Here is a 57,671-nt window from a genome sequence, read left to right as displayed (position 1 = left end):
ATGGCTTGGCTCGCGAGACCCTGCAGTACGACGGCCCTATTTATACCGATGACATCGGTGGCATGAAGGCGATTGCGGATTCGCTCCCGCTTGCCGACGCCGTCGTGACCTCCCTCAATGCCGGTGCCGACATGCCCCTGTGGTCCACCGAGGGCGATATCAATGCGGTAATCGATGCCGTTGTCGGTGCCGTGGACGAGGGGCGCCTGCCGCGCGAGCGCCTCGAGGACGCGGCCCGCCATGTCAGCGTTCCACCGGCTGACGTTGCACCCGAGGCCGCACAGGACTAGGAAAAATACCACTAAAACCGTTAACCTTTAAGGCGTGAAAAAGGCAGAAGGAAAAAACGGTGCTAGAGGCTGGCTCATCGCGCTCGGTGTATTTGTCGGCCTTGTCCTGATCGCGGGTATTGCTTATGCCTGGGATGTCGCGGCAAACCAGGACAAGATTCCGCGCGCCGTTTCCGTCAACGGCGTGGACATCTCCGCCATGGATCGCACTGCCGCCGTGGAAAAGCTCGAAGATGAGCTTGCGGGCGTAGAGACCGAACCCGTTTCCGTCACCTCCGGTGACCTTCACACAGAACTCGTCCCTTCCGAATCGGGCCTTGCCCTGGATAACCAGCGGGCCGTGGACAATATTAAGGAGCCTTCCCTCAACCCTTTCACCCGCCTGTATAGCTTCTTCCGTTCCACCCGGGATATTCCGGTAGAGACCAACGTAGATGAAGCCCAGCTGCAGCCTGCCTTGGAGCGGGTGAAGAAAAACCTTTCCACCGACCCTGTCGATGGCATGTTGGAGCTTAACAACGGCGAGCTCAAGGTCACCGACCCGAAGCTTGGCCAAACCGTGGATGCCGGCTCCTTGCACAACGCGGTCACAGAAAACTGGCTCGATTCCGAGGGCGTGGACGTGGACCCAGAAGAGGTAGAACCGGCCATCAATGATGCGGCCATCGAGGCCATGCGCACCGGCGACGCCGCTAAGGCGCTGGATAATCCGATTACCTTGAAGGCTAAAAATAATGTCACGGCTACCCTGAATAAGCCGGAAATCTCCCAATTCACCAGCATTGAAAAGAAGGACGGCAAGCTCAAGCTCGCCGTGGATACCAACCGCGCGCAGGAGCTGTTGGCGGAGCGCTCTGAGGGCGCCGATGTGCCCGGTGTGAATGCCAAGATTTCCTTCAACGGCAACGACAAGCAGGTCACCCCGTCCGAAGATGGCGAAATCATCGACTGGGAGCCGACCATGAAGGACTTTGACAAGCGTGTGACCGGTGACGACCGCGAGTGGGACGCTACTTATAAGCCGGACCCTGCCGAGTTCACCACCGAAGACGCCAAGAAGGCGACCTTTAACGATACCGTTGGCGAGTTCACAACCGAGGGCTATTCCGCTGCCTCGGGCAAGAACATCGAGCTGGTGGCCCAAGAGGTCAACGGTGCCGTGGTCAACCCGGGCGAGACCTTCTCGCTCAACGGCTACACCGGCCCGCGCGGCACTGCCCAGGGCTATGTGGAATCCGGCATCATTATTGATGGCCACTCCGGTTCCGCCGTCGGCGGTGGCATCTCCCAATTCGCCACTACCTTGTACAACGCTGCCTACTTTGCGGGCATGGAAGATACCGCCCACACCCCGCACTCGTACTATATTTCGCGCTACCCCGCCGGCCGCGAGGCCACCGTTTACGAAGGCGCCATCGACCTGCAGTTCACCAATACCTTCAACACCCCGGTCCGCATTGAGACCGACTTCGGGGGCGGCAAGATTACCGTGCGTTTGAAGGGCACCAAGACCGTTGACGTTGAGTCTGTGAACAATGGCCGCTGGGCCAATACCGACCCACAGCCGATGTCTGTGCCAGGCAGCGACTGCTCGCCTTCCTCTGGTGCGCCAGGCTTTACGACGTCTGATACCCGCATCATCAAGGACCTCGGCGGCAAAGAGCTCTCCCGCGAGACCACCACCACGGTCTACGACCCGCAGCCCATCGTTCGCTGCGGATAGTAGGCTCGGAGCCATGGAAGAGAGAACTCTGACAACGCTCATCTTTGGCAATGTGGTTATCGAATCGAACCTGCGCGGGGCAGAGCTGCGCGTTTACAGCGAAGATTGGCGCGGATATCAGCTCCGGACTGACCTTGGAGTGACGTTCCGTGCCCCGCTGGATAATATCCGTGGCACCGTGCCTCAGCGTGATATGGCCGAGCTTGTGGAGAGATTCTTGAAGCCGGCCGCCGCAGAACTAGAGGCGCACTATCCAGGCGGGGTAGAGCGGGCACAAAAAGAACTTGCCCAGTGGTTAAGCGCCACAGACTAGCAAGAAAATTCCCCCCCGAAAATTGGAGCCGACGACGGGAATCGAACCCGCGCTAGCAGCTTGGGAAGCTGCAGTTCTACCATTAAACTACGTCGGCACTGCGCACTTGTGCGCTCCGGCCTACTATACACCTTGGCCTTCGGCATGAGTAGAATTGGGGCCGTGCTTCTTTCAGATCGTGATATCCGTTCCGCCATCGACGCCGAAGAATTGGGCATCGAGCCCTTCGACAGCGAGCTTATCCAGCCCTCCTCGGTAGACGTGCGCTTGGATAAATATTTCCGCGTATTCAATAACTCGCGGTATACGCATATTGACCCCAAAGAGGAAATGCCGGATCTCACCACCTTGGTGGAGGTAGAAGAAGATCAGTCCTTCATCCTGCACCCAGGCGAGTTCGTCCTCGGTGCTACGTTGGAAAAGTTCACCCTGCCTGCAAACTTGGCAGGCCGCTTGGAGGGCAAGTCTTCCCTCGGTCGCCTAGGATTGTTGACCCACTCCACCGCGGGCTTTATTGACCCAGGCTTTTCCGGTCACATTACGCTCGAGCTTTCTAATACAGCCAACCTGCCCATTGCCCTGTGGCCGGGCATGAAGGTGGGACAGCTGGCGATTTTCAAGATGACTTCAGCAGCTGAAAGCCCTTATGGCACGGGTTCGCTGGGGTCGAAGTACCAAGGGCAGCGTGGCCCGACGCCATCGAAGTCTTACCTGAATTTTCGATAGGCTTAAACCGGTATTCACATAAGGCCTTTAAGATAAGGCCTTATGCGTATGTCTGTAATCGGCACCGGATACCTGGGTGCAACCCATGCTGCGTGCATGGCCGAGCTCGGCCATGAAGTACTAGGCGTGGACGTAGATGAAAATAAGATTTCCGCTCTCAAATCGGGCCAGGTTCCATTCTATGAACCGGGCCTGCCGGAGGTTCTCGAGCGCAATATCGAGGCCGGACGCCTCGATTTCAGCACGGACTACGAAGAAGCAGCCGAGTTCGGCAATCTGCACTTTTTGGGCGTCGGAACTCCGCAGCGCCGTGGTTCCTACGCGGCGGATATGACCTACGTTAAGTCCGTTATTACGGACTTGGTGCCCAAGCTCAAGGGCGATCACATCATCTTCGGTAAATCTACCGTCCCGGTCGGCACCGCCGCGGAACTCCAGGAACTAGCCAATGAGCTTGCCCCAGAAGGCGCCACCGTGGAAATTGCCTGGAACCCGGAGTTCCTGCGCGAGGGCTATGCCGTCAAGGACACCATCACCCCAGACCGCATCGTGCTCGGCGTTGGTGAAACCAACAATGAAAGTCGAGCTGAAGAGGTCGCGCGTGAAGTCTATGCCCAGCCGCTCTCGCAAGACACCCCATTTATTGTCACGGACTGGCAGACCGCGGAGCTGGTCAAAGTCTCCGCTAACGCATTTCTAGCCACCAAGATTTCCTTTATCAACGCAGTCTCCGAAATCTGCGAGATTGCGGGCGCGGACGTGACCGCGCTTGCCGACGCCATTGGGCTCGACGAACGCATCGGCCGCAAGTTCTTAGGCGCCGGTCTCGGCTTTGGTGGCGGTTGCTTGCCCAAGGATATTCGCGCCTTCATGGCCCGCGCCGGCGAACTTGGCGCCGACCAGGCGCTGACCTTCCTGCGCGAGGTAGACGCTATCAATATGCGCCGCCGCGACCGCGTGGTAGACCTTGCCAAGGAAGCCTTTAATGGCTCTCTGCTTGGCCACCGCGTGACTGTGCTGGGCTGTGCGTTTAAGCCCAATTCCGATGACGTGCGCGATTCGCCCGCCCTTGCCGTGGCTGGTTCCTTGTCCTTGGCTGGTGCGGCAGTGACCGTCTATGACCCAGAAGGTATGGACAACGCCAAGAAGGTATTCCCTACTCTGGATTACGCCGCAAACACCGATGACGCCCTGCGCGAGGCCGAGCTGGTGATTCTTGCTACCGAATGGAAGCAATTCAAGGAATTGGATCCGCAGCAGGCGGGCCAGCTCGTGGACAATAAACACATTATCGACGGCCGCAATGTGCTGCCTGTCGCCGATTGGCAGCAGGCAGGGTGGAAGGTTGAGGCCTTGGGCCGCACCCTCTAGGCGGATTCGGACAGGCTAAAAGTAGAGGCTGAGCAGCGTCGATGCTGGCTCAGCCTTCTGCTTAGGCTTAAGCTTTTGTACGCTTTGGCACCGTGAAAGCCGCAATGGCTGTGGTGATGGGAACCGCGAGGGTCAATGCCATCGCGCCCACTCCGGAACGCAGCAGTTCCGTTGCGACGAGATCGCTGCTCAGAATCTGGCCGGCAGGGCGTTCTGCTGCGGTAATCAGCATGAGCAGCGGCAAGGTCGCGCCGGTATAAGTGAGAATCAACGTATAGACCATGGAGGCAATATGGTCGCGGCCCACCTTCATTGCGGAGAGGAAAAGCTGTGTAGGGCGGGCATCAGGATCCGCTTCGTGGAGTTCCGTGATGGTAGATGCTTGGGCCACGGCGGCGTCGGCAAGGCTGCCCAAGGCGCCAACTACAAAGCCACACAAGAGCACGCCCACGATGGATACATTAGGCATATAAAGAAGTAGCTTGAGGTTGTCCTCAGAACTGTAGCCTTGTAGCTGCGAACCATCGATAGTGGCCCATGCCAGCACCGCTGCGAGAATGAGAGCGGTGAGGGAACCACCCACCGCCGATGCCGATTTCCAATTCATGCCGTGGACGAGAGGAACGGCCAGCAGAATGATGGCAGAGCAGGCGACAAGGGCGGACCACAGGGGATTATGGGCGTCGATAAGAGCGGGGACGAGGAACGCAAAGATCACGCCTAGGCTGAGCGCCAAGCCGATAAGGGCGCGCACGCCATGCCACGCCGCAAAAGCGATAATGACGACGGCGACGATAACCGCCCACAGAGCTAGGCTTCCGGTGCGCTGATAATCAGCAAAAGCATAGGACACAGCACCGGAAGGGTCATCTGCCTTAGAAAGAACAATTTTATCGCCCGGTTTAAGCTGCGGATCGCCGGCATTTCCGTAGGTGACCAGTTGGGTCATGCGTCCTTCGTCCTCGCCGGAGGTGATATTGACTAAGGCGCGGTCGCACTGCACTTCCTCAGACCCAGGAATGAGCGGCGGTGTATCGAAGGCCTGCCCAGTAAGTTCCGATTGGCAAGCCGAGTGGTCTGTCGTGTCGACCGTGCCCTCGACCTGTGGGTGGTTGAGGGCGTAGGTTTGCTGAAAATCGGTGGAGGTGTGCTCGCTGGCCGGGCTAGTAGGCCACAGCAATGCCATGCCCGCAATGGTGGCTATAAGAGCTATGACGAGCACGCCGAGCAAGGCTAAGCGCCAAGGATGGTGAGCTATCGAAGTAGAGAGCCGACCCCATGAACGAGGGGTCGGTTGAGGTTTAGGTGCCGCAGAATGTCTTCCCATGCACCATATTGTTATGGATTATCAATATTATTAGCAACTTGCGGGGAAGAAAGCTACTGCTTATAGCTCACCAGGAAGTTGCCAAGGCGCTCAATGGCGTTTTCGATCTGGGATGCCCACGGCAGCGTGACTACGCGGAAGTGATCTGGGTTCGGCCAGTTGAAGCCGGTTCCCTGCACCATGAGGATCTTTTCCGCCTTCAAAATATCCAGCATGAGCTTGGCATCATCATGGATTTCATACACATTCGGATCCAGGCGCGGGAAGAGGTAGAGCGAGCCCATGGGTTTTACCACGGAAACGCCGGGAATCTCATTGAGCTTCTCATAGGCGATATTGCGCTGGCGCAAAAGACGCCCGCCGGTACCGGTGAGCTCAAAGATGGACTGCCGGCCACCCAACGCCACCTGGATAGCGTGCTGCGCCGGTACGTTCGGGCACAGGCGAGTTCCGGCCAGAAGCTCAAGGCCTTCGATGAAGCCACGGGCGTGGTGCTTAGGGCCTGTAAGTACCATCCAGCCGGCGCGGTAGCCACACACGCGATAGGCCTTGGATAAGCCATTAAACGTGATGGTGAGAAGGTCAGGGGCTAGCGAAGCGATGGAGATGTGCTGCGCGCCGTCATAAAGAATGCGGTCATAGATCTCATCGGCCAAGATGAGCAGGTTATGCTCGCGGGCGATGCTGACAATCTTCTGCAGTACTTCGCGCGAGTAGACCGCACCCGTTGGGTTATTCGGGTTAATGACCACGATGGCTTTGGTCTTATCCGTAATCTTGGACTCGATGTCCTCGATGGATGGATTCCAATCATCCTCCTCATCACACAAGTAGTGCACTGGGGTACCACCTGCCAGGGACGTAGCCGCAGTCCACAATGGATAATCCGGTGCCGGGATGAGAACCTCATCGCCGTTATTAAGCAGCGCTTGGGTGGTCATGCTGATGAGCTCGGAGACGCCATTGCCCAAGAAGACATCGTTGATGTCGAAGGGTGGGAAATCCTCCAGCTCGTAGCGGGTAACGATGGATCGGCGGGCAGGAATGATTCCCTTGGAGGTGGAATAGCCCTGGGAAGTAGGCAGGGCGGCGATCATATCGCGCATGATGACATCGGGTGCTTCGAAGCCGAAGACGGCCGGGTTACCGGTGTTGAGTTTCAAGATGGTGTGGCCATCGAGCTCCATGCGTTCCGCTTCCGCAGAGACCTCGCCGCGGATGTCATACGCGACGCCCTTGAGTTTGTCGGATTGGTCAAAGATGCGGTGTTTGGGAGAAGTCATGGGAATATTGTGCCACGATTCACAGCTTCACAAAATGCTTCAACACCGGCGATGACTATTTTTTATTCCACTCGCTGAATTTCCGCTTGGCCAGATCCATGGCTTGGCCGGTGATTTCGCCAGCTTGCATACGGCGATCGGCCCACATCTTTTCCTCGATCATTTTTTGCTGCGCGCGCTCATGCGCCGTGAGAGCGCGAATTTCACGCAACTGCTGCCGCTCAATCTGGCGCACGGATGGGGCGTGCCACGAGGAGGGGCCGACCTTGGCGACGTAGAGCATGATCCACAAAATTGGAATGAGGGCGGCTGCCACCGCGCCCCCGAGTAGAAGCCATGGGTTGCTCATGGTAGCGCTCAAGAAGATCAGAGTGGGGCTTGCTACTGCAAGCACCACAGAGCCGGAAAGGGCAGTGGCAAACTTTGGTTTCTTTCCTGCATTATGGGCGCGCGTGACTTCTCCCCGAGAATAAATCTTGACCTCGTGGGAACCACGCGCCGGAATATCTTGGAAGACGGGCACGAGGTCTTGGTGGGTGCTAGCGCGCATGACATCGTCCGAGCGGTCCTCGAACTCCTCCATGGTTAACCGGCCTTCACCCACGGCGCGGGCGAGGTCATTGATGGCATCGTTGCGCTCGGAATCGGACAGGCGCAAAGTCCGATTGACTGGGGAAGAACCAAAGTTATTACTCACAATTTCCAGTCTAGGAAAATTCTGCCCTTCCAGGGACGTGCTCTCAGCGAACGCAGCCTATAGGTCCTTGGATTCAGCGTCAGGGATCTTCTCGTCCTTCTTTTCTTGCTGGTTTCCGCCTACCAGGCTGGCCAAGAAGGGGAAGATGGCGACGGTAAGCGCTCCACCGGAGACGAAGATCGAGGCATTCTCGGCCTCCATGATTCCGGAATTGACCGCCAGGGACGTTACCGCCACGATGATCGGCAGACCGGTAGCGGAATACAAACCTACTTGGAGGCGCTCGCGGAAGGTTTCAATATCAGATCCGGTATGCCCAACATTTTCGCGCAAGAAGACGGGCAGGCCACGCGTCACCAAGATGAGAGCCGGAATGCCCAGTACCTTCCACGGATTATGAGCGATGGTATCCCAGCTAATGCTCATGCCAGAGACCACAAAGAAGACCGGAATAAGCATCGAATAAAACACCACATCGAGGCGGTGCTCTAGGCGGCGGTGGAACTCATCCGGGATAATGCGGTTCAAGATGATGCCGGCAGCAAAGGCACCGAGCACAATATCGAGTTCAAAGACTGCGGTAACGGCCATAAGAATGGCCAGAATAAGGATGATAAGACGCAGAATCGTTTGGTTGGTTGAACCCGCACCAGAGATAAAGGCGGTCTTTACCCAAGGGATCGTTGATGCGATAGCCGCCGGCATGATGGCGACAGCAACGGCGATGATGATGAAGAACAACAAAATGATCATCGTCGTCAGCGTGGAACGAGTACCCAGCAATAGTGCCATTGCGGTAATGGGGGCGACCTCACCAATGGCACCGTGAATCATCACAGAGTTGCCCACCTTGGTTCCCAGAATGCGGTCCTGCTTTAGCATCGGCGTGAGCGTGCCCAGCGCTGTTGAAGTCAGTGCCAAGGCGACCACGATGGCACCGGGCACGTTATCTACTAGGAAGTAGGCGCCCACTCCACAGGCGAGGGCACAGATTGCCCAAGTGGATAGTGCCGTTCCGGCTTCCTTGGTTTTGAGGGTGGAGATTTGAATTTCAAAGCCCGCGAGGAGAAACAACGCTCCCACGCCAAGCTCCTTGAGCATTTCGATGCCTTCGTCCTCGGCGGCTAGGTCAAGCACCGAAGGGCCAATAATCATGCCGAAAATCAGCAAGAGGGCTACCGATGGAAGACGGTGGCCTAACATATAGGAGACCAGCGGCGCCAGCAGGGCCGCGGCCATGATCCAAGCGAAGGAGACGAGGGAGTGTGTATTTTCGGTCGCGCCTGCCGCCAGCAGCAGGGCATCGGTGGGGAGTCCCGCATTAAAATGCATGGACTACAGCGTACGCACCCATGCCCCTGCGCGCCTACTCAGATTCAGGCGGCTGTGGCGCGCTTTCCGACGCCGGCGGTGCCGGAGCCGCCGGTGGTGCTGGCGGGGCAGCCTGTGGGGGCTTCGGGGCCGCAGGCGGCGTCGGTGCCGACGGAGCAGAAGGTGCACTTGGTGCAGGCGCAGCAGGTGCCGCGGGCGCAGCGGGTGCGGCCGGTGCTGCGGGTGCGCTAGGTGGAGTTGGAGCGTTTGGTGCCGCGGGCGCTGCGGGAGCTGCCGGTGCTTGGGGAGCTTGCGGTGCAGCTGGCGTTGTCGGTGCTGATGGAGCAGACGGTGCAATTGGCGCAGGCGCAGCCGGTGCCGCAGGCGCAGCGGGGGCGGCCGGTGCCGCAGGTGCGCTTGGTGGTGTTGGAGCGGCTGGTGCTTTCGGTGCAGGTGCTGCTGGGGCACTCGGTGGGGTAGGCGTGGTCGGTGCTGCGGGAGCTGCCGGTGCTTGGGGAGCTTGCGGTGCAGCTGGAGGCGTTGGCGCTGATGGAGTAGAAGGTGCACTTGGCGCAGGCGCAGCCGGTGCCGCAGGAGCGGCGGGCGCACTTGGTGCCGAGGGTGCCGCGGGTGCGCTTGGGGCTGTCGGGGCCGAGGCGGAGGGGGCGGGAGCGTTAGGAGCGTCGGAAGTGGGGGCGTCGGCAAGCGGGGCATTATTGGTGCCGGTGGACTTCTGGTGGCGCACCGGAGTGGCAAGGAAGGCCTTGGGGTGGGGCTCTGGCAGGGTGCCGGCCTCATCGAGGGAAATAGAATTGCGCAGCATAACTGCCACGTCATTGACCTTGGTGGTGGGGGTGGAATCCTGCGCCAAGGACTTCACGCCGCCGGTCATCATGACATTACAGAAGGGGCAGCCGGTGGCGATTTCTTCTGCACCGGTCTCCAGAGCTTGTTCGGTGCGGAAGTCATTGATGCGGGTACCAAGCTTTTCTTCCATGAACATGCGGGCACCGCCGGCGCCACAGCAGAAGGCTTCGTCGCGGTTCTTGTCCATCTCACGCAGTTCCACGCCGGTGGCCTCGAGTAGTTCGCGTGGGGGATCGAAGACTTTGTTGTGGCGACCGAGGAAGCAAGGGTCGTGGTAGGTAATCGGCTTGCGGTTCTCCGGCGTGCGCGGCACCGGCTTGAGCAGGCCTTCGCGTACCAGGCGGTTGAGCAGCTGGGTGTGGTGGAAGACGTCGAAATGCCCGTCAAAGTCTGGGTACTCGTTGCGGATGGTGTTAAAGCAGTGCGGGCAAGTGGTGATGATCTTGCGCTGGCCCTCCGGTACGCCGTCAAAGGCATTGTTGAGGGTTTCTACGTTTTGCTGCGCCATCATCTGGAAGAGGAACTCGTTGCCAGCGCGGCGTGCGGGATCGCCCGTACAGGTCTCGCCGGTGGAGAGGACACCAAACTTCACGCCCGCGGTGTGCAGCAGGTCTACGACCGCACGGGTGGTGCGGCGGCCATCGTCATCATAGGCGCCAGCGCAGCCCACCCAGAGCAGGTATTCCATATCGGAGAAATCGGCCTCGTCCTCACCGATGATGGGCACGTCGATGCCATCGGCGCGGGCCTCATCGATCCAGGCGCGGCGCTCAGAATTATTCCGGCCCCACGGGTTGCCCTTGTTTTCCATGTTTTTGAATAGGCCGGTGAGCTCGGAAGGAAAGTCCGATTCCGCGAGCACCTTAAAGCGGCGCAGGTCCGCGATGTGGTCGATGTGCTCAATATCGGTAGGACACTGATCCACGCACGCACCACAGTTGGTACAAGACCACAGCACATCATCGTCGATAACGCCGGCCATGGACAGTACATCCAGGCCCTCGTGCGGGTTGTAGTTATCCAGTGCGCCCTGGCGCAGGTCCATCATGAGCTTTTTGGGGCTCAGTGGCTTCTCGGTATTCCAGGCAGGGCATAGCTCCTGGCAGCGACCACACTCGGTACATGAAGTGGAATCCAGTAGCATCTTCCAGCTGCCTGGCGTGATGTCCTCTTCCAAATCCGGGGTGGGCAAGGACTGCAGTGCCTTTTCACCGGTGGCATTGCGTTGGAAGAAAATATTGAAAAAGCTGGTGAAGCGGTGCCACATGACGCCCCACTGGAAATTGCGGGAGATAAAGACGATAAACAGCATGCCGGACAGCAGCTTGAACAGGGCGAAGAAGCTCACCAGGGCCGGGGATTCGGGAAAGAGCTTGGCCAAGTGGATGCTCAAGAAATCCGCCCAGGCGGAACCGCCGCCGTAGGTGGCGATCTTGGTGGACTTCACCAAGATCATGCCGAGGCCCTCGGAAAAGACGATGAACTCTACCCAGCGTGCGGAGGCGGTCTGGGAGTTGAAGAAGCGGCTGCCACGCTCGGTATCGCCGAGCTTGAGGCGCACACCGATGAGGAAGCCAATGCCGAGCACCGTCGCGATGCCCAAGACTTCTTCCACAAAGTGGTAGACCGGCCAGTGGCTGAGCCACGGCCAGCCCTTATTCGGTGCGAAGGTTTGGATATAGGCCTCGAACCACACCAGGATGCCGAAAAGGAAGCCCACCATCACCAGCCAGTGGGCGGCATTGACCAGAGGTTTTCCCTTGAAATGGGAGTGGCCAAAGACCTCTGCAATCACGCGCCATAAACGCTTGCCTATATTATCGGTGCGTTTGAGCTGGGTAGGCCCGCCCGAGCGGATGAACTTGAAGAGGGCCCATACGCGGGTGAAAAAGTACAACCACACCGGAATCGATGCGGCTATAGCGATCCAACCGAACACGGTGGTCATGCGTGCTCCTTTAAAACTGATGCTCCACGTTTCTCTCTACCTTAAAGCCTAGGGCTGGAAATCAGAGAGTCTGCATTCAGTGCGGTATTTCGGCAGGGTGGGCGGTACACTATCAATTTGAGAAACTCGGCCGTCATATTCTTTTTAAACGTGCTGTACACGGCGGCGGGGTATAGCCAGTGCCGGTGGCCGCAGCAGGGCCCAAGCTGGCAAGAAGTGGACCTAGACCGCCGCAGAAAGGGCAACCCGCCATGGGCAGAACGAATATCACCAAGGCCGCGGTGGCCTTGACCGCAGGCCTTGCCGCCTTTGGCGTTACCGGATTTGCCGTGGCGCAAGGTGGTTTAACCGCAAACCTGGCCCTTTCCGGTAGCTTTTTCAAGATCACCATGGGGCACTTGGATGGAGAAGGCTTTTCGCTTTTTGTTGATGATGATCAAAAGGGCGAAGAACACCTTCCCGTCGCGCGCATCAAGCTGGACCATGCCAAGGTCTCTGATCTCTGCCTTTCCGTGACGGTTCCCAAGGTGCCCGGCGTTGGTGGAGAGGCCACCCTAGCTTTGAAGGCCGAGGGTGAGGGCAGCGTGGAATCCGATAGCCTGCTGGTCGGCGCGACCGACGTGGATGGTTCCTTGGTCATGCAGGATGTCAACGTGGGCATCGATGCGAATCAGCTCAGCGATACCGCCGATCCCGGCGCGTGGGGCCTGTACTCGAAGCAAGTCTCCCTCAAGGCTGATGATGTGAAGGCCACCTCCGTGGGCGCGCAGCGCCTTTCTGCCAAGAATGTGGGAGTGACGGTGAGGAGGGGGTCCGATAATGGCTGCTGAGTCCAGCACGGAAGAAACACAGACCCTCCCGGCAGCCGAGGCATCGGGCGCGGAATCCAAGCCTAGTGCTTGGCAGCGCTTTCGCCGCTGGCGTACCGAGCGGCCGTTTATCCCCGGATTATTGCTCATCCTATCCGGCATCATCATTGCCGCGCCGGCCTATATCACCATCCATATTTCTGACCTTTTGGTCATGATCTCCACTATTTCTGGCGTATCTACGCTGCTTATTGGCGTGTTGCTGGCTATGTTTGGGCTTGGTGCGTGGTTCCAGCCGGCAACCTCGAATTATGTCGGAGTGCTAGGCATCATCGTGGCCATTATCGCCTTGCCGACGTCCAATTTGGGTGGCTTCATTATCGGCTCCCTGCTCGGCATTATTGGCGGGGCTTTTACCTTTGCCTGGCAACCAGGGGAGAAGAAGCGCCGCGCCAAGGAAGCAGCTGAACAATGATGAGGGCGATGCCGCGGGCGGCACGCAGCTGTTTAGCCGTGCTGACCTGTGTTTTGGTGGTCGCTGGTGTGAGTGGTTCCGAGCGGGGCAATGCGCAAAACGCCCCGGCGGTTCCATACTTCAGTACCGTCTTCGCGGATAAGGTGACGCTGAAGAAAAATGTCACCGTTTCTTTGGGCACTTTCCCTACTGCCAGTGGCGATGTGCGGGTATTGGAGCTAAAGGGCGAAAACCTCGACATCGATAACCTGGGGATTACGTTGCCCGGCCGCTATGGCGATGGCATGCTCACCACGGGTGGGGATACTACCGCGGTACGCGGGGGACCGGTGACCATCATGGCTACCGGGCTCAAAGCCACCCCGGCGGTAGGGGATGTTTCTGCACCTTCCGCAGAAATCGATTTGAGCCGCGACGATATCAAGGCCGTGCTGGATAAGCTCGGTGTCCCAGAGCCACACCCCGTCCCCGATGCACAGGTGCCAGACGTTGTCATGGACCATATCGAGCTGCGCGATGTCACCCTTGAGCTGGTGAACCTCACCGGCGCTCATTTCACTGCGCCGACGGTATCTGTGGGGCTGGGATAGCTCTTCGCCGGGGATGGAAAAGAACGCTCAGGTGGCCTATCCCTGCGCGAACTGGGACTGATGCAGGCGCCAATACGCGCCCTGGGCCGCAAGGAGATCATCGTGCGAGCCCTGTTCAACGATGGTGCCGTTTTCCATGACGAGGATGAGGTCAGCATCGCGAATGGTGGACAAGCGGTGGGCAATGACAAAGGAAGTGCGATCTGCGCGCAGTGCGTTCATCGCTTCTTGGACGAGTACCTCAGTGCGGGTATCGACCGAAGAGGTGGCTTCGTCGAGAATGAGCAGCGCGGGCTGGGCCAAAAACGCGCGGGCAATGGTGATGAGCTGGCGCTCGCCGGCCGAGATGGCGCCGCCGTCTTGATCGATAATGGTGTCATAACCATCGGGCAGGGCGTGCACGAAGCGGTCAACATAAGTTGCCTTTGCAGCGGCGATGACCTCTTCGTCCGTTGCGTCCAAGCGGCCGTAGCGGATGTTTTCCATGATCGATCCCTTGAAGAGGACAGCATCCTGGAGCACCATGCCCACCTGGGAGCGCAGCGTCTGGCGGGGCATGCGGGCGATATCGTGCCCGTCAATGAGAATCTGACCGGCGTCTAATTCATAAAAGCGCATCAGCAGGTTGACCAGGGTAGTCTTGCCTGCGCCGGTGGGGCCGACAATGGCCGCGGTCTGGCCGGGCTCCACGCGCAGGTTGAGGCCGGTGATAAGTTCCTTATCCTCCGAGTAGGAGAAATCAACGTCTTGGAATTCAACGAGACCCTGGGCGCGGCCGGGGAGATCCTCGTCGGTGGTGTCAGGGGCTTGTTCTTCGGCGTCGAGAAGCTCAAAGACGCGTTCGGCCGAGGCTACGCCGGATTGGACCTGCTGCATCATGCCACCAAGCTGGCCCAGCGGCTGGTTGAACTCGCGAGAATACTGGATGAAAGCAGTGGCTGCGCCCAAAGTCATGTGGCCATTAGCCACGCGCAGGCCACCCAAGACCGCGATGGCAACGTAGGACAGATAGGACAGGAACTGCATGATTGGCATCATGCTGCCGGAGAGGAATTGTGCTTTTGCCGCGGAGCGGTAAAGCTCTTCGTTGCGTTTATCAAATTCCTCCGTCATTGCTTCTGTGCGGCCGAAGACGATGGCAAGGTCATGGCCGGAGAAGGATTCCTCTACCTGGCCATTGAGCTGTCCGGTAGAGCGCCATTGCGTTTTGAATTGGCGCTGTGAGCGGCCGCCGATGACCCCGATGACTAGTGCGGTAAGCGGCAGAGCTAGGAGAGCAACCAGTGCGAGCTGCCAGGAAACACTAAACATCATGATGGTGATGCCAATGACCAAAAGCGCGTTATAAAACAGTTGCGAGAGTGCTTGCTGCAGGGCCTGCTGTACGTTGTCGATGTCATTAGTGGTGCGCGAGAGGATATCGCCGCGTTGCTGGGAATCAAAGTAGTTCAGCGGCAGCGTGTTCACCTTCGCTTCAACGCGCTCACGCAGGTCAAATACGGTATCCATGCTCACTTTGTTGAGAATGGCCCCCTGCCACCATTGGAAGCCGGAAGAGACGATATACATTGCGATAACGGCAATGATGAGCGTACCCAAGCGGTGAAAGTCAATGCCTTCGCCCGGGATGAAATCCATGGCGGAGGCCATGTCTGCGAAGCGGTCCTGTCCTTGCGCACGCATGCCATCGATAGCTTGTTGGGCGGTTATATCGGCGGGAAGGTTACGGGAGATAACTCCGGCGAAGATGACATCCATGGCCTTGCCCATGACCTTGGGTGCCACAACTGCCAAAAAGATACAGACAATATTCATCGCTGCTACGGCCCACAGGCGACGCTTGTATGGGGCAAGCAAGGAAAAGAGGCGCTTGATGGAGGGCCAAAAATTCTTGGCTTGGCGCGGAGCAGATTCGCCCATGGGGCCGGTGGAGTGCTCCGTGGACTCGGCGGTGGAGGCGGTATTTTCAGCCACTAGTTTTCGCCTCCTGCGGCAGCGGCGGTTTCTTGGGAATCAACAATTTCTTGGTAAACGGCGCAACGCCCAAGGAGCTCCTCGTGCGTGCCGCGGTCAACAATGCGGCCGGCATCCAGTACCAGGATCTGGTCGGCATCGCGAATGGATGCCACACGCTGGGCGACGATAATACTGGTCACCGGTTGCTCACGCTTAGCGAAGGAAGCCTGCATTGCGGCGCGCACCTTGGCATCGGTAGCCACGTCCAGCGCGGAAAAGGAATCATCAAAAAGATAGACCAGCGGGCGGGCGACCAACATGCGCGCGATGGAAAGGCGTTGGCGCTGGCCGCCGGAGACATTGGTGCCACCTTGAGCGATAGGCATCTCTAGATCCTCCACGAAATCCGCCTGGGCTACGCGCAGCGACTCCCAGAGCTCCTCATCGGTGGCTTCGGGGCGGCCAAGGCGCAGGTTCGAGGCCACCGTCCCACTAAACAGGTAGGCCTTTTGCGGGACTAGGGACACGCGCTGGACGATGTCCTGGCGAGCCAGAGAGGTGGTAGGGGTGGCGTCGATAAGCACCTGGCCTTCCGTCGGAACGTATAGGCGCGGGATCAGGGAAATGAGGGTGGTTTTGCCCGAGCCGGTCGAACCGATGATGGCCGTGGTAATTCCGGGCTGCGCGGTAAAAGAAATATCCTCTAGCACCGGTGCCTCTGCGCCGCTATAGGAAAAGCTGACATTGCGAAATTCCACCGTACCGGCGGAAGTCTCCGGCGTTGTCGTGGACTCCGGTGGGGTAATGGACGGCTCATGGTTGAGAACTTCAGTGATGCGGCGGGCACAAATGATGGCGCGCGGAAGCATCATCGCCATGAATGTTCCCATCATTACCGCAGCGAGAATTTGGAGCAGATATTGCAAGAATGCGGTGAGGGATCCGACATTGACCAATCCCTCGTCTACGCGATGGCCACCAAACCACAGCACCGCGCCCGTGGCCACGTTGAGGATCACCGTAATGAGCGGGAACATCACCACGAAAAGGCGGCCAATGTTCAGGGACAGGCGGGTAATTTCCTTATTGGCTTGGGTAAATCGCTCGGTTTCATAGGCCTCACGCACGAAGGCGCGCACCACGCGAATGCCGGTAATTTGCTCGCGCAGGGTGCCATTGATGGCATCCAGCTTGTCCTGCATGATGCGAAAGAGTGGCATGAGACGGGCAATGATGACGGAAATCGTGCCGAGCAATACTGCCACGGACACCCACACCAGCCAGGACAGCCCGGCGTCTTCGCGCATGGCCATGATGATGCCGCCGATGGACATGATAGGCGCGGTCACCATGAAGTTGAGCATCATCATATAGACCATTTGCACCTGCTGGATGTCATTGGTGCCACGGGTGATAAGCGTAGGCGTGCCAAAGCGGCTCATGTCCTCAGTAGATAGGGAATTAACGTGGCGAAAAACTTGGCTGCGTAAATCTCTGCCTACGCCCATGGCGGTGCGGCTGCCGCACCATACGGCGCCAATGGCGGTGATGACTTGGGCAAAAGCAACGGCAAGCATGATCCCACCGGTGTGCCAAATGAAATCCACATCGCCTTGGGCCACGCCTTCATCAATGATCTTGGCATTCAGCGATGGGAGGTACAGCGTGGCAGCTGTTGACAAGGCCTGCAGGACAAGTACCGCGATGAAATACGGCGTATACGGCGCCGACCGTGTAATGAGAATGCGAACCAGATCCATGGACTCGCGCCCCTTTCCTTGCCGTGGCTGGGTAGCCGTGCAAGTTTATATCTAGGGTGAGCGGGGCGCTAGTCTGAGTCTTCCTTTAAATCCCCACATGCGCCAGCTGGGCGCGGGTGATGACACTGTTCCAATCCTCGAAGTCTTCGAGGGGGGTGCACAAACCTTCCCAAGTGGTGACGGCCACGCCGCGGGCCTTGAGCTCGAGAATGAGCAGATCGCGGTCGCCAGCGGCAGAAAGGCGGTGGATTTCGTTATGGGTGATATCGCCGTCGGGCCCTACGCGCACGTTGCCGATGAGACGGAGCCGGGGAGTGGTGCCGGGGCCGCAGTGGGATCCTGAGACGGCGTCGGCAAGCACGCCCGCGAGGCCGGCAAAGCGTCGAAGTAGACCGAATGGTGCGGTACGTTGAGTAATGAGGTCCACACACATGCCAGCGCTGATAAGCTTTTCGGCGGTGGATAGGGCGGACGGCCCCTCCCCGATGATGGCTATACGCTGCATGGAAGTGCCTCCTTGGGTGGGGCGCAAATACCCCGCAATAGACTGTCTTGTCTGTAAATCTAGTCCGCTTGGTACGGATTGGAAACTTTTTATTCGCACCTCCCGCCAAGCTCAGCGGCTTTTCGCGCATAATCTCCTGCACCGCCTTGGGGTTTTGCCTAATGTGTGACGGCATGAACCCAACAACGAACCTGCTGGACGGTGGCAAGAACTACCGTGACCCCAGCATCTCCCCGGAAGGCACGCGGGATACCGCGCCGCTGGACGCCGAGGTAGCCGCGCGCAACCAGCAATTGGTAGACCAGTGGGCGGATAAGCTGCACGATGCCTCTGCCGAAACCATCACCGAATGGGCCGCCGAGCACGCTCCCGGCCGCCTTGCGGTGACCATGTCCATGGAAAATACGGTCTTGGCCGAGCTCGCCCACCGCGCCGGGCTCGATGCGGATCTGCTGTTCATCGATACCGGCTGGCACTTCCCGGAAACCCTCCAGGTGGCCGATGAGGTAGAAAAGCGTTATTCGGACCTGCCCCTAGTCCGGGTGATGCCGCTATTGAGCCCAGAAGAACAAGATGAGGTCTACGGCCCGCGCCTGTATGCCCGCGATACCGCGGCCTATAACCGCATGCGCAAGGTGGAACCGCTAAATATGGCGATGGACCCGTATGCCGGCTGGGTTACCGGCCTGCGCCGCGCCGATTCCGAGCACCGCGCCACCGCCCCGGCGCTGAGCTTGGATCGCACCGGCCGGTTGAAGATCTCGCCCATCATCACCTGGGATCTAGACGATACAGACCGCTATATCGAGGACAACGACCTCATCATCCACCCACTCACCCTGCAGTGATACCGCTCCATCGGCTGCGCCCCGCTGACCTTCCCAGTTGGCGAAGGCGAAGATGCCCGATCCGGGCGCGTATTTGCAGACGGCAAGACAGAATGCGGGTTACACGAATAATGAGCACACTTTCCCCACACCTCAAAGACCTTGAAAACGAGTCCATCCACATCCTGCGCGAGGTGGCCGGCCAATTCGACAAGGTAGGCATCCTCTTTTCGGGAGGCAAGGACTCCGTCGTTGTCTTCGAGCTGGCCCGCCGCGCCTTCGCTCCGGCCACGGTTCCGTTCGAGCTCCTCCACGTCGATACCGGGCATAACTTCCCCGAGGTTATTGATTTCCGCGACCGCCTCGTGGAAGAATCCGGTGCCCGCCTGCACGTCGCCCGCGTCCAGGATTGGATCGACCGCGGCGACCTCCAGGAGCGTCCCGATGGTACCCGCAACCCGCTGCAGTCCGTGCCGCTGGTAGAGACCATCGCCGAGCGCGAGTATGACGCCGTATGTGGTGGCGCCCGCCGCGATGAGGAGCGCGCCCGTGCCAAGGAGCGCATCTTCTCCATCCGCGATTCCTTTGGCGGCTGGGATCCTCGCCGCCAGCGCCCCGAGCTCTGGGATCTGTATAACGGCGGCAAAATGGCCGGCGAAAACGTTCGCGTATTCCCCATTTCCAACTGGACCGAGTCCGATATTTGGGAATACATCGGCGTCCGCGAACTGGAGCTGCCCTCCATTTACTACTCGCATGAGCGCGAGGTATTCAAGCGCAATGGTATGTGGCTAGCCCCTGGTGAGTGGGGCGGCCCGGCCGAGGGCGAGGAGCTGGAAACCCGCACCGTGCGCTACCGCACCGTGGGCGATATGTCCTGCACCGGCGCCGTGGAATCTACCGCGTCGACCCCGGATGAGGTGCTGGCGGAGATTTCCATTTCCACCCTTTCCGAGCGCGGCGCCACCCGCGCCGATGACAAACTCTCCGAGTCCGCTATGGAGGACCGCAAGAAGGAAGGCTACTTCTGATGACGACTACCCTCGCGCCGAATGTCGGCGCCCTCAAGCAGCGCGATACCCTGCGCCTGTGCACCGCCGGCTCCGTCGATGACGGCAAGTCCACCTTCGTCGGCCGCCTGCTCTATGACACCAAGTCCGTGCTCGCGGACCAGGTCGAGTCTATGGAGCGCACCTCCACTGACCGCGGTTTCGACGGCATGGACCTTTCCTTGCTTGTCGACGGCCTGCGGGCCGAGCGTGAGCAGGGAATTACCATCGACGTGGCTTATCGCTACTTCGCTACGGATAAGCGCACCTTTATCCTCGCCGATACCCCGGGGCACGTGCAGTACACCCGCAATACGGTCACCGGCATGTCTACCTCCCAGGTAGTGGTGCTTCTTATCGACGCCCGCCATGGCGTCGTCGAACAAACCCGCCGCCACCTCAACGTCGCCGCCCTCCTTGGTGTGCGCCACGTGGTCCTCGCGGTGAACAAGATTGACCTCGTGGACTATGACGAGCAGGTCTTTCGCGATATTGAGTCCGAGTTCAACCAGATCGCCGCGCGCTTAGACATCACCGATACCACCGTGGTGCCGATTTCCGCGCTCAAGGGCGATAACGTGGTTGAGCGTTCCTCTAATATGCCCTGGTATACCGGACCGACCGTCCTCGAGGTGCTCGAGACCGTCCCCGTGGCCACTGGCCGCGCCGATGAGCTGGATTTCCGTTTCCCCATCCAGTACGTCATCCGCGAGCACGCCTCCGATTACCGCGGTTATGCCGGACGCGTGAAGGCAGGCTCTATCTCCGTGGGCGATGAAGTCCACCTGCCCGAGGGCCGCACCAGCACCATCACCCAGATCGACACCGCCGACGGCCCCGCCGACTCCGCCGCCACCGGCGACTCCGTGACGCTCTTGCTTGCCGACGACATCGATCTCGCCCGCGGCGATCTCATCGCCGGGTCCCAACGCCCCGCGGCCACCCGCGAATTCGATGCCACAGTCGTTGGCCTGACCGAAAAGGACATCAAGCCCGGACAGATGCTCAAGCTGCGCTACGGATCCTCCCTGGTCAAAGCCCGCATCGCCGCCATCACTCGCACCCTGGACCTCGATGGCGTTTCCGATGTTGAGAACCCCGAGTCCGTCGCTATGAACGACATCGCCCACATCACCATCCAGACCCAAGCCGAGCTCCCCGTCGAGGACTACGCCGCCCGCGGCGCGGTGGGCAATTTCCTGCTCATCGACCAATCCTCCGGCAACACCCTCGCCGCCGGCTTCGTAGGCCACCGCCTGCGCTAGTCGTCCTGTGCGCCGCTGCTGCTTCTCTCACCGCGCATCATTATGATGCCCGTGACTCCGAGCAGTAGCGGCGTGGAGATACCGAACACCGTAGGCCCTACTACGGTTAAGTTCACGCTCAGCAGGACAACCGCCGCCACCAGAGCGAAAGCCCCGAACTTCTGCTGAAACGTCTTCTCGCTCATTCCTATCTCTCCTTCGGCTACGCTTTGGCCACGATAACCTGCTCCTAGTTCCCCGCGAAAGCCTAGAACGCGGCCACTTCTTGGCTGCCGCGCCCCCCGCTAGGCTTTTGGTACTTATGGGAAGAATACTTCTCCCACAGCGGGGCCGAGCTCTGAGAAAAATTCTGGAGTGTTGCCGGCGACCTTTCCCTGCCATTGGATTTTGTCGTCTTTGTTGTAGTGCAATGCGCTGGCCAGCGTATCTCCGGCTAATCGGTCCAACCAGCCTCCTATAGCGGTTTCTTCTTCCGATATGGCGAAACCAGGTCCCGGAAGAACTGTCATTTCCAATCCCACGTACGCAATCCCTTTCGGAGCCGAGACCGTGAAAATTGCGTAGGCGAGTCCTGCAGTTCTCCACACCGCCCGAAGCTCTACTGCAGCCGGAGAAAGCCCATTGTCTCCTGCGTAGTATCGCTTTAGCAGGCAATTCATCTTCTCCGCGAATTCTGTTGAATTCCAGCCATCAGTCATCTTCATCATTCTTCTGGGGATAAGGTCTTGATATTCACGGCGGTGATTAACTGTTGAAAGAGCCCAGATTCTTTTCTAGTTTTCTGCATTCCAGAGCTTGCTGTATTCGTCCGCAATCAAGGGCCACATAAAAGAGCATGCTTCGTCGTAAGAGCGGGCATCGGTAATGGCGTGGCCGATGATAACTAGGTCGTGGTAAATCAAGCGGCCTGACTCATCGTGGCGTTCCTCTGGATCTGGAAACCTTAAAGCCAAGTGTCCATTGCAGCGCTCAAACACGTGGCGGGAGTTTTCAAAGCCCGAAAATGCCTCAAGATATGGCGGCAATGGGTCCTTATAGCCGCCATCGAGTAAGAACTTATGGCCCCAGTGTTTGCCTCGAGTAGCCCAGATTATTTCCATCGCGGCGACCTTTCGAGAATGTCGTTGTCGATGCTCTCGCGCAATTTCATGACGAAATCTGTAAGCAATAATTCCTTAAATGCATGCTTTTCCACCGCATCCTTTCGGGCTTCAGCAATTACCGGAATGGCCGCAGACATGAGGGGATCAACTAGACCAGTGATTCCTTGAGCCTTCGCTAGGAAATTGAATGGCATCTTATTTACTTTGCCAAGCATCGCGAGAGCCGTTTGGGCTATGCCCAGCCCCCTCTTCACCATCTTTTCGTCCGCTAAGCCAGCCGGGAGAAGGCGCAATACATTCCACCGCTGGTAGCGCTGGATGGGCAAAATCGTAGATAGCGGAAGCAAGGCGTCGACGCCTTTGTGCTTTTCTAAATCAATAGTGCCGTTCTTGAACTCTGCTGAAGAGATGACGATGTAGTCCTCTCCGACGGATAGAGCCTCGTTGCCGTTGACGAAATCTGCCAGAACTTTGCGCAGCGCGTTCAGTTCATCTGCGGCATGAAGAACGACGAGTTCATGGAGCCTGTGCGCATCCAACTCCGGCATGAGGTCGGCTTTAGAAAGCGCGATAACCCAGATGCGGGGAAACTGCTCCAGCCGTTCATTGTCAGCAATGATGTCGGATTTAATGCCCAGCAGTGTGTTCCGGAAGGTGCCGAATAGTGACTTGAGGTAGCGCTCTTCGTCGCCTTCGTGGTCGAGCAGCTTTTGTGCGTCAACCAAAACCAGAGCGACATCTGATTGGATCAGCTGGCGGAAAGTATGAGCCCGATCATTTCTTTCGCTTTCAGAGCTGACCTCTGACTCGAACCATTCGCCTGGATAGTCATGCCAAGTAATGCCAATGTGCGAAGTCTTCTTCTTCGCGTCCAAGGGCTGTGACTCTGGGACGAATTTAAAACCGAATGGAGAGGAAACAAACTTATCCTGCATCGGAGCTTGGGCTTGCTCCTTCATTCCCAAGTATTTTTGGAGCAGTTTATTTCCGCGCGCAGAATCGTCCGCTAGGAATCTGTACCCGTTCTTATGGATAGTCGACGGCTCGTGGAGGCGGCCAAAGAGTGAGGAAAGAAGGACTGTCTTTCCGCTTCCAGCCTGACCAAAAACTGCGATGTGCTGGTGAATTTGTTGTTTGCTCATAGTGCGAAAATACATCAGCTGAAAACATCATGCCTGACGCCTGCGAGAAATTCTTCAGAGGCCAAGGGGCGGGTAAAAGCGGTGGATTGATTACGCCTTTAGCTGCCTACAGATGTTGGCGGTACGTCGCCGGACATGATGACCTTTTGCTGGCCTTCATCCCAGCGGAAGCCAGCGTCAGTCGTACCGGAGCGGTTCGCGTTGCCTTCGCCTTCGCGCGGCCAGTGGTAGGTTACCGCGATCTCGGAGTCACTCACGCGCTCAATAGTGGGGGCGAATCCATAGGGCTTTGCCGTTGCGGTGCCTAAATATTCGCCATGGTTAAACAACATAATGTGGAAGGGCGAAGAACTAGTTCCTCCCTCAATCATCAGCGTTTCCCACGATAGAGATGCACAGGGATCGTAGCCTGAGGAATCGAAAAGCTCCCATCCGATGGTGCCCCACGGAGCTACTTGGGATACGCCCTCGGAGAAAGCAGCTTGGGCATCTGCCGCGCCACACGACGAAGTGGTGCCGGCTTCCGGGCTCGGCTGCTCGTCATCCATCATCACGTTCGGTGGCACCGGCCGAGTAGGTTCTTCTTCCGTCGCAGCAGAGTCAGTGGGCGATTCTTCCGGCTTGGCATCGCTACTTTCTTCCGTAACGGACATTGGCGCTGACTCAACCGAAAACTCCTGTGCGGTTGTATCCGACGTTTCGTCATCGCAGGAAGCCAAGGAGAAACTAATAAGGGCGGCGCTCGCTGCAATGCTTATACGGCTTATTCGGCCTAGGTGGGCAGATGATTTAGGCATAAGATATTGCTTTCAAATTGAGGCGGTAGATGAAAAGTCAAAGGGATGCACGCTGCGTTGTAGCGGGTGTAGGGAGACAACGCAGCAGAAGGGGAGTGACAGGGAATCGAACGCGGAATCGGGGTTAGCAGGGGTCAGAGAAATCCGCGTCATTATTGAGGGAACGGGCATTACCGCCATACTTGGCCTTGAGCTCGCAAACCTTTTCCACGCTGTGGCCGGCTTCGTAGACAATGGCATAGACGGTGCCGCCTTCGACATGGCTGCGCAGGGAGCTACATGCGGAGCCGGGAATAATCTTGGAGCCTGGGTATTTTTTGTGCACTCGGTAGGGCTCAGAAATCGGGTCAGTCGCTGGCGGGATGATGACTGATTCCGCGATGAGTACGTAGCTGCCATCGCATTCGCCGTACCAATAATCTTCTGGTGGAAATTCTTCCTCGGCAGTAATGGGCCTGTCGCGAACCTTGGGAGTTGGAGTTGATTGAGAGTCACAGAGTTGGAGCTGGTTGGTCAGCTCCTTCGGGGCGCCAGCCGTGTCCAACTTGCCCTTGTCGTAGCACTGATTGACGGAGTCTCCAGTCGTATTGTCAGACCGGTACAACTTCCACTCATTATCGGTCCAGTAAAAGAGTCCGTAATTGGAAGACTGCTTTTGTGCCAGGTACAACCAGGTTCCGTCACAGAAAAGCTGAAGCGTGCCGATAGGGGAATCCATTAGGTCATCGGCTAGCGTTCCACACTTCTCCTCTGTGGAAGGTCCAGTGCTAGCGCTCTTAGCCTGTGTAGAGGCAGCTTTCTTTTCAGGAGTGGATTCTTCTTCAGAAGCCGCTCCTTCGGTAGTTTCCTCGCTGCTGTTTTCTTGAGAATGAAAATTCGGTTCAGCGCTGCTCGAACCATCAGAATCCTTGTTTCCCGTTAGCGCCCAGGCGCCACCGCCAATAAGCGCAATGATGGCGAGAGCGGAAACGACAATAATGGCGGTGCGCGTGCCTTTGCCTGAAGATTCAGTGCTTGTTCCTGTGCCGGGGTCCTGCATAGTGGAGGCAGGCCCGTTCGAATCTGAAAGTGGGGTTGAGTCTGGTGGACCCCAAGAATTCTTGTCGTTCAAAGGTAAAGCTCCTTTGTGCGCTGTCCAGAAAGAGAAATGCGAAAGAAAGAGAATGATTAAGAATCATTCCGCGTCATACTATAGGCATAAGAGTTGCAAAGATTCTCTCGAATGGGACTATGAAAGGGGTATTTGCAACGTGCCACTTTTCTATTATGTAACTCGTAGGGATTAAGTACGTCATAATCTGCCTGACCGAAAAACCAACAGCGACCAAGCCGAGAAGTCCCAAAACCTCCTAGAAGGGCTTCATCTGATGCCTGCTTTCCGAGACAAGACCCCAATGAAGGACACCGGGGAGGCCAATGTCCGGCTTAATCCCAAGCATGACCAAAAATTATTTCCCCAATGAGGGGGAGAAAGGAGCCCTCGTGGGGCTGGACCGCAATCTCAACGCCGCGGAATTGCACGCAACTCGCAACCGGGTGAGTGTGTCCCCGGATCTCATCCGTCGCTTGGGTGGTGCCCTAGGCTATGACGCTATCGAGGCCTTCGGCTCCGAAGCACAGTCGGAATTGAACCAGGTCTTTGATTTGGGAGACATCATCGATCTGATGCTGCTTAGCCAACTGCCGGATATGGAGGTCGCGCCGGGAGTGGAGCAGAAGGTGGAGGGGGACGTCGCCAAGCAGCTGCTGCGGCGCATCAGTGCTGGTGATTACTTGACGCGCCAACAGGTGCATGACCGCCTGCCACGGGCGACGGTGATGCTCTACCGCATGGGGCATCCGCGGCTGTGGGCTTTTGCCGCGCGCCAGCGCCTGCCCCAGGACGCGCACAAGGCAATTCCGGGGTCCTTTCACCGCGATATCACCGGGCCGTATACGACGCCGGAAGAGGCATGGCTGGGCATGTACGTGGCAGATGCTACGCGCCTGGGTGAGCTAAATACGCAGGTAGAAGATGCGGGGCTAGACGAGGACAGACAACAGCGCCTGCGGCTGGGTATGAGCCTGGCTGATACCTACCGGCAAGTTTGGAGCTCCGCGCGCGGTCATTGGCGCGTCAGCCCCCAGACGCGCTATATCGTGCCTTCGCGCTTTGGCTATTGCCCCTTTGTTTTCCGTGTGGCCGAGGGTGGGTGGCGCCGCGATTCCTTCGATGGGAGCCACGATCGCTTTATGGCCACTGAAGGCTATTGGATTGATGTGGAGCGCGAGCGGCTCATTCACCTTGGCGCGCCTGATCCGCACGACGCCTGGCTACCCACGGCACAGGTGGCCGCCGAAGCCCCCACGGAGGCCGACCTGGCGGTCGCGCGCGTGCTCAGCGGGAAAATTATCGCACTCGGTGCTGGCCAGAAGAATATTACGATTCGCCTGCGCCAGAAGAACCGCACGTTGAACTTCGATTAGGGAGGGCAGGTATTCTCGCAGGCATGGAGAATCTCAACGGACGTACCCTTTTCGTCGCCGCTGTCGATGCGGAGGCCGCGCACATTCCGAAGGGCGAGCCCCTGCTCATTACTGGAATCGGCACGGTTCCAGCGGCCATTGCCTTAACGGAGGCTCTTGCCGACGCCCGCGCTAACGGTGCCCTTCCCGAGCGCGTGGTCAATATCGGCACGGCCGGCGCGCTTGTCGACGGCATGGCTGGTGTCTTCGAAGTAGGCAAGGTCACCAAACACGACTTCAAGCTCGAGGTGCTCACCGATATTAATCGCTACCTGCTGCCAGAGGTCATAGAGCTGGAGACCTCCGGCCGCTTGCCGGTTCGTGGGCTGGCCACGGGCGATATGTTTGTCTCCGATACCGCCCTGCGCACTGAGCTGGCCAAAAAATCCCAGCTCTGCGACATGGAAGGCTATTCCATTGCCGCAGTATGCCAGCGCTTCGACGTGCCCTGCACCCTGCTCAAGCAGGTATCTGACTCTGCGAATGAGGAGTCTAAGGGTACGTGGGCCAACGTCCTCGACCGAGGCGCGCGCCAGCTCGCCTCGGCCGCTACGGACCTAGGCTTTCTGCGCTAAATACTAAAGCGCGCCGGCGGAGGGCCGGCGCGCTTGCGGCTGAGTCTTAGCTCAGCGGGCTCATGGACTGGTAGAGCTGCTCTACCTTATCGCGTGGAGTCTCGTCGTGTTCGTAGGTGACGTCGCTGAAGTCTTCAGGATCATCCTTGGAGCCGGTGATGATGTCTATATCTGAAGGATCGACTTCCCCGGAGCGCAGTGCAGCCATTTCGGCGTGGTAGCGCACGACAACCGCGATGGTTGCGGCCACGGGGACGGCGAGGAAGGCACCGACGATGCCTGCCAGGGTAGAGCCGACGGTGACGGAGAGTAGGACAACGGCCGCGTGCAGTCCCATGGCCTTGGATTGCAGCAGTGGTTGTAGGAGATTTCCCTCAACCTGCTGGACGATGATGATAAGGGCCAAGGCCAATAGTGCATTGGTCAGGCCATTGGATACCAAGGCGATAATAACTGCCAAAGCACCGGCGGTGACAGCACCGATGATAGGTATGAAGCTGGCGAAGAAAGTCACCACCGCGATGACGAGTGCTAGCGGAACTTGCAGAGCCCATAGGCCAAGGCCGATGAGAACTGCGTCCACCATGGCCACCGCGGCCTGCGCCTGGATAAAGCCGGACAGAGTCTTCCAGATGCGCGCGCCGAGCTCGGTAACGTGCCAGCCGGTGGAGTTGCCGGTGTATTTGCGCAGCCAAGGCAGGAACTTGTCGCCGTCTTTGATGATGAAGAAGGTGACAAATAGCATAATCAGTGCGGCCACAACGATGGAGCTGGCCATGGAAAAGCCGGAGATAACGCCGGTGGCGATGGTGGAGGCTTGGCCCTTGGCAAACTTGACCACGTCTTGGAGTACGGATTGCAGCTGGTCACTTTGGATATCGATGGGGGATTTTTCCACCATGTCCGTCAGCTGGTTAATGCCATCTTCGGCTTGGTTAATGAGCGTCTGGCTCTGGCTGGTGACAACCGGGGCCATGGCGGCAAAGACGCCGCAGAAGATGATGATGAGGCCGAGCAAAGTGCTCACAGCCGCGAGTGAGCGCGGGAATCCCTTGCCGCGCAGCCAGGCGCTGACTGGATAAAGCACCGTGGAGACAAGGATGGCAAGCAGGACAGGGAGCAGGCCTACCCAAATGAACTTGAGCAAATAGCCCGCCAGGGCCAGGCCGGCGACGATGAGTATAAAGACCACCGAGACCTTGGCCATGGTGCGGAAGTCCTTGGCCAGGATGGCAGACTTATCATCGCACTCGGCGGGGTGCTCGCTGGCGGCTTCTGCACCGAGATGCGCATCATCATAAGCGACTAGGGTATGCGAATCTTCCTCGCCTGGCTTCTGAATCTGCGTTGCGGTGCCTTTTTCCTGCGCAGACGGGCGCTGGGCCTCGTCGCGGGAAGATGAATTATGTGACGTAGACATTGCCTACCACTATGCCACATAAAACGCGCAGCGCATATATGAAAAAGGAGGTAGCGGCCCACGGGTGGGACGCTACCTCCAGGGAGTGCCTTTAATGCGGCGGGAGATTACTCCTCGCGCAGGTTACCCACGTTGCGGATGATGCCGAAGCGGTGCATGGTTACCGAGACTGCCTGCTCAAGGAGGTAAGGAATGAGCTCACGACGGCCGTCGGCAAGCACCGGCTGGTCCAGCACCACGGAGTTGGAGCGCACTGCGGCCTCGTAGATGGAATCCGGCACGGTGCCCAAGGCGCGCACGCGGGAGGAGGGGTCATTGGCCACGTCGGTGGCAAAAGCCTCGTCGGTAATGGCCTTGACATCGAAACCGAGGTCCTGCAGCTGGGTGGCAACCTCCGGGGTGGCGGAGATTTCCGTTGCGGTACCGGTGATGGCGGCGGCCAGCACCTGGCGAGCAACCTCGCGCAGCGCATAGCCCTCGCCCACACGCACGCGCAGTTTGGTCAGCAGCGGACGGTAGCGGAAGATATTGGCCTCAGAGACCAACCCGGTGCGGTCGTGATTGCGGCCGAACTCTTCCTGCCAAGCCAGCTGGTCCAGCTCTGCGGCGCGCCACAGCCAGGTGATGTCGTCCTCGGTGAGCTTGCCCGAGAGGTTATCGCGCAGGCGGTGCAGCGCGGCGAGGCTAGCTGGAGCGATATCCACGTTGCGCGGCTTGAGCTCGCCATCGGCCCACTCACCCATTTGTGCCACGTAGTTCGGGCCGCCGGCCTTAGCACCCGGGCCCATGACGGACTTCTTCCAACCGCCGAAGGACTGGCGCTGCACAATCGCACCGGTAATGCCGCGGTTGACGTAGGCGTTGCCCACCTCAACGTTGTCGATCCAGTACTCAATCTCGGCGTCGTCAAGCGAGTGGATGCCACCGGTCAAGCCGTAGCCGGTGTCGTTTTGCCAGGCAATAGCCTCTTCCAAAGTATCGGCATACATGATGCCGAGGATGGGGCCGAAGCACTCGTTCTTGTGGTACCAGGAGCCCGGCTGCACATTATCGCGAATGCCTGGGGACCACAGGGTGCCTTCCTGGTTGAGCTTTTCCGGCTTGAGTAGCCACTTCTCACCCGGTTCGAGCTGGGTGAGGCCGCGCAGGAGCTTCTCGCTCGGTTCCTCGGCCAAGCCGTTCATGGTCGTGGTGATATCAAAGCCCGGGCCCGGCTTCAGGGTCTTAACGGCATCCAATAGCTGGGTGCGCAGACGCTCGGACTTGCCGGCCGCGCCGACGAAGATAACCAGGGAGGCCGCCGAGCACTTCTGTCCGGAGTGGCCGAAAGCGGAGTTATAGAGGTCATCGATGGCCAAGTCGGGGTCTGCCGCTGGGGTGATGATGAGCGCGTTCTTGCCGGAAGTCTCTGCCATGATGTTCATCTTGGGCTTCCAGGAACGGAAGAGCGCACCGGTATCGGACGCACCGGTGAGGATGACATTGTCTACATCATCGTGGGAGAGCAGCGCCTTGCCGGCCTCGGCTTCATCAGTAAGCACCAGCTGCACCAGATCCGGATCGAGGCCCTGCGCCTCGAGGGCGGTGCGGAAGGCTTCCACCACGAGCTTGCCACAGTGAACCACCTGCGGGGCTGGCTTGACGATGACCGCCGAGCCGGCCGCCAAGGATGCCGCAATGCCGCCGGTGGGAATGGCGATGGGGAAGTTCCATGGCGGAGTTACCACGGTGACGGTGTGCGGGGTGAACTGGGAGTAAGACTCCTCCAGCAGGCGCGCGGACTGGCCGTAGTAGGTGCAGAAATCAATCGCCTCAGAGACCTCAGGGTCGGTCTGAGTAACGGTCTTATTGGCCTCATATGCGGCCACGGAGATGAACTTGCCGCGCTGGGAAGCAATCTCGTCCGCGACTGCCTCGAGGGCCGCGGCGCGCTCGGCGGCAGGACGCTTACCCCACTCGGTGCCGAGCTCCTTGGCGCGGGCGATGTGGCTTTCTACCGCGGCTGGGTCGGTGACCTCTGCGATGCCGTGTTCGCCCGGGTTGCGCTTGAGCGCTTCCTGTGCCCACTGGCGGTTCGGGGCAAGAGCCGGGTCAGTATCGGCCTCGTTGGTAAAGCGGCCGGTGCGCGGTGCCTGGCGGCCATCCTCCTCGAGGCGGTTCTGGGTGCGGCGGGCGCCAGCGAAGGTGTCCCAGCGCTTGGCGACGGCCCGACGGAACGTCTCTTCCTGGTCCGCAAGCGGCTCCTCGCCTGGGGCAAAGAGTGCGTAGAGGAAGTTCTGCGGTGCGGAGTTCTCTTCCAAGCGGCGTACCAGGTAGGACACGGCGACATCGAAGTCTTCTGCGTGGACAACCGGGGTATAGAGGATCTGGCGGCCGTCAAAGACCTTGCGCACCGCTGCCTGCTGCGCTGGGGACATGCCCTGCAGCATCTCCGAATCCATCATGTGCAGCACGCCGCGCTTCTTGCCCAGCTCATAGGCCATAGCTGCGGTGTAGAGGTTGTGGGTTGCTACACCGATGCGGACGCTATCGGCGTACTCTTCGCGCAGGATGAAATCCAGTAGGCGGTAGTAGTTGGCGTCTACGTCGAGCTTGTTGGTGTAGGTAGCCAGCGGCCAATCGTGGACCTCGCCCTGCACGGTTTCCATGGATAGGTTCGCGCCCTTTACAATGCGCACCTTGACCTTGCCGCCTCCCTTGGCCACGCGCTCCTTGGCAAAGTCAGCGACATCCTTGAGCGCATCGAAGGTATCTGGCAGGTAAGCCTGCAGCACGATGCCGGCATCCAGGGTGAGGAACTCCGGCTCGCTGAGCAGCTCCTTGAACAGGCGGATGGTCAGGTGGAGGTCGTGGTACTCCTCCATGTCCATGTTGATAAAGACCTTGTCGGTACGGTCCGCCGCAGCCTGGTACAGCGGACGCAGGCGCTCCTTGAGGCGCTCTACCGAGCCATCGATATCCCAGTGATTGAGCTGGGCCACCATGGAGGAAGCCTTGACCGAAACGTAGGTTACGCGTGGGTTCTGGATGAGCTTGAGGGTGCGCTGCGCGCGGGACTTAGCCTCTTCCTCACCGAGCACGGCCTCACCCAGCAGGTTGAGGTTGAGCTGTTCGCCGGATTCGGCGGCCTTGTCCAGAATCTTGTTGAGTGCATCAGACTCGGCGTCCAGAACGAGGTGGCCAACCATCTTGCGCATGTACAGGCGGGCCACCGGCATGACCAGGTTGGGCAGGATTGGGCCGAAGAAGCCACCGGCACCAACGAGCGCACCATTGATGCTGCCCAGGAACGACGGGTCATAGTGGGAGGAAATATCCTTCAGCGCGTGTGCGGCAACCTTGTCATCTTCTGGGCGCATGACGCGGTCGACGAAGTCCATGGTGAACTTCACGCCGTCGTCATCGCGCAGCAGGTCCGCGAGCTGTTCGGTGGCCTTATCTTCTTCGTCCGCAGTGGACTTCAACCAGTCGTGGGCGCGGCTAATCGCTGCGGGCAGGACTGCTTCCACATCATCAGAGATGGGCAAGCGGGTATTTGCAGGAGAAGTCATATGGGTTCTACCTCTTTTTCAAACGGGTCACATCCTAGACACAACTTTTCACTCGGGAGTGAAGGTAGATGTATCTGCGCCGGTCTGGAATTGCTGGGCGATACGGCGTCTGGATGGTGAGCGGTGAGCTATGTGGTGCTGCAGGGTGCAGCTGGGTGAGGAGCGAACACGCGGGTGCGCGCGACGCAATGTGAGGGTCGCAGAGATTCGTGGTGAAATGCGATGTTCAGCGGGCCTTTATGCGGGCCGAATGCGGACGGGAGGCCTATCGCTGCTGCGACGAACGCGCGCCAGGTTGGTGTTCAACACTCACCTGCTTTCTATGACGTGACTATAGGGGCAGAGGAAGAAACGTGAGCGGTATAGCGCTCTGACGTGCGGCAACCCTGCAGGTTCAGGTTCTATTGTTGCCTAGGAAATACTATGAAGTTTGGTGTTGCCGTAATTATAGGGAAGCGACAAACGTGATGCTAGTCTCCTTTGGGAAATGACGGACGGGGGTAGAAAAACAAAAAATAAACCCCAGCATGTGGGGTTTAGAGGGGGTATTGACACATCCGGGGGTATTCCACCCCCGGATTGTCCAACAATCGGGGGCTAAGAACCGTAGCCGGCCTTGAGCGCCTTCACCGCCAGTTCGAGGCGGGACTTGGCATGGAATTCACTGAGCAGGGTAGATACATATTTCTTCACCGTGCCCGGTGCGTAGTGTGTGCTCTTGGCAATTTCTTCATTGGACTTGCCTTGGCAGACCAGGTCCAGAACCTGCTCTAAAGCAGGCGAGATATGGTGGTTGTCCTTAATTCTTGCGGTTGCGGCGGCCACATCAGCATCGCTTCCCTCAGTGTTCCAATCGGGAAGTTGCTCAAATAAGCGGGTGAGGGATTGCGGGGTGACAACCGTGCCGCCGCGTACAGCCTCGCGCACGGTATCCAAGATGTAGACCGGCTTGGAGCTTTTCAAAATATAGGCTGCAGCCTTATTGGACATGACCTCTTTGAGGGTCTCATCATTGTCCATCGCGGTCATCGCGACAAAGACCGGCGGGGCTTCCATCTTGTTGACCTCGCGCAAGAGGGTAGTGCCATCCATCTCGGGCATATGGATGTCCGCGACAATGACGTCAAAGTCTTGCTCTTGCAATATATCGAGGGCGACCTTGCCATTTTCTGCGGTGGCGCGCACCTCCATGTCCTCGGCCGAGGCGAAGTAACGCCCCAATGCTTCGAGGACAAGTGGGTCGTCATCGACGACCAAAAGGGAAGTTTTTACTTCGGGCACCACGGCGACGGGCAACCAAAGACCATATCGACCGGCGATTGATATTCAGTGGTGGGTGAAAGATCGCCCGGCGTTAGTCCTCCCAAAAGAGAAGAGGACAGCAAAAATGGAGCGAGAAAACTAGCAAGTGCGGCCTGCATATGCGGAATCCTTTAATAAAGTCTGCTTTAGTCAGAAACAAGCGATAGCTTAGTGTACGCCATCTAGGTTTGCTAGGCGACGTGTCGAAGCTAACCAGCCTTTTGGGTAGAGGGTGGAAGGAAAAGCGAAAGCTCCCATTGATTGTGCTCAAGCTTAGCATCGACACGAGCGTCAATTGTCGCCGCAATACGCGACATTGATGCCATGCCGATACCCGAAGACATGTCAGCGTTAGTGCTTGTGGGCTTAGATACTGGGTTAGTGATTGTTATGACGGTCCAACCGAGGTGAGGTCGCACCGAGATTACGATTTCAGCGCCTGCGGGTGAGTACTTCACGGCATTCAAGCAGGCTTCCGTGGTGATGGCAGCGATGGAGTCCAGTGTTTTCGGAGGAAAATGCGGGGCAAAATCCTCGGCGCTTACCTCCACAAGTGGCTTTCGATTGAGCCTTGAAAGGCGGGTTTCTTCCTGGGAAAGAAGCTGGGCAAAGCTATCAGGTTTGGTGGTGGAACCGAAGCTTATTCCGTCGGAAACGCCTTCGATATTGTTTCGGAGAACCTTAGTTAGTGCGCGCACTTCGGACATTGATGAGCGCATGGAATCGCTAAGCTCATCTAAGCGTTTAGCGAGTTTCGGGTCTTTGGAATATTCGAGGCTTAGGGCTTCTAGCTGCATCGTGTTAACAGTAAGGCTCGAGACCACGGAGTTATGGAGAGTTTCGGCGAGATCTGATTGTCGCCGTTGTACATCGGCGTTCCACTCGACCATGGCTGTTTTGTATCGCTGCGCAGAGTGCGCGAAAGTCGCGCCAATTACTGCACCGACTCCAATAAACATTGCCCAAGCAAAAGCGGCAGCAGGATTAACGCTGATCTTTGCGGTGCCGGGATCGATAAGGCCGACCGCCCAAAAGACAGCACCGACTGCAAAGGTTTGCCAATTTTTGCCGTGATAAGCGATGACGGCAATGAAAATTGGGGTTAAAAAAATATAGCAGAGGTAAGGAGTGCCCACAGCGAATGTCGAGCTCATCCATACGGCAACAAAGACTACTGACATCGTGATTGGGCGGCGGAAAGCTAAGGTGGTAACGACAGTTAGAACCAAGCCAAAGATGGCAGCAGATAACTGGTGCTCGGTGGGAGTAAAGAAAGCGCCGAGTAACGTCAACGTCACACAAATCACTGCAGTTAACGCGGCGGTTCGCTGCAGAGTCATGGCCGCGCGGATGCGCTGGTAGATGGGTGGCTGTGAAGATTTCGGCACGATGCGGTCCGCGCTTCCTGGTTGCTAAGGCTCAACGGGGTTTATCTCCCTAGTCTATGTACAGCGGTGCGGGTGCAGCGAACGTAGAGCAGCGATTGAAAACAGCGAAACCCCCGCACCTTCGTGCGCGGTTCCTTGTGGTGGGTTCCGTGCGGAGGTAGAAGGTGAGGGGGTTTAGCTGGTCTTCATGAAGGAGTGCAGAGTGCTAATTACTTAGCTTCTGCAGCAGCCTCTGCGTCATCCTTGGAGGACAGGCCCTCGAATACGGAGGACAGGCCCTCGGAGTCGGTGTTGGACTCGGAGGAAGCCTCGACGAGGCCCTTGATGCCCTTGACGAGTGCCTCGAAGTCGATGGCGGAGCTGAGGTCTACTAGGGAATCGAACATATACATTCCTTTCGGATAGGCGGAGTAAAACTACAATCTCTCTCTGGGGTAGCAGCTCTTAACTGCTGTGATTCCTAGTATGCGGCAGTGGGGGCGCGCCGCCAATCCTCTTTTGGATCCTTTCTGAGGTAACTTTTGGATCCTCTTAGAGATGTTTAAGGATCTCCGTTTGGGTATGAGGCTGTGTGGGGGAGGGGGTTAATGGGCAGGGGTGGGAAAGTGGGCGTCGGAAAGAGCGGCGGTGAGCTGGTAAAAGTGGGACATTTGAGAAAAAGTTGAGTCTTGGGGAATAACTTTTGTAGGCTGCTCGTTGTAGAGATTGAGTGACATAGGCTCAAGGTTGTGTGACTGGGTGTGAAAGTTCTGTTACAGTAGCGCTCGGACACAACGAGAAGTTGAGTCACTGACAATCAACTTTATTAATTACCCCAAGATAAAAGGAGAAGAAATCATGGGACGCGCAGTAGGTATTGACCTTGGTACGACGAACTCCGTCGTTTCCGTACTGGAAGGTGGCGAGTCCACCGTTATCGCTAACTCCGAGGGCTCTCGCACCACGCCTTCCGTCGTTGCCTTTGCAAAGAACGGCGAAATTCTGGTTGGCCAGTCCGCTAAGAACCAGGCGGTAACCAACGTTGACCGCACCATTCGCTCCGTCAAGCGCCACATCGGCACTGACTGGAAGATCAACATTGATGACAAGGACTACACCTCCCAGGAGATTTCTGCTCGCACGCTGATGAAGCTGAAGCGCGATGCAGAGGCTTACCTTGGCGAGGATGTTACTGACGCCGTTATCACCGTTCCTGCATACTTCGAGGACGCACAGCGCCAGGCCACCAAGGAAGCTGGCCAGATTGCAGGCCTGAACGTGCTCCGTATTGTCAACGAGCCAACCGCAGCCGCTTTGGCTTATGGCCTGGAAAAGGGCGAGCAGGAGCAGACCATCCTGGTATTTGACCTGGGTGGCGGCACCTTCGACGTCTCCTTGCTGGAAATCGGCGATGGCGTGGTTGAGGTTATGGCAACCGCCGGCGATAACGAGCTGGGTGGCGATGACTGGGATCAGCGCATCGTTGACTGGCTGGTAGACCGCTTCAAGACCTCCCAGGGCGTTGACCTGACCAAGGATAAGCGCGCCGTGCAGCGTCTGCGCGAGGCTGCAGAGAAGGCAAAGATTGAGCTGTCCTCCTCCCAGCAGGCCAATATCAACCTGCCGTACATCACGGTTGACTCCGATAAGAACCCACTGTTCTTGGACGAGACCCTGACCCGCACCGAGTTCCAGAAGATCACCCAGGATCTGCTGGATCGCACCAAGGCTCCGTTCAACCAGGTCATCAAGGATGCTGACCTTTCCGTCGGCGATATTGACCACGTTGTTCTCGTTGGTGGCTCCACCCGTATGCCGGCCGTATCGGACCTGGTCAAGGAACTCACCGGTAAGGATGCCAACAAGGGCGTTAACCCGGACGAGGTTGTTGCCGTAGGCGCTGCCCTGCAGGCAGGCGTTCTGCGCGGCGAGGTCAAGGACGTGCTGCTTCTTGACGTCACCCCGTTGTCCCTCGGCATTGAGACCAAGGGTGGCGTGATGACCAAGCTCATCGAGCGCAACACCACCATTCCGACCAAGAAGTCCGAGACCTTTACCACCGCAGAAGACAACCAGCCTTCCGTGCAGATTCAGGTCTTCCAGGGTGAGCGCGAGATGGCTACTGCCAATAAGCTCCTCGGCTCCTTCGAGCTCGGCGGCATTGCTCCGGCACCGCGCGGTGTTCCGCAGATTGAGGTCACCTTCGATATCGATGCCAACGGCATCGTCCACGTGACTGCAAAGGACAAGGGCACCGGCAAGGAAAACACCATCAAGATTCAGGATGGTTCCGGCCTGTCCCAGGAAGAAATCGACCGCATGGTCAAGGATGCTGAGCAGCACGCCGAAGAGGACAAGAAGCGCCGCGAGGAGCAGGAGCTGCGCAATAACGCAGAGTCCACCTCCTACCAGACCCGCAAGTTCTTGGACGACAATGCTGACAAGGTATCCGAGGATGTTAAGACCAAGGTTACCGAGGCTGCTGACGCCGTTGATGAGGCTCTGAAGGGCGATGACCTCGAGGCCATCAAGTCCGCAGTGGAGAAGCTGTCCACCGAATCCCAGGAGATGGGCAAGCAGATCTACGAAGCACAGGCTGCTGAGGCTGGTGCTGAGGGCGCGGCTGATGCTGGCGCTGCTCAGGGTGACCCGAACGTCGTCGACGCTGAGGTAGTTGACGAGGATGAGAATAAGGATGGCAATAAGTAATGACTCAGGACAGCGGAATGCCGCATAACCCAGGCGACCCGGAAAACACGGATCCGGAGGCTACCTCGGCTGACCGCGCTGAGGCTGCTGCCGAGCAGGCTGAGGAGGCCCAGGCCGCGCAGGAAGCGCAGGCTGATGCCACCGAAGAAGCCGAGCTGGATCCCACTCTCGATGCTGACCTTGAAGAAGCGCTGGCAGACGTCAACGCTGATGAGGTAGAGGCCGAGGCCGCGGGTGAAGAGCCCGCTGGCAACGGCGTCAGCGATGTGGAAGCACAGTTGGCAGAACGCACGGAAGACCTACAGCGTCTGAATGCGGAATACACCAACTACCGCCGCCGCACCGAGCGCGACCGCCAAGCCGTAATCGAGACCGCCAAGGCCAAGGTCATCGCAGATTTTCTGCCTGTCCTTGATGACCTGGAACTGGCCGATGAACACGGTGACTTGGAAGGCCCGCTCAAGGCTTTTGCGGATAAGCTCCACAGCACGCTGGAAAAGCACGAGCTTGCCGCCTTTGGCGAAGAAGGCGACGCCTTCGACCCGGAGGTTCACGAGGCCGTGCAGGACTTGTCTTCAGGCGATGAGCAGGTGCTGGGCACCGTGTTGCGCAAGGGCTACCGTGTGGGCGACAGGCTCGTCCGCAATGCCCTGGTCATCATCGCGGACCCCAGCGATGAGTCCAGCGGCTCGGAAGATTCCGAGTAAATAACATAAAGGGCGCCCTGGGAACTGACGATTGACCTTCCCGCGGCGCCCTTTTACTTAACTTTATCGATTCTCTTTGAAAGGAGGAGATGCCCAGTGAGCGCTAAACCCGAATGGGCAGACAAAGATTATTATGCGGATCTGGGGGTCTCCTCGTCCGCAGAACAGAATGAAATTAAGCGTGCCTACCGCAAGCTAGCACGCGAAAACCACCCCGATACCCACCCCGACGACCCCGCAGCAGCGGAAAGGTTCAAAAAGGTGGCGGAAGCCTACGACGTGCTTTCCGATGCCTCTGAGCGCAAGGAATACGACCAGTTCAAGGCCATGCTCCGTAACGGTGGGGGCTTTGGACGGATGGGAGGCGCCGGATTTCCCGGCGGGTTTCGATCCACGCGCATGGGTGGACAAGGTGCGCAAGAATTCGACCTCTCGGACCTCTTCGGAGGATCCGCTGGAGGAGCGGCTCAGGGCGGCGGTGTTGGGGATATCTTCGGTAGCGTTTTCAACCGCGGCGGTGGTGCTGGCCACTCAGCTAAACCGTCGCGGGGGGCCGACGTCGAAACGGAAATAACCCTCGAGTTCCGCGAGGCCGCCAAGGGAACCACCATCCCCCTAGCGCTGAGCGGAAATGCTCCGTGTACCACGTGCCACGGCTCGGGTTCTGCATCCGGCAAGACCTCTACCTGTGGCACCTGCAGTGGCACCGGTTTTACCTCTGAAAACCGCGGCGCCTTCGGCTTTTCCGCCCCCTGCAAGGATTGCGATGGCACCGGCCGCCGCATCACGGACCCGTGCAAGGACTGCCACGGTACCGGCACGGTTCATCGCACCCGCAATATCACCGTGCGCATCCCTGCCGGCGTCATTGACGGCCAAAAGGTTCGCCTTGCTGGTCAGGGCGAAGCCGGCCCGAACGGCACTCCAGCCGGTGACCTCTTCGTGGCGGTAACCGTCAAACCGGACAAGGTCTTCACTCGAGAAGGCGATGACCTGCACGTTACCGTCCCGGTCTCCTTCACGGAGCTGGCCTTGGGCGATACCATCGCAGTTCCTACCTTGGATAACCCGGTACGCGTGAAGATCCCCGCCGGCACGCCGGATGGGCGAACGCTGAGGGTGCGCGGAAGGGGCATCGCCAAGCGCGGGGGCAACTCCGGTGACCTTTTGGTTACCGTTCAGGTCACCGTGCCCACCAAGCTCGATGCCGCCGCCTCCAGTGCCCTGCGTACCTATGCTCAAGCGGAAAAGGACTCCGGTTTCAACCCGCGTGCGGGTTGGGCCGGCGCCGAGAAGGCTTAGGGTAGGAGGTGTGTTAAGGAATGAGCACTGGAAAGGCAGAAGATTCCGGCACCGCGGTATATGTGATTTCCGTGGCCGCGGAACTATCCGGAATGCACGCCCAGACCCTGCGAACCTATGACCGCATGGGCTTGGTTTCCCCGGCTCGCACCCGTGGCGGCGGCCGCCGCTACTCCGACCGCGATATCGAGCTGCTGCGCAAGATTCAAGCGCTATCCCAAGACGATGGCGTCAATCTTGCCGGAATCAAGTCCATCATCGAGCTGACCGAGGAACGCGATCGCCTTGAAGCCGAGCGCGACGCCCTAGCTGAAGAGGTTCGGACCCTGCGCGAACAGGCCGCCGGGCGCCGCCCGCAGCGCAGCGGCGAACTTGTCCATGTCCCTCGGTCTACCTCCGTGGTGATGTGGAGTCCGCGTACCGCGCGCGAGCGTAAACGCGCCCGCGGCCGTGGTAACGGTCAGGACTAATTCTTACTCTGCAGACGAGTACATCCCGCCCCGCAGCCAGCGTCGCCGCTGGCTGCGGGGTTTTCTTCTGCCTGCACAGTGACGGTGTGATGTTAAGGCTTGCAAAGGGGATAGCTGCAATCAGTGCGCGTTGCAAAGTTTGGGGTTAGTATATTCAACACAAAGGTGACCTATGGCACATAAACCATAACGAGTGTCATGTACCACCGATGATCCTCGTATTCTCCAGGAAAGGACACGCACCATGACCCTGTACGCAGCTCCGGGAACCGAAGGCTCCATCGTCGATTACCGCGAACGCTATGACAACTACATTGGCGGCCAGTGGGTAGCACCCGTCGACGGCGAATATATGGACAACATCAGTCCGGTCAACGGCGAGGTATTCTGTCAGGTAGCTCGCGGCAAAGAAGCCGATATCAACCTGGCTATCGACGCCGCGGAAAAAGCCTTCGAGACCTTCGGCAAAACCACTCCAGCCGAGCGCGCATTGCTCCTGCACCGCATAGCGGACCGCGTCGAGGAAAATCTGGAAAAGATCGCGGTCGCTGAAACCTGGGAGAACGGTAAGGCTGTGCGCGAAACCCTTGCCGCCGATATTCCGCTCGCCGTAGATCACTTCCGCTACTTTGCCGGCGCCATCCGCGCCCAAGAAGGCCGCCTATCCCAGCTCAACCAGGACACCGTGGCCTACCACTACCATGAGCCGCTCGGAGTAGTGGGCCAGATTATCCCGTGGAACTTCCCGCTGCTCATGGCCGCTTGGAAGATCGCGCCCGCACTGGCTGCAGGTAACTGCATTGTTATGAAGCCAGCGGAGCAAACCCCTGCCTCAATCCTGCTTCTCATGGATATTATCGGTGACCTCCTCCCTGCTGGCGTGCTCAATATCGTCAACGGACTAGGTGAGGAGGCAGGCGCGGCACTCTCTGGCTCGGACCGCATTGCCAAGATTGCCTTCACCGGCTCTACTCCAGTGGGCAAGATCATCAACAAAGCCGCCGCAGACAAGGTCATCCCCGTCACCCTGGAACTGGGTGGTAAATCCCCATCTATCTTCTTTAAAGACATCATGGATGAAGATGATTCCTACCTGGAAAAGTGCGTTGAAGGCTTCGTTATGTTCGCCCTCAACCAAGGTGAGGTCTGCACCTGTCCATCCCGCGCCCTGGTGCACGAGGACATTGCGGATAAATTCTTGGAGCTGGCCATTGAGCGCGTGAAGAAGATCAAGATTGGCCACCCACTTGATACGGAAACCATGATGGGCGCGCAGGCTTCCGAGGAGCAGATGGACAAGATTAAGCAATACCTGGAGATCGGCCCGCAGGAAGGCGCGGAGACCCTCATCGGTGGCCACGTGAACAAGGTAGAAGGCTTGGAAAAGGGCTACTACATTGAGCCCACCGTGTTTAAGGGCAATAATGACATGCGCATCTTCCAGGAGGAGATCTTCGGCCCAGTACTCTCTGTAGCCACGTTCAAAGATTATGACGAGGCGATTGCCATCGCTAACGCTACTAACTTTGGCCTCGGTGCAGGCGTATGGTCGCGTAGTCAAAACATTTGCTACCGCGCCGGCCGCGATATTCAGGCCGGCCGCGTATGGGTAAACCACTACCATGACTACCCGGCGCACAGCGCCTTCGGCGGCTACAAGGAATCCGGCCTTGGCCGTGAGAACCACTTGATGATGCTGGGCCACTATCAGGAGACTAAGAATATGTTGGTCTCCTACTCGGATCAGCCGGCCGGCCTGTTCTAAAACACCTCCCGCGGGTAAATCTGTGCAGGCGGTTCCACAATGTCGTGCGGCCTAGCGCGCCCGTGCCACTTGGCCTAGGCCGCGCAGGAACCGTGGGTCCTCCCAATAGGTGCCGTGGTCACCAGGGAGGCCATCTGCGCCGGGAAGGGGAGTGGCACCAAAGGCATCCGTGGTGGGATCGGGGCCATGGATGCCGCCGTGCGGCCCCGTCGCAATGGCGATGGGGTCGTGCGCGTTGGTAGCTGCCCAGATGCGGCCATGGAGTTCTGAGGAGTGGCTAGCGCCGGTTCCGGGGCTGCCGACGAGCACCACGTCATCAGCAATCTTGTCCTCCTTAGCGGCGTGCCCGGTGACTACTGAACCATAGGAATATCCCACTACGGTGCGCTTGGCCTGCGGATAACGCGCACCAAGCGCGCGCTGAAACCGGACGAGCTCTTGGCCAGCGGTGCGCGCGGGGCCGGCATGAATTGCCCGAGGCAGGGAAGATGGCGCCTGGTAGCCTAACCACACCACGGTCGGCCCACCGCTGGCTTTAGCCAAGTTGCGGCCCCGGTCCACCGCGCGCTGCCAGGTTTCTGGATCGGAGGAGTGAACTCCTTCGACAAATGTGGTGAGCGATGCCGGCGTGGTCCGGAATTCGCCTGGATCCACCATGGCAACAAGCCGTCCGTCGCTTGCTTCTAATACCTTCATATCTGGGTTTTTCGTGGCCAGCTGAGCCACGTGCTCGTTGGCTTGGGCTAGGTTAATCTCGTGAATGGTGTCCACAGGTAGATCGGAAAATTCTTCAAACCGCACGGGAGGAGAAACACCAGCAGGCGTACACAGGGCATCAATTTCTTGGGAACAGAGCCAATCGAGGGAATCGCCCAATGCTCGTACCTGATTTAATAGGAGCCCAGCGGCGCGGGCCGCCGCGACATTGCGCTCGTCTATCTGGCCTAGGAATGCGATGATGCGGTCTTCTAGTTCCTCACGGCGGGCCTGCAGGTTGGCGTGGCGGTCAAGGGTGGCGGCAACGTGCTCCATCTGGTGCAACGACGGTGCCAGCCAGTCGGTATAGGCTGCCAAGCTGGTGCGAGCGGCGTCGCCAGCAGGCCCTCCCAGCGATAGAGTAAGCCAATCATGGTGCGAATCTATAAAACGAAAGTGCAGTTCAGAGCGCTCTGTGCGCAGGTGGCTGGCGCCATTTCTTAGGGCCGTAGAAAGGGTCATCGAGCGGCTCCTAGGGATTGGCCTAGCCGGGAATCCACCCCGGCGGCGGTGCTGAGGAAGTTCGCGACGGAGCGCAATTGCTCGGCCGTGGCATTCTCAGTTGCGGCCACGGTGCTGGACCAAGCTGACCGGGCTCGCTCCAGTGCGTCTGCGGTTCGGCAGGCGGTATCGAGCGCGGCCGTCGGCGGTGGCAGCGGAGGCCGAGAGAGCAGGGAACGGACATACTCGGGTAAGTGCGTGGGAATTTCTACATAGCTCATGCCCCTTAGCCTGATGGACGTCGCAGTTCAGCGCTATGGGCGCAGAGGCAGCCTGTGGATAACTCGGTTCCGCTTCATTACTTTGGGAGGCATGAAGGTAGCAGCAGTGCAGTTAACATCCACCGGAAATATCACCGAAAACCAGGAGATAGCCCTAGCAAAGATCCGTGAAGCCGCTGGAAACGGGGCGCGACTTATCGTGCTGCCAGAGGCCACGTCACAGAATTTCCGCTCCGGGCGTCTTGATGAGCAGGCGCAATCACTCGAAGGTCCGTTTGCCACGGCGATCCAAGCTCTGGCAGAAGAACTCGAGGTTACCGTCGTAGCCGGCATGTTTTGCCCAGCCGATACCGTTGAGCGCGATGGCAAGACCATCAATCGGGTTAGCAATACAGCGCTTATTGCAGGGCCTGGCGTGTTAGGTGGGTACGACAAGATTCATACCTATGACGCCTTCGATTACCGCGAATCGGATACTGTCTTGGCCGGCGAATCGCTGGTTGCCTTTGATGTTGATGACCTTGTAGTGGGCGTGGCCACCTGCTATGACATTCGCTTCCCGGAGCAGTTCAAGGAGCTAGCTAGCCAGGGCGCGCAGCTTATCGTGGTGCCTACCAGCTGGGCAGACGGCCCCGGCAAGCTGGAGCAGTGGCGCCTGCTTACGGCCGCGCGTGCCTTGGATTCCACCAGCTACATTGTGGCGGCCGGCCAATCGCGCCCAGGCGGTGACGCAAAAGCGGGCAATCCCTCCGGCCCGACGGGCATTGGACATTCCACCATCGTTGATCCGAACGGGGTGCGCGTGGCCGAGGCTGGCTACGAAGATGACATCCTCTATGCCGAGATCGATCCGAATGAGGTAGCGAAAACCCGCCGCACCTTGCCGGTCGTGACCCCTGCGGACTAGGCGAGTGCTGCGTAATCCTCCGGCTGCCAGCGCCCGTCGCGGCCCCAGCTAAGGACATCGATCTGCTGCTTGTTCAAGCCCTTCTTAACCAACTCTTGTTTACCTTCCGCAACCTCTTCGGCGGGGCCGACGAGCAGGAAGCGCGGGGGAGTGCCTGTGGATAACTCCACCTCGTTGACTACTACATCGGTCGGCTCTCCGGAGACCACATAATCGGCACCGGGGGCCAATTCGCGGGCGTTGAGCAACCACGGGTCCCTTTCTTCCCGCACGATGCGGCGCACTCGGACTCCTAGCGCTGCCAGATTTTGCTGGAAGTAGGTGTCATAGTGGGCACCGGGGCTGCCCGCTACGGCAAAGATGCGCGGTACGTGATTGTGGTCGCCGTCGTCCAGCGCGGCGAGCGCCGCGCAGCGGGCCGTGGCCCATCCGGTGCCGTAGGCAATGATGATTAGCTCTTCTGCGCCCGCGTTGTGGAGGCTTATTCCACCAGCGGGCTGGCCAAGGGTCCACCAATCACCGGGCTGCGCGTGCGCGAGGGACCGAGAGGCCTCACCCGCGGTGGAGACGTGGAAGACTAACTGGCCGGTTCCGTCGCTAGGCTGTGCGGGAGTAAGCATGCGCCATTGACCGGGCAAGTACTGCGTGGTCACGGGAAAGTGCTGTCCCGGTTGATAGGGCACGGCTAAGCCGGCTTCCACGCGAATAATAGAAGTATCACGGGTGGGATGGTCCACAGCCACCACTTGCGCCGAGTGCGCCGGTGCTTCGCCGGCGGCATCAGATTCTCCGGCAACCTGGGCCATCGTCGTGCATATGCGGTGGATGACATCGCGGGCGAAATCGTACTGATACTGCGTCAGTGCCAGGACTCGCAGGCCCGCTATCAGGGCGTGTTCAAAACGAGAATAAATCTCGGCCGGAAACCCATGCCGGCGGTGATCGCGGGCGAGTTGGGTGAGCTTTGCAGAGACTTCGGAAAGCAGGGGCTGTCCCGGCTCCGTACGTTCAATCACCCACGCCAGCGCGGGGACCAGAGAGGTATGGGTATCGCGCATAGACAGGGCGAATATTTGCCGGGATTCGGGCACCGCGTTAAAGAAATGCTCGTGCACCGCATCGCGGTACTCGTTTGCGTAATTTCGAAAATGCTCGCCCAATTCCCACATGTCTCATCATCCTAATAGTCGGTGCCGCACCGGAGGTCGAGCTACATACTGAAAGCTGTAGTGGGGGTGAAAACGGGAGCCTATGTTGTGGATCACTTAGTGGAAGGTATTGTATTCCCTATCCGTCTGCCCTCTAACGGGGGCAAGCCGCCATAATTGCACAGCTAGAAAGGGTCTCCATGGAAGATTTTTCCGCTTATACGCTCATGCTGGATGTGGGCTGGATTTCTTTGCTCATGGTCATCGGCAATGTCCTGCGTCACCAAGTGAAGTTCATCTTCCAGGACCTGTTGCTACCTGCCCCGATTACCGCCGGCCTCATCGGCTTGCTGGTTGGTCCAAACGTGCTGGGTTGGATTAACTTCTCCGATAACTTGGGTGACTACACCTCCATCCTCATCGCGGTGGTCTTTGCGTCTATGGCCTACTCCATGGAAGTAGGCGGAAATATGGGCAAGGGTGCGCGCAATATGTGGGGCTACTCCACCATGATGTTTACCGGCCAGTGGGGCCTGTTCATCGTGCTGGGTCTTTTCCTCTTTGCGCCGCTATTTGATACCCCAAATTGGTTCGGCATGATGCTGCCCGTTGGCTTTACCGGCGGCTTTGGTACCGCCGCGGCCGTGGGTGGCGCGCTCGAAGGTGTAGGCGCTGATGCGGCATCCTCGCTGGGCTTTACCTCGGCGACCGTCGGCACGCTGGCCGCAATCATTGGCGGCGTTATCGCCGGCAACTGGGGCATCCGCAAGGGCAAGGTTTCCCACGTGCCCAAGGAGCTGCCGGAAGAGCTGCGCCGCGGCTACATCAAAAACATTGATGATCGTCCGTCGCTCGGCCGCGCTACCACCAATCCCTCGTCCATCGAGCCGCTCGCACTGCACTTCGGCTTCATCATCCTGACCGTGATGACTGCCTACGGCATCAACCAGGGTTTGAGCAGCATCTGGGAGAATGTCTCCGTGCCGCTCTTTGCCATGTCCATGGTGGTGGGACTATTCTTCCGCGCGCTTATGAACTTCGTGGGCGCCGAGGACTACCTAGATAAGGACTCCATTTCCTCCATCTCCGGAGCAGCCACGGACTACCTCATTGCCTTCGGCGTGGCCGCCATCGTTCCGGCCGCCATTGCTTCCTACTGGCAGGCGCTTCTTCTCCTCTTTATCCTCGGCACCATCTTCTGTGTGTTCTTCTTGCTGTGGTTCCCGGCCGAGTTCTTTGGTGAGCGCTGGATTGAGCGCGGCATCTTTGGCTGGGGTTGGGCCACCGCCACCGTGGCGACCGGCATTGCCATCCTGAAGATCGTGGATCCCAAGCTCAAGTCCGGCACCCTGTCTGAATATGGCATGGCCTATATCGGCTTCGGACCCTTTGAAATCTCGTGGACCATCATCGCGCCAATGGCCGTCATGTACGGGTTTACCGGCATTTTCGGCGCCATTTCCTTGGCGATTTCCATCGGCGTCTATATCGCCTTTAAATCCATGCGTCTTATGCCACCGCGCGGCACCATCTTCCAAGAGGGTATTGGCCATGTAGGACAAAGGCGGGAATAGCCGCGCTTGCCGACGTCCCCCCTCCCGCATCGCTACCTTAAAAAACTATGAGATTGGGCGCACCAAAACTTAGAAAATGGTTCCCAGTGCGAGGCGGGTGGACGCGGCTGCGGTCGTGACCATGGCCTATCGGCCCCGCTACCACCGTCAACATCGGTGAGGGTAAAAATACTTGAAAAGTGCAATCGATTGGGATTATCCCTAAACCTTAAAATTTGTTAGAATCAGCTGGGGTCAATCTCTGGCGTGATGAGGAAATAGATGTACCAGTTGGATGGGGCTTCCAGGCGGGTGATTATCCTGGAAGCCGCTGTTTATGTAGCGGGTTGCGAAGGCGAGCAGGCCGTTACCGTGGAATCTGTGGCAGACCAGGCTGGCCTCTCGCCGGAGGCGGTTTCTGAGGAATTTAGCAGCGGTGCTGCCATGCTTGCGGAAATCCCAGATTTTTTGGATTGCCGCATGTCTGAATACATGGTGGAGGCTGCACGTCACCTGCCAGAGGGTAACTCTGGCGGCGATGTCCTCATGCAGTTGGCGGAGGCCTACTTTGCCTACGCGCAAGACGAGCCCGACATCTACCACTACCTTTTCGAACGGTACGATGCCATGGATGAGGAGCGGGTCTGCCAATTTGCCAAGGGGGAAAAGTCGGGCACGCCGGGTGCGGACATGGCGCTGAACGTCGTCAAGCGCTTTGCCGAAGAGCAGGGTGCCGTCGTAGCGGCAGACGGAGATATCTCGCCCCTGGAAATCGGCCGCATTACTTTGGCCCTCTGGTCGCTCATCCATGGCATGGGCCACCTGAGTGTGGTGGGCATCTTGCGCCTGCAGCATGCCGTTATTCGCGCCGCTAACCTGAAGCAGGTGGATCGCCTCGTGGTTGATGCCCTGCAATATTGGTTTAAAAATAAGCAGATCCCGCAGCGCCGCCCCATTATGAACGATGCCCGCGGCATTGTAGAAAAGGTCATGGGCAGCGAACGTGAAAAGCCCTTCGTGGCCCCGGATAACCTTGAGCAAATGGACCCGGAGGAAACCAAGAAGGTCATTATTGAGGCCGCGTTGCGCGTTGCTGGTCGCAACGGCGTCGACCGTCGCTTCTTTGACCACGTGGCCGAAAAGCTTGGTACCTCCAAAGACTTCCTGACCACCATTGTGGACAATGACTTCGCGCTGCGTGAGGTGGCAGAAACTCTCACCACCACAGAGATGGCGAAGATCTTTGAGGCCTGCCTCGCCGAGCTTCCGGATGACACCCCCACGGTAGACCGCCTGCAGATTGTTGCGGCCGCCTACTTTAACTACGCGATGATGTACCCAGAGCGTTTCAGCTCCATTATTGCGCTGGCCAGCGGTTCTGTAGTTCCGCACAATGGTGATGGTAGCTCGCATGAGGGCATGACCAAGAACTTCGCCATCATGATGGATCTGCTCCGCAAGTTTGTCATCGAGATGGGAATTACTCCCACCGACCAGCTGGTTTATATCAGCACTTTGGCCGTGTGGGCAGGGGCCAATGGCATTGCCCATCTGTGCAGCATCGGCGATTTCAAGAGCTTTAATGAAGATCTCAAGTGGGCGCTTTTTATCCAGGTGGTAACCGTGTCCTTCTTTGCCATCGCCCATGGCTTGCAGATTCTTGGCCATGAAAACGAGGAGTTCAAGCAGGTTTAATCACCCTGTGCAAAGTTGAGCGACCTACGCTCAAAAATATTTAGGTTGAGTGGAATAGGCTCAACTCTGGGTGCGTTGTACTAAGTGAAGCCCTACAGTGGGTGAATAAATCTTAGAAGGAGCAACGCACACATGAACTCATTTAACCCCACCACTAAAACACAAGAGGCCTTGCAGGACGCCCTGCAAACCGCCTCTTCTAATGGAAACCCGGATATCCGCCCGGCTCACCTGCTGGCGGCAATTCTCAGCCAGGACGGCGGAATCGCCGCTCCGGTTCTTAAGGCCACCGGCGTAGATCCGGATACTGTGCTCAAGGAAGCCCGCGAGCTTGTTGATTCTTATCCCAAGGCCGAGGGCGCCAATATGGCCAACCCGCAATTTAACCGCGACGGCCTCAACGTCCTAACGCAGTCGCAGGAACTGGCCGGTGAGCTTGGTGATGAATTCGTTTCCACCGAGGTTCTGCTGGCTGCCATCGCCGCCTCCAAGACCGATGCCGCCGAGCTGCTTACCGGCCGCGGTGCTACTTATGACGCCATCAAGGGCGCTTTCCCTTCCGTGCGCGGTGCTGCCAAGGTAACCTCCGAGAATCCGGAGGACCAATTCCAGGCTTTGGAAAAGTACGCCACTGACCTCACTGCTCGCGCCCGCGAAGGCAAGATCGACCCGGTCATCGGCCGTGATCAGGAAATTCGCCGCGTGGTCCAGGTGCTCAGCCGGCGCACGAAGAATAACCCGGTACTCATTGGCGAGCCCGGCGTGGGCAAGACCGCCATCGTGGAAGGCTTGGCCCGCCGCATCGTGGCTGGCGATGTCCCCGAGTCTCTCAAGGGCAAGACCCTCATCAGCCTGGACTTGGGTTCCATGGTCGCTGGCGCTAAGTACCGCGGTGAATTCGAGGAGCGCTTAAAGGCCGTGCTCGATGAGATTAAGTCCTCTGAGGGCGAGATCATCACCTTCATCGACGAGCTGCACACCATCGTCGGCGCCGGTGCTACCGGTGACGGCTCTATGGACGCCGGCAATATGATCAAACCCATGCTGGCCCGTGGCGAGCTGCGCCTCGTAGGCGCCACTACCTTGGACGAGTACCGCAAGTACATCGAAAAGGACGCCGCTCTGGAGCGCCGCTTCCAGCAGGTCTATGCTGCCGAGCCCTCCGTGGAGGACACCATCGGTATTCTGCGTGGCCTGAAGGAGCGCTACGAGGTGCATCACGGCGTGCGCATTATGGACTCCGCGTTGGTTTCGGCCGCCGAGCTGTCCAATCGCTACATCACCAACCGCTTCCTGCCGGATAAGGCCATTGACCTTGTCGACGAAGCAGGTTCCCGCCTGCGCATGGAGATCGATTCCTCCCCGCAGGAAATCGACGAGCTCGAGCGCATCGTCCGCCGCATGGAGATTGAAGAGCTCGCGCTGAAGAAGGAATCGGACGCTGCTTCTCAAGACCGCCTGGCCACCCTGCAAGGTGAGCTTGCGGACCAGCGCGAGAAGCTCGGCGAGCTCAAGGCCCGCTGGGCTAATGAGAAGAAGGCCATCGATGATGTGCAAAACATCAAGGAAGAACTCGATGACCTGCGCCGACAAGCAGAAATCGCCGAGCGTGATGGCGACCTCGCACTCGCCTCTGAGATTAACTACGGCAAGATTCCGCCGCTGGAAAAGGATCTTGCGGCCGCCGAAGTTAAGGCCACCGAGCAGCGCAATACCATGCTCGATGAGGAAGTAAGCCCAGACACCATCGCTGAGGTCGTCTCCGCTTGGACCGGCATTCCGGCCGGCAAGATGCTGCAGGGCGAGACAGAAAAGCTGCTCAATATGGAATCCGTGCTGGGCAAGCGCGTGGTGGGACAGAAGGAAGCCGTTACCGCGGTATCGGATGCTGTGCGCCGTTCCCGTGCGGGAGTGGCCGATCCGAACCGCCCCACCGGTTCTTTCCTCTTCCTCGGTCCTACCGGCGTGGGCAAGACCGAGCTTGCGAAGGCCCTGGCGGACTTCCTCTTCGACGATGAATCCGCGATGGTTCGCATCGATATGTCCGAGTACGGGGAGAAGCACTCCGTTTCCCGCCTCGTTGGTGCTCCTCCGGGATACGTCGGCCATGAGGCCGGCGGACAGCTCACCGAGGCCGTGCGCCGTCGCCCCTACACGCTCGTGCTTTTCGACGAGGTAGAAAAGGCCCACCCCGATGTCTTCGACGTCCTCCTACAGGTCTTGGATGAGGGACGGCTTACCGATGGCCAGGGACGCACCGTCGACTTCCGCAATACCGTCATCATCTTGACCTCCAACTTGGGCGCCGGCGGCACCCGGGAGGAAACCATGGATGCGGTGAAGAAGGCCTTCAAGCCTGAATTCATCAACCGTCTCGATGACGTGGTCATGTTTGAGCCCCTTTCTGAGGAGCTTCTACGCGGCATTGTCGACATCCAGCTGCGCGGCCTGTCCGAGCGTCTCGACGCCCGCCGCCTGACCTTGCAAGTCTCGGATTCTGCCAAGTCCTGGCTGGCCGAGCGCGGCTACGACCCAGCCTACGGTGCCCGTCCGCTGCGCCGTACCATCCAGCAGGCCATTGGTGACAAGCTCGCCAAGAAGCTGTTGGCCGGCGATATCGTCGATGGCGACACTGTCCACGTGGACGTCGCAGATGGCGGTGCCGAGCTAGACATCGCCGCCCGCTAGTCGGCCGCGTACCGCCCGCCGCGCCAAATCCTGCTCATGCCCCTAGACTCGGGGCATGAGCATTTTGGTCTCCCCACAAGAACTCCGCGAATCCATTTATCACGGCGAACGATTTACCCTCTTGGCCACCCACTGGCAGCCACAGCTGCGTCAGAGCTATAACCAGTTCACTTCCTTGCATATTCCTACGGCACTGTTTAGCGATACCGCTAATTCCTTCGCCGGTCTCCCCGGTTCACAGGTAGGCCGCAACCCGCTGCCGGATCCGGATAAGCTGCAGGAGCACTTCCGCCAGTGGGGAATCCGTGAGGACCGCCCCGTCGTGGTCTATGACGAGGGGCGCGGCCTATTCGCCGGCCGCGCGTGGTGGACCTTGCGCTGGGCCGGCTTGGACAACGTCCGCATCCTCGACGGCGGCTTGGCCAATTGGCGCCACCTGGGCTATACGACGCTGACCGGCCCCGGCAACTTCGCCGTGGGCGCCAGCGCCACGGTAAACCCCGGCCAGATGCCGGTGGCCACCATCGATGACGTGCGCAGTCACGATGGCCTGCTCATCGATACCCGCACCCGCAACCGCTTTGCCGGCCGCCGCGAAAACCTCGACCTTAAGGCCGGTCATATCCCCGGCGCCGTCAATGTGCCGGAGCGCCTCTTCCACAACGACGGCCTGCGCACCTGGAAGTCTGCGGGTGAAATCCGCGAAGTTCTTTTCGACGCCGGACTAACCCCCGACAATGTCCAAGGCGCCATCATCTACTCCGGCTCTGGCAACCACTCCGCCCTCGCCCTCGCCGCCATGCACGACGCCGGCTTCACCGGCCTGCGCCACTATGTCGGCGGCTGGTCGCAGTGGTCCGCTAACCCTAAGAACCCTGTCGAGCGCGGCGACCGCCTTACCGTCAACGGCTAATCGCCCACGCTCACCCCTCGCCCTCAGCCTCCCGCCTCCGCGCGCCGAGCGCTGAGGGCTTGTTTGTTCCTACTACTATCGTGGGGTGATGGCTTTTCTAATCCTTGCTTTGGCGCTACTTCTCGGCATTGTCGGCGGTGCCTTGCTGCTTTACGAAGGCAAACAGCGCACCTCCGCCCCTACACTCTCCGCCGACACGGACCCGACGCCCGCTGACGCCACGCCTGCAGACACCGCTCCTGCAGACACCACTCCCGCAGACACCACTCCCGCAGACGCCGCGCCTGTCGACGCCGCTTCCCCCGAGCCTGAGCCCAGGACCGAGTCCACCGAGTCCGCCGAGCCTGCTTCTTCCGATACCGCTCCCGTTGACTCGACCTCTAGCGATGCCCCCGCTGTCGACCCAGCCCACCTAGCGTCTTCGCCAGCTGCCCCAGCTCCCGAGTCCCATGCCGAAGCCGCACCAGAGTCCGCACCGGAGTCTGAAACCCAGCAAGACCCTGAGCCAACCCCTGAGCGCGGACCAGACCAGGAGCCGAGCAACGAGCCGAAGCACGAGCGAAGCCACAATCCGAGCCAGGAGACCGCGAGCGAGAACCGCGCGCCCTCCAAGCCGCACACCCGCCATCGGCCGATTCTGCCGGGAACGTTGCGTCGCGAGCGCCGCAGTTGGGCAGAAGCAAAAGGCTTCGAATTTATGAAGTCCGATCCTTACCTCGTAGATGAATGGACGAGGGGAGTGGCCTCTACCGGTGCGGCGCCAAAAGACATTGTCGCGGGAAACGTGTATGGCCACGAGATGCTGTTGATGGATATTGATGGCGTCAACGTCATGGCGATGCGCACCGGAGCGGCCTCAGACATGGTGGTGGACTTCCGTCGCTTCGACCGCGAAGACACGAAGGCCTCCGAGGATCTGCATTTAGCCATGACTCTTGAGGGGTTTGATGTGTATTCCTCGGATAGTGCTGTTACCGAGCGCATGGTAGACGAGCGTGTTCACGTCGCCCTGCAGCAAATGCCCGAAGCGGTCACCGCACTGTGGATGGAAACTGAGTGGGTGCTAGCACAGACTACGAAGCAGGCGCGCTCCGCGGAATGGGAAGCGATGCTACCGCTGCTTGCGTTATTGGCAGACGCCGCCCGTGTCTTGCCACCGCGCTCCTCGGCCACTCACGTGGTGCGACTAGAGGAATTGGATCCAGCTCGCGAGATTCCCGCCCAGCCCATCGCGGAAGCTGTCGGCGGTGCGCCGGCTGCCGGTGCGCCCGTGTTTGAGCGTCCCGTCATCCAGCGGCCGGAAGAGCCTTTGCACATGCCGTCCCGGGCGTACTCCGAAACCCGCGGCCCGGTCGAACACAGCGCGCTAGGCGGCGACGAAGTAGACGCTATTGCCGACGGCCGCGAGCGCCCCACCCCCGATTCTCATACCGCCCGCCTGCCGCGCCAGCAGTTCCGCGCTGCCTCCATCTTCGACGGCCCCTCCGACGATTCCACTAGTGGGCCCGCCCCCGGCGCGGCCGATTCCCGTGCAGCCGAGGAATCGGACCCGCGCCGGGAAGAGTAGCCTAGAGACCGATACTGGCGGCCTGCCGCCGCGCACGAGCCGCCGTGCACGAACCACGACAAGGAGCAGATGACTGTGGATTCTCACAACACCAATGCGCACACCGCGAATGCCCAGAACCTGGATGCCGAGAAGAAGGCCCGCCTTGCCGAGCTAGTCAAGGAACTGGCCGTAGTCCACGGCAAGGTGACCCTGTCCTCGGGCAAGGAAGCTAACTACTACGTGGATCTGCGCCGCGCTACCTTGCACCACGAGGCCTCCCGCCTCATCGGTGCGCTGCTTCGCGAGTTGACCGCCGATTGGGATTTCGCGGCCGTCGGTGGCCTAACGCTCGGCGCCGACCCTGTTGCTACTTCCATCATGCATGCCGACGGCCGCGATATCGACGCCTTCGTCGTGCGCAAAGAAGCCAAGAAGCACGGCATGCAGCGCCGCATCGAGGGCACGGACGTGGAAGGAAAGAAGGTCCTTGTCGTAGAAGACACCACGACCACCGGTAACTCCCCGCTGACCGCCGTGGCTGCGCTGCGCGAGGCCGGCGCCGAGGTCGTTGGCGTAGCGACCGTCGTAGACCGCGAGACTGGTGCCGGCGACGTCATCGCCGCAGAAGGCCTTGAATACCGCTCCCTGTTGGGCCTGGGCGACCTTGACCTTGCCTAACGCAGACGAGGCCAAGGGCCCGACCGAGTGGAACGAGGGCCGCCATGGCGTAGGCCCGTGGGAAGGTCCGCTGCCGCAAGGGCCAGAGGCTGAGAAATACGACCCAGAGCTGCTCGCTGAAGGCGACCGTCGCAACGTCGTCGATGCCTACCGCTACTGGAGCAGGGAAGCGATCAAAAAGGACATCGATAAGCGCCGGCATAGCCTGCACATCGCTATCGAGAACTTTGAAAACGATGCCAATATTGGCACCGTCGTGCGTACCGCCAACGCCTTCGCCGTCGATACAGTGCACATCGTCGGCCGCCGGCGGTGGAATCGGCGTGGGGCAATGGTGACGGATAGGTACCAGCACTTGATGCACCATGAGAGCGTCGAGAAGCTTATTGCGTGGGCGGCCGAGGAGGGGCTGACCGTCGTCGCCATCGACAACACCCCCGGTTGCGTGCCCCTGGAAACGGCCGAGCTGCCCGAGCGCAGCCTTTTACTTTTCGGCCAGGAAGGCCCCGGCGTGACACAAGCTGCCCAGGACGCCGCCGTGATGACCTGCTCCATCGCCCAGTTCGGCTCTACTCGTTCCATCAATGCAGGCGTCGCGGCCGGAATCGCCATGCACGCCTGGATTCGCCAGCACGCTGATCTAGCCAACTCTTGGTAGGAAGATCGTTACACTAGCTATATCTACCCGCGTAACTGGAGTGATAGAGGAATCGTGGAAGAAAAATGGGCCCACCGCGCCGAACTTGCAGAAGCGGCCATCAATGAGCGCCACGCGCACCCTGTGTGGGGCCTGCCGCGCACCAATCTTGCGGTGGTGAGCTGGCCGCCTACCACGAAAGAAAAACTCTTCATCCATTGGCACTACTGGTGGCAGGCCCATTATTTGGATTGCCTCGTTGATGCGGCGCTGCGCAATAACACCAAGGTGCGCCGACAGCGCATCTTCGACACCATGCGGGGGATTCGTATCCGCAACCTGACGCAGCTGACGAAGAATAAATACTACGATGACAAGGGGTGGCTCGCCTTGGCCTTCGGCCGCGTGGAGGAGCTAAAGAAGGCGAAGACGCCGAAGCGTTTGGCGGAGCTGCAGCGCAATATCCACGAAGGACTCGATGAATCGCTCGGCGTGTTGCCGTGGCGCCTCGGCGAGAATTTCATGAACGTGCCCTCCAATGGCCCGGGCGCCATCATGTTGGCGCGGATGGGGCGCATTGAGGAAGCGCGCCACATCATCGACTGGATCTACGATCACCTGCTTGATGACGACGGCTACATCATGGACGGCGTGCGCATGCGCATGGACGGCCCTGAGGTGGTAAAAAACATCCACCCCTACTGCCAAGGCGTGGTTCTAGGTGCGTGCTTGGAAATTGTGCTGGCGCTGCGGGAAAAGGCCGGTATCGGTGATTTGGAGCAAATCGACAGCGTGCACGAGGCCGAGCTGGCGTCCGAGATGATGGACTACATTATCCGCATCCGCGGCCTGGTGCAGACGGTGGCTTCGGGCATGGCTACCCCCTCGGGCGTGGTGGACTGGGAGACCGGCGATGGTGATGGGGGCCTGTTTAAGGGCATTTTGATGCGCTATCTTGCCGACGTCGCCGTGCGCCTGCCCGGCGATTCTCCCGCCAACCGTGCCACGAAGAAGCTGGCCGCGCGCATGGTGATGGCCTCGGCCGAGTCGGTGTGGGAGCACCGCTTAGAGGTTGATGGTCTGCCGATCTTCGGCTCTGATTGGTTGTCCGATGCGCGCCTGCCGCATAACTACGGCTTCGGCCGGCGCACCATGAGTGAGAAGGTAGGCATCATCCGCGTGGACGAGCGCGATTTATCCGTGCAACTTTCCGGATGGATGCTGATGGAGGCCTGCGCTCGCGTGACGCGGCATCTATCTAAATAGTCCGCAGGGGCGGGCCAGTTGTGCGGCGCGCATAGATGGGTTGAAAATGTCACAGAGTTTTTGCGGCAGAAATTCCGTGAAACGGGCATACTTGGGTGCTGGAACGTGTTTGACCACAAACCCACTTTTAAGGATGGAAATTCATGCCAATTGCAACCCCTGAGGTCTATAACGAGATGCTGGATACCGCGAAGAAGAATGGCTTCGCGTTCCCAGCTATCAACTGCACCTCTTCTGAGACCATTAACGCAGCTCTGAAGGGCTTTGCGGAGGCCGAGTCCGACGGCATCATCCAGTTCTCTACCGGCGGCGCAGCCTTCGGTTCCGGCCTGGCACTGAAGGATAAGGTCAAGGGTGCTCAGGCATTGGCCGCATTCGCTCATGAGGCCGCGAAGCACTACGGCGTCAATATCGCGCTGCACACCGACCACTGCCAGAAGGAGGTACTCGATGAGTACGTCCGCCCGTTGCTGGCTATCTCCCAGGAGCGCGTCGACCGCGGCGAGAACCCGCTGTTCCAGTCCCACATGTGGGACGGCTCCGCTATTCCAATCGACGAGAACCTGGTCATCGCACAGGAACTGCTGGAAAAGGCTAAGAACGCTCACGTCATCCTCGAGGCTGAGATTGGCGTCGTCGGCGGCGAAGAGGACGGCGTTCAGGCAAAGGCAGGCGCTAACCTGTACACCTCCCCGGAGGACTTTGAAAAGACCATCGATGCCCTGGGCACCGGTGAGAAGGGCCGCTACATGCTGGCCGCTACCTTCGGCAACGTTCACGGCGTCTACAAGCCAGGCAACGTGAAGCTGCGCCCAGAGGTCCTGCTGGAGGGCCAGAAGGTTGCACAGAAGAAGCTCGGCCTGGGTGAGGACGAGTACGCCTTCGACTTCGTATTCCACGGTGGCTCCGGCTCCGAGAAGGAAAAGATTGAAGAGGCACTTCGCTACGGCGTCATCAAGATGAACGTGGATACCGATACCCAGTATGCCTTTACCAACCCGGTTGCTCGCCACATGATGGAAAACTACGATGGCGTCTTCAAGATTGACGGCGAGGTTGGCAACAAGAAGGTTTATGACCCACGCTCCTACCTGAAGAAGGCAGAGCAGGGCATGTCCGAGCGCGTCATCGAGTCTTGCCAGGACCTGCACTCTGTGGGCAAGTCCCTCTCCAAGTAAAGTTTCTAAGCTGCGGCAGCCCCTTAAGTAGGCACGCCGAACTGGCCGCTTCCCCGCGTGGGAGGCGGCTTTTTCATGTCTTCGGCCAGGGTCGGGATTTCGCGGGCGGCGCTGGCGGGCGCCGTTGGTAGGAGCCGCTGGCGGGCGGCGCTGGCGGGCGGCGCTGGTGGGTGG

Annotated in this window: 49 protein-coding genes, 1 tRNA gene and 1 pseudogene (1 of these 51 running past the window's edge); 28 read left to right on the top strand and 23 right to left on the bottom strand. The window is 59.0% G+C overall.

Going from position 1 to position 57,671, the window contains the following annotated elements; genetic code table 11:
• The 3 genes in view from WMP97_RS09235 to WMP97_RS09225 are tightly spaced (at most 34 nt apart) and all read left to right on the top strand, a layout consistent with a single transcriptional unit that may run on beyond the window.
• Positions 1–290 carry the final stretch of a glycoside hydrolase family 3 N-terminal domain-containing protein gene (locus WMP97_RS09235; RefSeq protein WP_316327412.1) on the top strand. 871 nt of this gene lie to the left of the window's left edge, so 290 of the gene's 1,161 nt are visible here — the last part of the coding sequence; its start codon lies off the left edge, out of view; its stop codon occupies positions 288–290.
• Between the two features lie 34 nt (positions 291–324).
• Complete coding sequence (locus WMP97_RS09230) at positions 325–2,013, top strand: VanW family protein (RefSeq protein WP_340440359.1); 1,689 nt, start codon at positions 325–327, stop codon at positions 2,011–2,013.
• A gap of 13 nt (positions 2,014–2,026) precedes the next feature.
• Positions 2,027–2,326 carry a hypothetical protein gene (locus WMP97_RS09225; RefSeq protein WP_239206591.1) on the top strand — a complete coding sequence of 100 codons (300 nt, stop codon included), beginning with the start codon at positions 2,027–2,029 and terminating at the stop codon, positions 2,324–2,326.
• A gap of 23 nt (positions 2,327–2,349) precedes the next feature.
• On the opposite strand, the gene WMP97_RS09220 is transcribed toward WMP97_RS09225, so the two are convergent.
• Positions 2,350–2,423, bottom strand: a tRNA-Gly gene (locus WMP97_RS09220).
• A 65-nt stretch (positions 2,424–2,488) separates the two neighbouring features.
• Between WMP97_RS09220 and dcd the strand changes: the two genes are divergently transcribed.
• Both dcd and WMP97_RS09210 read left to right on the top strand, forming a co-directional pair.
• Positions 2,489–3,052, top strand: coding sequence for a dCTP deaminase (gene dcd, locus WMP97_RS09215; RefSeq protein ID WP_034656041.1), 564 nt, complete (start codon positions 2,489–2,491; stop codon positions 3,050–3,052).
• A 42-nt stretch (positions 3,053–3,094) separates the two neighbouring features.
• A complete protein-coding gene (locus WMP97_RS09210; RefSeq protein ID WP_340440358.1) occupies positions 3,095–4,423 on the top strand; it encodes a UDP-glucose dehydrogenase family protein in 1,329 nt (442 codons plus the stop codon).
• Between the two features lie 67 nt (positions 4,424–4,490).
• Here WMP97_RS09210 and WMP97_RS09205 read toward each other — a convergent pair whose 3' ends face one another.
• From WMP97_RS09205 to WMP97_RS09185, 5 genes are all read right to left on the bottom strand, one after another.
• Positions 4,491–5,654, bottom strand: a complete 1,164-nt coding sequence (locus WMP97_RS09205) for a YibE/F family protein (protein ID WP_340440402.1) — start codon at positions 5,652–5,654, stop codon at positions 4,491–4,493.
• Between the two features lie 149 nt (positions 5,655–5,803).
• The gene (locus WMP97_RS09200) at positions 5,804–7,033 is read right to left on the bottom strand and encodes a pyridoxal phosphate-dependent aminotransferase (RefSeq protein ID WP_340440357.1); all 1,230 of its coding nucleotides are present in this window, start codon (positions 7,031–7,033) and stop codon (positions 5,804–5,806) included.
• A 55-nt stretch (positions 7,034–7,088) separates the two neighbouring features.
• Positions 7,089–7,691 carry a DUF1707 domain-containing protein gene (locus WMP97_RS09195; RefSeq protein ID WP_340440401.1) on the bottom strand — a complete coding sequence of 201 codons (603 nt, stop codon included), beginning with the start codon at positions 7,689–7,691 and terminating at the stop codon, positions 7,089–7,091.
• A gap of 96 nt (positions 7,692–7,787) precedes the next feature.
• A complete protein-coding gene (locus tag WMP97_RS09190) occupies positions 7,788–9,062 on the bottom strand; it encodes a cation:proton antiporter (protein WP_316327421.1) in 1,275 nt (424 codons plus the stop codon).
• 34 nt (positions 9,063–9,096) lie between these two features.
• A complete protein-coding gene (locus WMP97_RS09185; RefSeq protein WP_340440356.1) occupies positions 9,097–11,856 on the bottom strand; it encodes a (Fe-S)-binding protein in 2,760 nt (919 codons plus the stop codon).
• Between the two features lie 251 nt (positions 11,857–12,107).
• Between WMP97_RS09185 and WMP97_RS09180 the strand changes: the two genes are divergently transcribed.
• From WMP97_RS09180 to WMP97_RS09170, 3 genes are read left to right on the top strand one after another with little or no spacing between them, the layout of a single operon-like run.
• Complete coding sequence (locus tag WMP97_RS09180; protein ID WP_340440355.1) at positions 12,108–12,686, top strand: DUF6230 family protein; 579 nt, start codon at positions 12,108–12,110, stop codon at positions 12,684–12,686.
• Positions 12,676–13,140 (top strand): DUF6114 domain-containing protein, encoded by a 465-nt coding sequence (locus WMP97_RS09175; RefSeq protein ID WP_340440354.1) that lies wholly within the window; start codon positions 12,676–12,678, stop codon positions 13,138–13,140. The genes WMP97_RS09180 and WMP97_RS09175 overlap by 11 nt, the downstream gene beginning before the upstream one ends.
• Positions 13,137–13,730 (top strand): hypothetical protein, encoded by a 594-nt coding sequence (locus tag WMP97_RS09170; RefSeq protein ID WP_340440353.1) that lies wholly within the window; start codon positions 13,137–13,139, stop codon positions 13,728–13,730. The genes WMP97_RS09175 and WMP97_RS09170 overlap by 4 nt, the downstream gene beginning before the upstream one ends.
• Before the next feature lie 36 nt (positions 13,731–13,766).
• On the opposite strand, the gene WMP97_RS09165 is transcribed toward WMP97_RS09170, so the two are convergent.
• The 3 genes from WMP97_RS09165 to WMP97_RS09155 all read right to left on the bottom strand — a co-directional run bounded on the left by WMP97_RS09165 (position 13,767) and on the right by WMP97_RS09155 (position 17,951).
• A complete protein-coding gene (locus WMP97_RS09165) occupies positions 13,767–15,650 on the bottom strand; it encodes an ABC transporter ATP-binding protein (protein WP_340440400.1) in 1,884 nt (627 codons plus the stop codon).
• Between the two features lie 53 nt (positions 15,651–15,703).
• Complete coding sequence (locus WMP97_RS09160; RefSeq protein ID WP_340440352.1) at positions 15,704–17,446, bottom strand: ABC transporter ATP-binding protein; 1,743 nt, start codon at positions 17,444–17,446, stop codon at positions 15,704–15,706.
• 85 nt (positions 17,447–17,531) lie between these two features.
• Positions 17,532–17,951 (bottom strand): methylenetetrahydrofolate--tRNA-(uracil-5-)-methyltransferase, encoded by a 420-nt coding sequence (locus WMP97_RS09155; RefSeq protein ID WP_200288571.1) that lies wholly within the window; start codon positions 17,949–17,951, stop codon positions 17,532–17,534.
• Positions 17,952–18,124: 173 nt separating this feature from the next.
• Here WMP97_RS09155 and WMP97_RS09150 point away from each other — a divergent pair.
• The 3 genes and pseudogenes from WMP97_RS09150 (at position 18,125) to WMP97_RS09140 (ending at position 21,092) form a co-directional block, all read left to right on the top strand.
• Positions 18,125–18,910: pseudogene (locus WMP97_RS09150) on the top strand (phosphoadenylyl-sulfate reductase).
• Positions 18,910–19,809, top strand: a complete 900-nt coding sequence (cysD, locus tag WMP97_RS09145) for a sulfate adenylyltransferase subunit CysD (RefSeq protein ID WP_340440351.1) — start codon at positions 18,910–18,912, stop codon at positions 19,807–19,809. The pseudogene WMP97_RS09150 and the gene cysD overlap by 1 nt, the downstream one beginning before the upstream one ends.
• Entirely contained in the window at positions 19,809–21,092 is a 1,284-nt protein-coding gene (locus tag WMP97_RS09140; RefSeq protein WP_301733030.1) for a sulfate adenylyltransferase subunit 1, read from the top strand. The genes cysD and WMP97_RS09140 overlap by 1 nt, the downstream gene beginning before the upstream one ends.
• On the opposite strand, the gene WMP97_RS09135 is transcribed toward WMP97_RS09140, so the two are convergent.
• The 6 genes from WMP97_RS09135 to WMP97_RS09110 form a co-directional block, all read right to left on the bottom strand.
• The gene (locus WMP97_RS09135) at positions 21,089–21,277 is read right to left on the bottom strand and encodes a hypothetical protein (protein ID WP_301733029.1); all 189 of its coding nucleotides are present in this window, start codon (positions 21,275–21,277) and stop codon (positions 21,089–21,091) included. The two genes, WMP97_RS09140 and WMP97_RS09135, sit on opposite strands and share 4 nt — an antisense overlap.
• 114 nt (positions 21,278–21,391) lie before the next feature.
• Positions 21,392–21,799: a hypothetical protein gene (locus WMP97_RS09130; RefSeq protein WP_340440350.1), complete on the bottom strand. Its 408-nt coding sequence runs from the start codon at positions 21,797–21,799 to the stop codon at positions 21,392–21,394.
• Between the two features lie 66 nt (positions 21,800–21,865).
• The gene (locus tag WMP97_RS09125; RefSeq protein WP_340440349.1) at positions 21,866–22,192 is read right to left on the bottom strand and encodes a hypothetical protein; all 327 of its coding nucleotides are present in this window, start codon (positions 22,190–22,192) and stop codon (positions 21,866–21,868) included.
• Positions 22,183–23,337, bottom strand: coding sequence for a TRAFAC clade GTPase domain-containing protein (locus WMP97_RS09120; RefSeq protein ID WP_340440348.1), 1,155 nt, complete (start codon positions 23,335–23,337; stop codon positions 22,183–22,185). Before WMP97_RS09120 ends, WMP97_RS09125 begins: the two co-directional genes overlap by 10 nt.
• 98 nt (positions 23,338–23,435) lie before the next feature.
• On the bottom strand, positions 23,436–23,990 hold the full coding sequence (locus tag WMP97_RS09115) for an LppP/LprE family lipoprotein (protein WP_301733025.1): 555 nt from the start codon (positions 23,988–23,990) through the stop codon (positions 23,436–23,438).
• Positions 23,991–24,258: 268 nt separating this feature from the next.
• Positions 24,259–25,245 carry a hypothetical protein gene (locus WMP97_RS09110; protein WP_340440347.1) on the bottom strand — a complete coding sequence of 329 codons (987 nt, stop codon included), beginning with the start codon at positions 25,243–25,245 and terminating at the stop codon, positions 24,259–24,261.
• Between the two features lie 326 nt (positions 25,246–25,571).
• Between WMP97_RS09110 and WMP97_RS09105 the strand changes: the two genes are divergently transcribed.
• Positions 25,572–26,600, top strand: coding sequence for a hypothetical protein (locus WMP97_RS09105; protein WP_301733023.1), 1,029 nt, complete (start codon positions 25,572–25,574; stop codon positions 26,598–26,600).
• A 23-nt stretch (positions 26,601–26,623) separates the two neighbouring features.
• Positions 26,624–27,214, top strand: a complete 591-nt coding sequence (locus WMP97_RS09100) for a nucleosidase (RefSeq protein ID WP_239206764.1) — start codon at positions 26,624–26,626, stop codon at positions 27,212–27,214.
• A gap of 46 nt (positions 27,215–27,260) precedes the next feature.
• Here WMP97_RS09100 and WMP97_RS09095 read toward each other — a convergent pair whose 3' ends face one another.
• The 5 genes from WMP97_RS09095 to WMP97_RS09075 all read right to left on the bottom strand — a co-directional run bounded on the left by WMP97_RS09095 (position 27,261) and on the right by WMP97_RS09075 (position 35,261).
• A complete protein-coding gene (locus WMP97_RS09095; RefSeq protein WP_301716267.1) occupies positions 27,261–28,634 on the bottom strand; it encodes an AI-2E family transporter in 1,374 nt (457 codons plus the stop codon).
• A 107-nt stretch (positions 28,635–28,741) separates the two neighbouring features.
• Positions 28,742–32,185 carry a bifunctional proline dehydrogenase/L-glutamate gamma-semialdehyde dehydrogenase gene (locus WMP97_RS09090; protein ID WP_340440345.1) on the bottom strand — a complete coding sequence of 1,148 codons (3,444 nt, stop codon included), beginning with the start codon at positions 32,183–32,185 and terminating at the stop codon, positions 28,742–28,744.
• A 597-nt stretch (positions 32,186–32,782) separates the two neighbouring features.
• The gene (locus WMP97_RS09085; RefSeq protein WP_239206758.1) at positions 32,783–33,481 is read right to left on the bottom strand and encodes a response regulator transcription factor; all 699 of its coding nucleotides are present in this window, start codon (positions 33,479–33,481) and stop codon (positions 32,783–32,785) included.
• Positions 33,482–33,696: 215 nt separating this feature from the next.
• Positions 33,697–34,827: a sensor histidine kinase gene (locus tag WMP97_RS09080; protein WP_275434445.1), complete on the bottom strand. Its 1,131-nt coding sequence runs from the start codon at positions 34,825–34,827 to the stop codon at positions 33,697–33,699.
• A gap of 257 nt (positions 34,828–35,084) precedes the next feature.
• Complete coding sequence (locus WMP97_RS09075) at positions 35,085–35,261, bottom strand: hypothetical protein (protein ID WP_239206754.1); 177 nt, start codon at positions 35,259–35,261, stop codon at positions 35,085–35,087.
• A 451-nt stretch (positions 35,262–35,712) separates the two neighbouring features.
• Here WMP97_RS09075 and dnaK point away from each other — a divergent pair, with 451 nt between their 5' ends.
• From dnaK to exaC, 5 genes are all read left to right on the top strand, one after another.
• Positions 35,713–37,563 (top strand): molecular chaperone DnaK, encoded by a 1,851-nt coding sequence (gene dnaK, locus WMP97_RS09070; protein WP_005325523.1) that lies wholly within the window; start codon positions 35,713–35,715, stop codon positions 37,561–37,563.
• Positions 37,563–38,270: a nucleotide exchange factor GrpE gene (gene grpE / locus WMP97_RS09065; protein ID WP_034655552.1), complete on the top strand. Its 708-nt coding sequence runs from the start codon at positions 37,563–37,565 to the stop codon at positions 38,268–38,270. The genes dnaK and grpE overlap by 1 nt, the downstream gene beginning before the upstream one ends.
• A gap of 96 nt (positions 38,271–38,366) precedes the next feature.
• Positions 38,367–39,572, top strand: coding sequence for a molecular chaperone DnaJ (dnaJ, locus tag WMP97_RS09060; protein ID WP_023020005.1), 1,206 nt, complete (start codon positions 38,367–38,369; stop codon positions 39,570–39,572).
• Between the two features lie 20 nt (positions 39,573–39,592).
• A complete protein-coding gene (locus tag WMP97_RS09055) occupies positions 39,593–40,042 on the top strand; it encodes a heat shock protein transcriptional repressor HspR (protein WP_023020004.1) in 450 nt (149 codons plus the stop codon).
• Positions 40,043–40,286: 244 nt separating this feature from the next.
• On the top strand, positions 40,287–41,807 hold the full coding sequence (exaC, locus tag WMP97_RS09050) for an acetaldehyde dehydrogenase ExaC (protein WP_200288584.1): 1,521 nt from the start codon (positions 40,287–40,289) through the stop codon (positions 41,805–41,807).
• A gap of 51 nt (positions 41,808–41,858) precedes the next feature.
• Here the strand turns inward: exaC and WMP97_RS09045 are convergent, their stop codons facing one another.
• Both WMP97_RS09045 and WMP97_RS09040 read right to left on the bottom strand, forming a co-directional pair.
• A complete protein-coding gene (locus tag WMP97_RS09045; RefSeq protein WP_200288585.1) occupies positions 41,859–43,025 on the bottom strand; it encodes an alpha/beta hydrolase in 1,167 nt (388 codons plus the stop codon).
• Entirely contained in the window at positions 43,022–43,285 is a 264-nt protein-coding gene (locus WMP97_RS09040) for a hypothetical protein (protein ID WP_340440344.1), read from the bottom strand. The genes WMP97_RS09045 and WMP97_RS09040 overlap by 4 nt, the downstream gene beginning before the upstream one ends.
• 91 nt (positions 43,286–43,376) lie before the next feature.
• On the opposite strand from WMP97_RS09040, the gene WMP97_RS09035 reads away from it, so the two are divergent.
• Positions 43,377–44,192, top strand: coding sequence for a carbon-nitrogen hydrolase family protein (locus WMP97_RS09035; RefSeq protein WP_200288587.1), 816 nt, complete (start codon positions 43,377–43,379; stop codon positions 44,190–44,192).
• Here the strand turns inward: WMP97_RS09035 and WMP97_RS09030 are convergent.
• Positions 44,189–45,361, bottom strand: coding sequence for an FAD-binding oxidoreductase (locus WMP97_RS09030; protein WP_200288588.1), 1,173 nt, complete (start codon positions 45,359–45,361; stop codon positions 44,189–44,191). The two genes, WMP97_RS09035 and WMP97_RS09030, sit on opposite strands and share 4 nt — an antisense overlap.
• 179 nt (positions 45,362–45,540) lie before the next feature.
• Between WMP97_RS09030 and WMP97_RS09025 the strand changes: the two genes are divergently transcribed.
• The 9 genes from WMP97_RS09025 (at position 45,541) to fbaA (ending at position 57,497) form a co-directional block, all read left to right on the top strand.
• Positions 45,541–46,914: a sodium/glutamate symporter gene (locus tag WMP97_RS09025; protein ID WP_200288589.1), complete on the top strand. Its 1,374-nt coding sequence runs from the start codon at positions 45,541–45,543 to the stop codon at positions 46,912–46,914.
• 261 nt (positions 46,915–47,175) lie between these two features.
• On the top strand, positions 47,176–48,588 hold the full coding sequence (locus WMP97_RS09020; RefSeq protein ID WP_200288590.1) for a TetR/AcrR family transcriptional regulator: 1,413 nt from the start codon (positions 47,176–47,178) through the stop codon (positions 48,586–48,588).
• A 132-nt stretch (positions 48,589–48,720) separates the two neighbouring features.
• Complete coding sequence (clpB, locus tag WMP97_RS09015; protein WP_200288591.1) at positions 48,721–51,276, top strand: ATP-dependent chaperone ClpB; 2,556 nt, start codon at positions 48,721–48,723, stop codon at positions 51,274–51,276.
• 55 nt (positions 51,277–51,331) lie between these two features.
• Entirely contained in the window at positions 51,332–52,189 is an 858-nt protein-coding gene (locus WMP97_RS09010) for a sulfurtransferase (RefSeq protein ID WP_023019996.1), read from the top strand.
• Positions 52,190–52,277: 88 nt separating this feature from the next.
• The gene (locus WMP97_RS09005) at positions 52,278–53,756 is read left to right on the top strand and encodes a hypothetical protein (RefSeq protein ID WP_340440343.1); all 1,479 of its coding nucleotides are present in this window, start codon (positions 52,278–52,280) and stop codon (positions 53,754–53,756) included.
• 69 nt (positions 53,757–53,825) lie between these two features.
• Positions 53,826–54,416, top strand: a complete 591-nt coding sequence (gene pyrE / locus WMP97_RS09000; protein ID WP_051138304.1) for an orotate phosphoribosyltransferase — start codon at positions 53,826–53,828, stop codon at positions 54,414–54,416.
• The gene (locus tag WMP97_RS08995; protein ID WP_200288592.1) at positions 54,409–55,074 is read left to right on the top strand and encodes a TrmH family RNA methyltransferase; all 666 of its coding nucleotides are present in this window, start codon (positions 54,409–54,411) and stop codon (positions 55,072–55,074) included. The genes pyrE and WMP97_RS08995 overlap by 8 nt, the downstream gene beginning before the upstream one ends.
• A 54-nt stretch (positions 55,075–55,128) precedes the next feature.
• The gene (locus WMP97_RS08990) at positions 55,129–56,319 is read left to right on the top strand and encodes a glycoside hydrolase family 76 protein (protein WP_023027775.1); all 1,191 of its coding nucleotides are present in this window, start codon (positions 55,129–55,131) and stop codon (positions 56,317–56,319) included.
• A 143-nt stretch (positions 56,320–56,462) separates the two neighbouring features.
• Positions 56,463–57,497, top strand: coding sequence for a class II fructose-bisphosphate aldolase (gene fbaA, locus WMP97_RS08985; RefSeq protein ID WP_023019991.1), 1,035 nt, complete (start codon positions 56,463–56,465; stop codon positions 57,495–57,497).
• Positions 57,498–57,671: the final 174 nt, after the last annotated feature.

The organism is Corynebacterium sp. KPL4072, assembly GCF_037908395.1.
GTDB classification, from domain to species: Bacteria; Actinomycetota; Actinomycetes; order Mycobacteriales; family Mycobacteriaceae; genus Corynebacterium; species Corynebacterium kefirresidentii.
Note: the sequence above shows the minus strand (reverse complement) of the source record. Positions and strands in the feature narration are given on the sequence as shown.

Bases quoted from the DNA above. Each gene is read 5' to 3' on its own strand.
- WMP97_RS09225 (WP_239206591.1), top strand. From the start codon at position 2,027: ATGGAAGAGAGAACTCTGACAACGCTCATCTTTGGCAATGTGGTTATC.
- WMP97_RS09210 (WP_340440358.1), top strand. From the start codon at position 3,095: ATGCGTATGTCTGTAATCGGCACCGGATACCTGGGTGCAACCCATGCT.
- WMP97_RS09200 (WP_340440357.1), bottom strand. From the start codon at position 7,033: ATGACTTCTCCCAAACACCGCATCTTTGACCAATCCGACAAACTCAAG.
- WMP97_RS09190 (WP_316327421.1), bottom strand. From the start codon at position 9,062: ATGCATTTTAATGCGGGACTCCCCACCGATGCCCTGCTGCTGGCGGCA.
- WMP97_RS09185 (WP_340440356.1), bottom strand. From the start codon at position 11,856: ATGACCACCGTGTTCGGTTGGATCGCTATAGCCGCATCGATTCCGGTG.
- WMP97_RS09180 (WP_340440355.1), top strand. From the start codon at position 12,108: ATGGGCAGAACGAATATCACCAAGGCCGCGGTGGCCTTGACCGCAGGC.
- WMP97_RS09175 (WP_340440354.1), top strand. From the start codon at position 12,676: ATGGCTGCTGAGTCCAGCACGGAAGAAACACAGACCCTCCCGGCAGCC.
- WMP97_RS09170 (WP_340440353.1), top strand. From the start codon at position 13,137: ATGATGAGGGCGATGCCGCGGGCGGCACGCAGCTGTTTAGCCGTGCTG.
- WMP97_RS09165 (WP_340440400.1), bottom strand. From the start codon at position 15,650: ATGGGCGAATCTGCTCCGCGCCAAGCCAAGAATTTTTGGCCCTCCATC.
- WMP97_RS09160 (WP_340440352.1), bottom strand. From the start codon at position 17,446: ATGGATCTGGTTCGCATTCTCATTACACGGTCGGCGCCGTATACGCCG.
- WMP97_RS09155 (WP_200288571.1), bottom strand. From the start codon at position 17,951: ATGCAGCGTATAGCCATCATCGGGGAGGGGCCGTCCGCCCTATCCACC.
- cysD (WP_340440351.1), top strand. From the start codon at position 18,910: ATGAGCACACTTTCCCCACACCTCAAAGACCTTGAAAACGAGTCCATC.
- WMP97_RS09140 (WP_301733030.1), top strand. From the start codon at position 19,809: ATGACGACTACCCTCGCGCCGAATGTCGGCGCCCTCAAGCAGCGCGAT.
- WMP97_RS09135 (WP_301733029.1), bottom strand. From the start codon at position 21,277: ATGAGCGAGAAGACGTTTCAGCAGAAGTTCGGGGCTTTCGCTCTGGTG.
- WMP97_RS09130 (WP_340440350.1), bottom strand. From the start codon at position 21,799: ATGATGAAGATGACTGATGGCTGGAATTCAACAGAATTCGCGGAGAAG.
- WMP97_RS09125 (WP_340440349.1), bottom strand. From the start codon at position 22,192: ATGGAAATAATCTGGGCTACTCGAGGCAAACACTGGGGCCATAAGTTC.
- WMP97_RS09120 (WP_340440348.1), bottom strand. From the start codon at position 23,337: ATGAGCAAACAACAAATTCACCAGCACATCGCAGTTTTTGGTCAGGCT.
- WMP97_RS09115 (WP_301733025.1), bottom strand. From the start codon at position 23,990: ATGTCCGTTACGGAAGAAAGTAGCGATGCCAAGCCGGAAGAATCGCCC.
- WMP97_RS09105 (WP_301733023.1), top strand. From the start codon at position 25,572: ATGACCAAAAATTATTTCCCCAATGAGGGGGAGAAAGGAGCCCTCGTG.
- WMP97_RS09100 (WP_239206764.1), top strand. From the start codon at position 26,624: ATGGAGAATCTCAACGGACGTACCCTTTTCGTCGCCGCTGTCGATGCG.
- WMP97_RS09095 (WP_301716267.1), bottom strand. From the start codon at position 28,634: ATGTCTACGTCACATAATTCATCTTCCCGCGACGAGGCCCAGCGCCCG.
- WMP97_RS09090 (WP_340440345.1), bottom strand. From the start codon at position 32,185: ATGACTTCTCCTGCAAATACCCGCTTGCCCATCTCTGATGATGTGGAA.
- WMP97_RS09080 (WP_275434445.1), bottom strand. From the start codon at position 34,827: ATGACTCTGCAGCGAACCGCCGCGTTAACTGCAGTGATTTGTGTGACG.
- WMP97_RS09075 (WP_239206754.1), bottom strand. From the start codon at position 35,261: ATGTTCGATTCCCTAGTAGACCTCAGCTCCGCCATCGACTTCGAGGCA.
- dnaK (WP_005325523.1), top strand. From the start codon at position 35,713: ATGGGACGCGCAGTAGGTATTGACCTTGGTACGACGAACTCCGTCGTT.
- grpE (WP_034655552.1), top strand. From the start codon at position 37,563: ATGACTCAGGACAGCGGAATGCCGCATAACCCAGGCGACCCGGAAAAC.
- WMP97_RS09055 (WP_023020004.1), top strand. From the start codon at position 39,593: ATGAGCACTGGAAAGGCAGAAGATTCCGGCACCGCGGTATATGTGATT.
- exaC (WP_200288584.1), top strand. From the start codon at position 40,287: ATGACCCTGTACGCAGCTCCGGGAACCGAAGGCTCCATCGTCGATTAC.
- WMP97_RS09045 (WP_200288585.1), bottom strand. From the start codon at position 43,025: ATGACCCTTTCTACGGCCCTAAGAAATGGCGCCAGCCACCTGCGCACA.
- WMP97_RS09040 (WP_340440344.1), bottom strand. From the start codon at position 43,285: ATGAGCTATGTAGAAATTCCCACGCACTTACCCGAGTATGTCCGTTCC.
- WMP97_RS09035 (WP_200288587.1), top strand. From the start codon at position 43,377: ATGAAGGTAGCAGCAGTGCAGTTAACATCCACCGGAAATATCACCGAA.
- WMP97_RS09030 (WP_200288588.1), bottom strand. From the start codon at position 45,361: ATGTGGGAATTGGGCGAGCATTTTCGAAATTACGCAAACGAGTACCGC.
- WMP97_RS09025 (WP_200288589.1), top strand. From the start codon at position 45,541: ATGGAAGATTTTTCCGCTTATACGCTCATGCTGGATGTGGGCTGGATT.
- WMP97_RS09020 (WP_200288590.1), top strand. From the start codon at position 47,176: ATGTACCAGTTGGATGGGGCTTCCAGGCGGGTGATTATCCTGGAAGCC.
- clpB (WP_200288591.1), top strand. From the start codon at position 48,721: ATGAACTCATTTAACCCCACCACTAAAACACAAGAGGCCTTGCAGGAC.
- WMP97_RS09010 (WP_023019996.1), top strand. From the start codon at position 51,332: ATGAGCATTTTGGTCTCCCCACAAGAACTCCGCGAATCCATTTATCAC.
- WMP97_RS09005 (WP_340440343.1), top strand. From the start codon at position 52,278: ATGGCTTTTCTAATCCTTGCTTTGGCGCTACTTCTCGGCATTGTCGGC.
- pyrE (WP_051138304.1), top strand. From the start codon at position 53,826: ATGACTGTGGATTCTCACAACACCAATGCGCACACCGCGAATGCCCAG.
- fbaA (WP_023019991.1), top strand. From the start codon at position 56,463: ATGCCAATTGCAACCCCTGAGGTCTATAACGAGATGCTGGATACCGCG.